54 protein-coding genes, 4 tRNA genes and 1 pseudogene (2 of these 59 running past the window's edge) are annotated in these 56110 nt (G+C 71.6%); 33 read left to right on the top strand and 26 right to left on the bottom strand.

The features are described 5' to 3' along the window. The 9 genes from AC0680_RS06920 to AC0680_RS06960 all read left to right on the top strand — a co-directional run. A protein-coding gene (locus AC0680_RS06920; protein WP_478625602.1) for a PadR family transcriptional regulator crosses the window boundary here: on the top strand, positions 1 to 535 show its 3' portion. It extends 35 nt beyond the left edge of the window; only the last 535 of its 570 coding nucleotides appear in the window; its start codon lies off the left edge, out of view; its stop codon occupies positions 533 to 535. A gap of 154 nt (positions 536 to 689) precedes the next feature. After that, positions 690 to 1046, top strand: coding sequence for a hypothetical protein (locus AC0680_RS06925; protein ID WP_478625603.1), 357 nt, complete (start codon positions 690 to 692; stop codon positions 1044 to 1046). 129 nt (positions 1047 to 1175) lie between these two features. Further along, entirely contained in the window at positions 1176 to 2231 is a 1056-nt protein-coding gene (locus tag AC0680_RS06930; protein ID WP_478625605.1) for an NAD(P)-dependent alcohol dehydrogenase, read from the top strand. Between the two features lie 281 nt (positions 2232 to 2512). Then, positions 2513 to 3016, top strand: a complete 504-nt coding sequence (locus tag AC0680_RS06935; protein WP_478625606.1) for an LAETG motif-containing sortase-dependent surface protein — start codon at positions 2513 to 2515, stop codon at positions 3014 to 3016. Between the two features lie 29 nt (positions 3017 to 3045). Beyond that, the gene (locus AC0680_RS06940; protein WP_478625607.1) at positions 3046 to 3750 is read left to right on the top strand and encodes an RNA polymerase sigma factor; all 705 of its coding nucleotides are present in this window, start codon (positions 3046 to 3048) and stop codon (positions 3748 to 3750) included. Beyond that, the gene (locus AC0680_RS06945; RefSeq protein ID WP_478625608.1) at positions 3747 to 4298 is read left to right on the top strand and encodes a hypothetical protein; all 552 of its coding nucleotides are present in this window, start codon (positions 3747 to 3749) and stop codon (positions 4296 to 4298) included. The genes AC0680_RS06940 and AC0680_RS06945 overlap by 4 nt, the downstream gene beginning before the upstream one ends. 162 nt (positions 4299 to 4460) lie before the next feature. Continuing rightward, a complete protein-coding gene (locus tag AC0680_RS06950) occupies positions 4461 to 5087 on the top strand; it encodes a DUF4232 domain-containing protein (RefSeq protein ID WP_478625609.1) in 627 nt (208 codons plus the stop codon). A gap of 201 nt (positions 5088 to 5288) precedes the next feature. Further along, a complete protein-coding gene (locus tag AC0680_RS06955; RefSeq protein WP_362912149.1) occupies positions 5289 to 5585 on the top strand; it encodes a type II toxin-antitoxin system VapB family antitoxin in 297 nt (98 codons plus the stop codon). Positions 5586 to 5720: 135 nt separating this feature from the next. Next, positions 5721 to 6368 (top strand): LytR C-terminal domain-containing protein, encoded by a 648-nt coding sequence (locus AC0680_RS06960; protein WP_478625612.1) that lies wholly within the window; start codon positions 5721 to 5723, stop codon positions 6366 to 6368. Between the two features lie 67 nt (positions 6369 to 6435). On the opposite strand, the gene upp is transcribed toward AC0680_RS06960, so the two are convergent. Next, positions 6436 to 7071, bottom strand: coding sequence for a uracil phosphoribosyltransferase (upp, locus tag AC0680_RS06965; protein WP_381059610.1), 636 nt, complete (start codon positions 7069 to 7071; stop codon positions 6436 to 6438). Between the two features lie 177 nt (positions 7072 to 7248). On the opposite strand from upp, the gene AC0680_RS06970 reads away from it, so the two are divergent. From AC0680_RS06970 to AC0680_RS06985, 4 genes are all read left to right on the top strand, one after another. Next, a complete protein-coding gene (locus AC0680_RS06970) occupies positions 7249 to 7479 on the top strand; it encodes a hypothetical protein (RefSeq protein ID WP_478625614.1) in 231 nt (76 codons plus the stop codon). 211 nt (positions 7480 to 7690) lie between these two features. After that, a complete protein-coding gene (locus AC0680_RS06975) occupies positions 7691 to 8209 on the top strand; it encodes a tRNA adenosine deaminase-associated protein (RefSeq protein ID WP_393486089.1) in 519 nt (172 codons plus the stop codon). 23 nt (positions 8210 to 8232) lie between these two features. Then, positions 8233 to 8823: a nucleoside deaminase gene (locus tag AC0680_RS06980; RefSeq protein WP_478625617.1), complete on the top strand. Its 591-nt coding sequence runs from the start codon at positions 8233 to 8235 to the stop codon at positions 8821 to 8823. Between the two features lie 90 nt (positions 8824 to 8913). After that, positions 8914 to 9000 (top strand) — tRNA-Ser (locus tag AC0680_RS06985). An 88-nt stretch (positions 9001 to 9088) separates the two neighbouring features. Here the strand turns inward: AC0680_RS06985 and AC0680_RS06990 are convergent. Continuing rightward, positions 9089 to 9583: a hypothetical protein gene (locus AC0680_RS06990; protein WP_478625619.1), complete on the bottom strand. Its 495-nt coding sequence runs from the start codon at positions 9581 to 9583 to the stop codon at positions 9089 to 9091. Between the two features lie 399 nt (positions 9584 to 9982). Between AC0680_RS06990 and AC0680_RS06995 the strand changes: the two genes are divergently transcribed. The 6 genes from AC0680_RS06995 (at position 9983) to AC0680_RS07020 (ending at position 14146) form a co-directional block, all read left to right on the top strand. Further along, positions 9983 to 10147 carry a hypothetical protein gene (locus tag AC0680_RS06995; protein WP_384424520.1) on the top strand — a complete coding sequence of 55 codons (165 nt, stop codon included), beginning with the start codon at positions 9983 to 9985 and terminating at the stop codon, positions 10145 to 10147. Positions 10148 to 10203: 56 nt separating this feature from the next. Next, complete coding sequence (locus AC0680_RS07000) at positions 10204 to 10497, top strand: Dabb family protein (RefSeq protein WP_384424518.1); 294 nt, start codon at positions 10204 to 10206, stop codon at positions 10495 to 10497. 242 nt (positions 10498 to 10739) lie between these two features. Continuing rightward, on the top strand, positions 10740 to 11549 hold the full coding sequence (locus AC0680_RS07005; protein WP_384424516.1) for an RNA polymerase sigma factor SigF: 810 nt from the start codon (positions 10740 to 10742) through the stop codon (positions 11547 to 11549). 190 nt (positions 11550 to 11739) lie between these two features. Continuing rightward, complete coding sequence (locus AC0680_RS07010) at positions 11740 to 12576, top strand: RNA polymerase sigma factor SigF (protein ID WP_006604265.1); 837 nt, start codon at positions 11740 to 11742, stop codon at positions 12574 to 12576. A gap of 158 nt (positions 12577 to 12734) precedes the next feature. Further along, positions 12735 to 13484: a hypothetical protein gene (locus AC0680_RS07015; RefSeq protein ID WP_478625621.1), complete on the top strand. Its 750-nt coding sequence runs from the start codon at positions 12735 to 12737 to the stop codon at positions 13482 to 13484. Positions 13485 to 13669: 185 nt separating this feature from the next. Next, on the top strand, positions 13670 to 14146 hold the full coding sequence (locus AC0680_RS07020; protein WP_478625622.1) for a VOC family protein: 477 nt from the start codon (positions 13670 to 13672) through the stop codon (positions 14144 to 14146). Between the two features lie 55 nt (positions 14147 to 14201). On the opposite strand, the gene AC0680_RS07025 is transcribed toward AC0680_RS07020, so the two are convergent. Continuing rightward, entirely contained in the window at positions 14202 to 15038 is an 837-nt protein-coding gene (locus AC0680_RS07025) for a class I SAM-dependent methyltransferase (RefSeq protein ID WP_478625624.1), read from the bottom strand. 54 nt (positions 15039 to 15092) lie between these two features. Next, a complete protein-coding gene (locus AC0680_RS07030; protein WP_384492006.1) occupies positions 15093 to 15683 on the bottom strand; it encodes a TetR/AcrR family transcriptional regulator in 591 nt (196 codons plus the stop codon). A gap of 136 nt (positions 15684 to 15819) precedes the next feature. Here AC0680_RS07030 and AC0680_RS07035 point away from each other — a divergent pair, with 136 nt between their 5' ends. Then, on the top strand, positions 15820 to 16086 hold the full coding sequence (locus tag AC0680_RS07035; protein WP_478625625.1) for a hypothetical protein: 267 nt from the start codon (positions 15820 to 15822) through the stop codon (positions 16084 to 16086). Between the two features lie 320 nt (positions 16087 to 16406). On the opposite strand, the gene AC0680_RS07040 is transcribed toward AC0680_RS07035, so the two are convergent. From AC0680_RS07040 to AC0680_RS07050, 3 genes are all read right to left on the bottom strand, one after another. Further along, positions 16407 to 16625, bottom strand: coding sequence for a hypothetical protein (locus AC0680_RS07040; RefSeq protein WP_399145640.1), 219 nt, complete (start codon positions 16623 to 16625; stop codon positions 16407 to 16409). Positions 16626 to 16699: 74 nt separating this feature from the next. Then, positions 16700 to 16924 (bottom strand): helix-turn-helix domain-containing protein, encoded by a 225-nt coding sequence (locus AC0680_RS07045; RefSeq protein ID WP_468975553.1) that lies wholly within the window; start codon positions 16922 to 16924, stop codon positions 16700 to 16702. After that, the gene (locus AC0680_RS07050) at positions 16924 to 17538 is read right to left on the bottom strand and encodes a DUF2975 domain-containing protein (protein ID WP_478625626.1); all 615 of its coding nucleotides are present in this window, start codon (positions 17536 to 17538) and stop codon (positions 16924 to 16926) included. Before AC0680_RS07050 ends, AC0680_RS07045 begins: the two co-directional genes overlap by 1 nt. A gap of 317 nt (positions 17539 to 17855) precedes the next feature. On the opposite strand from AC0680_RS07050, the gene AC0680_RS07055 reads away from it, so the two are divergent. From AC0680_RS07055 to AC0680_RS07065, 3 genes are all read left to right on the top strand, one after another. Continuing rightward, the gene (locus AC0680_RS07055; RefSeq protein ID WP_478625627.1) at positions 17856 to 18329 is read left to right on the top strand and encodes a MarR family winged helix-turn-helix transcriptional regulator; all 474 of its coding nucleotides are present in this window, start codon (positions 17856 to 17858) and stop codon (positions 18327 to 18329) included. 95 nt (positions 18330 to 18424) lie between these two features. After that, positions 18425 to 20926: an MFS transporter gene (locus AC0680_RS07060; protein ID WP_478625737.1), complete on the top strand. Its 2502-nt coding sequence runs from the start codon at positions 18425 to 18427 to the stop codon at positions 20924 to 20926. A gap of 214 nt (positions 20927 to 21140) precedes the next feature. After that, a complete protein-coding gene (locus AC0680_RS07065; RefSeq protein ID WP_478625628.1) occupies positions 21141 to 21983 on the top strand; it encodes a YceI family protein in 843 nt (280 codons plus the stop codon). A gap of 51 nt (positions 21984 to 22034) precedes the next feature. On the opposite strand, the gene AC0680_RS07070 is transcribed toward AC0680_RS07065, so the two are convergent. Together AC0680_RS07070 and AC0680_RS07075 are read right to left on the bottom strand one after the other, a co-directional pair. Beyond that, positions 22035 to 23210: an RNA polymerase sigma factor gene (locus AC0680_RS07070; protein ID WP_478625630.1), complete on the bottom strand. Its 1176-nt coding sequence runs from the start codon at positions 23208 to 23210 to the stop codon at positions 22035 to 22037. Then, positions 23203 to 23625 carry a YciI family protein gene (locus AC0680_RS07075; RefSeq protein ID WP_478625631.1) on the bottom strand — a complete coding sequence of 141 codons (423 nt, stop codon included), beginning with the start codon at positions 23623 to 23625 and terminating at the stop codon, positions 23203 to 23205. Before AC0680_RS07075 ends, AC0680_RS07070 begins: the two co-directional genes overlap by 8 nt. 330 nt (positions 23626 to 23955) lie before the next feature. On the opposite strand from AC0680_RS07075, the gene AC0680_RS07080 reads away from it, so the two are divergent. Together AC0680_RS07080 and AC0680_RS07085 are read left to right on the top strand one after the other, a co-directional pair. Continuing rightward, positions 23956 to 24108, top strand: a complete 153-nt coding sequence (locus AC0680_RS07080; protein WP_478625633.1) for a hypothetical protein — start codon at positions 23956 to 23958, stop codon at positions 24106 to 24108. Between the two features lie 21 nt (positions 24109 to 24129). Continuing rightward, positions 24130 to 24330 (top strand): hypothetical protein, encoded by a 201-nt coding sequence (locus tag AC0680_RS07085; RefSeq protein ID WP_478625635.1) that lies wholly within the window; start codon positions 24130 to 24132, stop codon positions 24328 to 24330. 68 nt (positions 24331 to 24398) lie between these two features. Here the strand turns inward: AC0680_RS07085 and AC0680_RS07090 are convergent, their stop codons facing one another. From AC0680_RS07090 to AC0680_RS07115, 6 genes are all read right to left on the bottom strand, one after another. Beyond that, positions 24399 to 25187 (bottom strand): TetR/AcrR family transcriptional regulator, encoded by a 789-nt coding sequence (locus AC0680_RS07090; RefSeq protein ID WP_478625637.1) that lies wholly within the window; start codon positions 25185 to 25187, stop codon positions 24399 to 24401. A gap of 278 nt (positions 25188 to 25465) precedes the next feature. Continuing rightward, positions 25466 to 27022 (bottom strand): MFS transporter, encoded by a 1557-nt coding sequence (locus tag AC0680_RS07095; protein ID WP_478625639.1) that lies wholly within the window; start codon positions 27020 to 27022, stop codon positions 25466 to 25468. Between the two features lie 197 nt (positions 27023 to 27219). Then, complete coding sequence (locus AC0680_RS07100; protein ID WP_478625640.1) at positions 27220 to 29505, bottom strand: ArnT family glycosyltransferase; 2286 nt, start codon at positions 29503 to 29505, stop codon at positions 27220 to 27222. Next, complete coding sequence (locus AC0680_RS07105; protein ID WP_478625641.1) at positions 29502 to 30857, bottom strand: bifunctional glycosyltransferase family 2/GtrA family protein; 1356 nt, start codon at positions 30855 to 30857, stop codon at positions 29502 to 29504. Before AC0680_RS07105 ends, AC0680_RS07100 begins: the two co-directional genes overlap by 4 nt. A gap of 85 nt (positions 30858 to 30942) precedes the next feature. Beyond that, entirely contained in the window at positions 30943 to 32514 is a 1572-nt protein-coding gene (locus AC0680_RS07110; RefSeq protein WP_478625643.1) for a sensor histidine kinase, read from the bottom strand. A 5-nt stretch (positions 32515 to 32519) separates the two neighbouring features. Beyond that, positions 32520 to 33221, bottom strand: coding sequence for a response regulator transcription factor (locus AC0680_RS07115; protein WP_478625739.1), 702 nt, complete (start codon positions 33219 to 33221; stop codon positions 32520 to 32522). 412 nt (positions 33222 to 33633) lie between these two features. Here AC0680_RS07115 and AC0680_RS07120 point away from each other — a divergent pair, with 412 nt between their 5' ends. Continuing rightward, positions 33634 to 34188 carry an NADPH-dependent FMN reductase gene (locus AC0680_RS07120; RefSeq protein ID WP_478625645.1) on the top strand — a complete coding sequence of 185 codons (555 nt, stop codon included), beginning with the start codon at positions 33634 to 33636 and terminating at the stop codon, positions 34186 to 34188. Positions 34189 to 34257: 69 nt separating this feature from the next. On the opposite strand, the gene AC0680_RS07125 is transcribed toward AC0680_RS07120, so the two are convergent. From AC0680_RS07125 to AC0680_RS07135, 3 genes are all read right to left on the bottom strand, one after another. Next, positions 34258 to 35133 (bottom strand): amidohydrolase family protein, encoded by an 876-nt coding sequence (locus tag AC0680_RS07125; RefSeq protein WP_478625647.1) that lies wholly within the window; start codon positions 35131 to 35133, stop codon positions 34258 to 34260. 230 nt (positions 35134 to 35363) lie between these two features. Beyond that, entirely contained in the window at positions 35364 to 36275 is a 912-nt protein-coding gene (locus AC0680_RS07130; protein ID WP_478625741.1) for a DUF2797 domain-containing protein, read from the bottom strand. Positions 36276 to 36518: 243 nt separating this feature from the next. Then, complete coding sequence (locus AC0680_RS07135; RefSeq protein WP_478625742.1) at positions 36519 to 37610, bottom strand: GlxA family transcriptional regulator; 1092 nt, start codon at positions 37608 to 37610, stop codon at positions 36519 to 36521. A gap of 165 nt (positions 37611 to 37775) precedes the next feature. Here AC0680_RS07135 and AC0680_RS07140 point away from each other — a divergent pair, with 165 nt between their 5' ends. Further along, complete coding sequence (locus AC0680_RS07140; protein WP_478625648.1) at positions 37776 to 38567, top strand: NAD(P)H-dependent oxidoreductase; 792 nt, start codon at positions 37776 to 37778, stop codon at positions 38565 to 38567. Positions 38568 to 38623: 56 nt separating this feature from the next. On the opposite strand, the gene AC0680_RS07145 is transcribed toward AC0680_RS07140, so the two are convergent. The 3 genes from AC0680_RS07145 to AC0680_RS07155 all read right to left on the bottom strand — a co-directional run bounded on the left by AC0680_RS07145 (position 38624) and on the right by AC0680_RS07155 (position 41491). Continuing rightward, a tRNA-Met gene (locus AC0680_RS07145) sits at positions 38624 to 38697 on the bottom strand. A gap of 135 nt (positions 38698 to 38832) precedes the next feature. Continuing rightward, positions 38833 to 40113, bottom strand: coding sequence for an MDR family MFS transporter (locus tag AC0680_RS07150; RefSeq protein ID WP_478625650.1), 1281 nt, complete (start codon positions 40111 to 40113; stop codon positions 38833 to 38835). A 91-nt stretch (positions 40114 to 40204) separates the two neighbouring features. Then, on the bottom strand, positions 40205 to 41491 hold the full coding sequence (locus tag AC0680_RS07155; protein ID WP_478625651.1) for an ATP-grasp domain-containing protein: 1287 nt from the start codon (positions 41489 to 41491) through the stop codon (positions 40205 to 40207). Between the two features lie 288 nt (positions 41492 to 41779). Here AC0680_RS07155 and AC0680_RS07160 point away from each other — a divergent pair, with 288 nt between their 5' ends. Together AC0680_RS07160 and AC0680_RS07165 are read left to right on the top strand one after the other, a co-directional pair. After that, positions 41780 to 42826, top strand: coding sequence for a D-alanine--D-alanine ligase family protein (locus tag AC0680_RS07160; RefSeq protein ID WP_478625652.1), 1047 nt, complete (start codon positions 41780 to 41782; stop codon positions 42824 to 42826). Positions 42827 to 42885: 59 nt separating this feature from the next. Further along, positions 42886 to 43788: a threonine ammonia-lyase gene (locus AC0680_RS07165; protein ID WP_478625653.1), complete on the top strand. Its 903-nt coding sequence runs from the start codon at positions 42886 to 42888 to the stop codon at positions 43786 to 43788. A gap of 13 nt (positions 43789 to 43801) precedes the next feature. On the opposite strand, the gene AC0680_RS07170 is transcribed toward AC0680_RS07165, so the two are convergent. After that, positions 43802 to 44431 (bottom strand): C39 family peptidase, encoded by a 630-nt coding sequence (locus tag AC0680_RS07170; protein ID WP_478625654.1) that lies wholly within the window; start codon positions 44429 to 44431, stop codon positions 43802 to 43804. A 232-nt stretch (positions 44432 to 44663) separates the two neighbouring features. Here AC0680_RS07170 and AC0680_RS07175 point away from each other — a divergent pair, with 232 nt between their 5' ends. Next, complete coding sequence (locus AC0680_RS07175) at positions 44664 to 45503, top strand: M55 family metallopeptidase (RefSeq protein WP_478625655.1); 840 nt, start codon at positions 44664 to 44666, stop codon at positions 45501 to 45503. Between the two features lie 337 nt (positions 45504 to 45840). Next, positions 45841 to 46155: pseudogene (locus tag AC0680_RS07180) on the top strand (site-specific integrase); the annotation flags it as partial. A gap of 149 nt (positions 46156 to 46304) precedes the next feature. Here AC0680_RS07180 and AC0680_RS07185 read toward each other — a convergent pair. Further along, positions 46305 to 46377 (bottom strand) — tRNA-Arg (locus AC0680_RS07185). A gap of 653 nt (positions 46378 to 47030) precedes the next feature. After that, positions 47031 to 47121: transfer RNA gene (locus tag AC0680_RS07190), tRNA-Ser, on the bottom strand. Between the two features lie 243 nt (positions 47122 to 47364). On the opposite strand from AC0680_RS07190, the gene AC0680_RS07195 reads away from it, so the two are divergent. After that, positions 47365 to 48078, top strand: coding sequence for an SSI family serine proteinase inhibitor (locus AC0680_RS07195; RefSeq protein ID WP_478625657.1), 714 nt, complete (start codon positions 47365 to 47367; stop codon positions 48076 to 48078). A gap of 191 nt (positions 48079 to 48269) precedes the next feature. After that, on the top strand, positions 48270 to 52559 hold the full coding sequence (locus tag AC0680_RS07200) for a PAS domain-containing protein (protein ID WP_478625659.1): 4290 nt from the start codon (positions 48270 to 48272) through the stop codon (positions 52557 to 52559). A gap of 75 nt (positions 52560 to 52634) precedes the next feature. Here the strand turns inward: AC0680_RS07200 and AC0680_RS07205 are convergent, their stop codons facing one another. Together AC0680_RS07205 and AC0680_RS07210 are read right to left on the bottom strand one after the other, a co-directional pair. Beyond that, positions 52635 to 54284 carry a long-chain fatty acid--CoA ligase gene (locus AC0680_RS07205; RefSeq protein ID WP_478625661.1) on the bottom strand — a complete coding sequence of 550 codons (1650 nt, stop codon included), beginning with the start codon at positions 54282 to 54284 and terminating at the stop codon, positions 52635 to 52637. A 180-nt stretch (positions 54285 to 54464) separates the two neighbouring features. Then, positions 54465 to 56110, bottom strand: partial view of a SpoIIE family protein phosphatase gene (locus AC0680_RS07210; RefSeq protein WP_478625663.1) — the 3' portion only. 208 nt of this gene lie beyond the right edge of the window; the window shows 1646 of its 1854 coding nt (coding positions 209-1854); its start codon lies beyond the right edge, outside the window; the stop codon is at positions 54465 to 54467.

Raw genomic sequence — 56110 nt, forward strand, 5'->3', positions numbered from 1 at the left:
GGACGGCGAGTACAGCGGATACCAGCTGGCCAAGGCGTTCGACGTCGGCGTCGCCAACTTCTGGCACGCGCTGCCGCAGCAGCTCTACGCCGAGCTGACCAGGCTGGAGGCGGCGGGGCTGGTCGGCGGCCGGCAGGTGGTGCAGGAGACCCGGCCCAACAAGCGGCTGTTCCATGTCACCGACGAGGGCCTGGCCGAGCTGGAGCGGTTCGCGGCGGCCACCTCCAAGCCGTCGTTCATCCGCGACGATCTGCTGGTGAAGGTGCAGGCCGTGGACCGGATCGACGCCGCGCCGGTGATCGAGCAGCTCGACGAGCGGGCCCGGACCGCCGCCGCCAAGGTCGAGATCTTCGAGAAGCTGCTGGCCCGGCTGCGCGGCGAACGGGACGAGGCGGAGTTCCTGGCCCACGGCGTGCGCATCGGCCCGTATCTGACCTGCCTGCGCGGCCTCGGCTTCGAACGGGAGACCCGGGACTGGTGCGAGCGGATCGCGGGCGTCCTGAGGGAGCGCAGCACCGTCCCTCAACAGCCCTAGTCCGGCGACCGGTTGACCACGCGGGTTCCGGCGTCTCGTACAGCGCTCGACGGATCGATTCGCCGGCACCCCTTCGTGTGACGGGCCACATCACCGGGCGCACGCATGGGCAGCCCCCTTCCGCAGAGTTACCGGAATCGGAAGGAATGTCCCCATGCGTCTACGCCGCGCCGCCACCGTCGCCGCCACCGCCCTCGGCGCCCTCACGCTCGCGCTGTCCCTGCCCGCCTCCTCGGCCGCCGCCGCCACCGGCACCTTCAGCTACGTCTACGAGGACCTGGGCGGCGGCTCTCACCTGGGCGTGCTGACCGACCCGCCCAGCCGGCAGTGCCTCACCCTCCCCGAGGTGGCCTACGAATTCCTCCCGCCCGCGCACTCGCCCCGCAACCACACCGGTTCCACCGCCACGGTCTTCACCGGCGCCCACTGCGACGGCGACTACTTCACCCTCCGCCCGAACGGTGGCCACGCCTCCGAGCGGCTGAAGCTCCGCTCGGTGGTCTTCTCCTAGCGGCAAAGATCCTCCGCTTCGGCCGGCGGCCGGCCGAAGCGGAGGGTGGTCCTGGCAGGGGTAGGCACGGCGTACCCAGGTTGAACAGGGCACTGGTTACGACAACCGGAACGCCGGATTCTCGATGGCATGACCCACACCTCTGTCTCCGCGTACGCCGCGCCCGCCCCCAAGGCCCCATTGGAGCGGATCACGATTCCGCGCCGCGAGCTGGGTGCCCACGACATCCTGATCGAGATCAAGTACGCCGGCATCTGCCACTCCGACATCCACACCGTGCGCGCCGAGTGGGGCGACGGCGGGAACTTCCCGATCGTCCCCGGCCATGAGATCGCCGGTGTGGTCGCCAAGGTCGGCTCCGAGGTCACCCGCTACGGGGCGGGCGACCGCGTCGGCGTCGGCTGCTTCGTCGACTCCTGCCGGGAGTGCGAGAACTGCCTCGCCGGCCTGCAGCAGTACTGCACCGGCGAGCTCGGCAACGTCGGTACGTACAACGCCACCGGCCGCGACGGCGAGCCCACCTACGGCGGCTACTCCACGCACCTCGTCGTCGACGAGAACTACGCGCTGCGCATCCCCGACAGCATCCCGCTGGACGCCGCGGCCCCGCTGCTGTGCGCCGGTATCACCCTCTACTCCCCGCTCGCCCACTGGAAGGCCGGTCCGGGCAAGCGGGTCGCCGTCGTCGGCCTGGGCGGCCTCGGCCACATGGGCGTGAAGATCGCGCATGCCATGGGCGCCGAGGTCACCGTGCTGAGCCAGTCGCTGCGCAAGAAGGACGACGGTCTGCGGCTGGGCGCGGACCACTACTACGCGACGTCCGACCCGGCCACGTTCGAGGCGCTGGCGGGCACCTTCGACCTGATCCTCAACACCGTCTCGGCCGACCTGGACCTCAACGCCTACCTCGGCCTGCTGCGCACCGACGGCACCCTGGTCCAGGTCGGAGCGCCCGAACGGCCGCTTCCGGTCGCGCCGTTCGCGCTGATCCCGGGGCGGAAGTCGCTGGCCGGGTCGATGATCGGCGGCATCCCCGAGACGCAGGAGATGCTCGACTTCTGCGGGGAGCACGGGCTGGCCGCGGACATCGAGGTGATCGGCGCGGACCGGATCAACGAGGCGTACGAGCGGGTGCTGGCGAGCGATGTGCGCTACCGCTTCGTGATCGACACGGCGACCATCTGACCCGGCCACCGGCCGAACGTCCACGGTCCGGTCGCCCCGACGGATCGTCACCGGCCACCGACCGTCGACCGCCGGCACGCCCGGGGCGGCCCACCACCGGCCGCCCCGGGCGTTCGCCTGCCGCGCCCCGGCGCGCCCGGCCGCGTGGCCGGCCCCGGTCCCGGCACGTGCTCCCGCGAAAATTTCTCGCCGCCGCCCGGCAACCCCCGTGTCCGCCGCACGTCGTGACGGGTGAGGGCGCCATCAGGCGCCACCCGTCGAAGAACGTGGAGCAGCCGACCGTGAAGCACATCCGCACCCCCCGCCTCATCCGCGCCGTGTCCCCGCACGCGGCCGATACCGCCCCGCGGCGCGCCGCCCGTTCCGCACTGCGCCGCGCGGCCGGCACCGGCCTGCTCGCGGCGCTGGCGTTCACCGCGCTGTCCGCGGCGGGCACCGCGCACGCCGACGACCGCGCGCCCAAGCCGCAGCACACCCGGCCGGGGCAGGCGACCCCGTCGCCCGCGCCGGACACCAGCGTCAGCCCGGCCCCCACCGCCGCGCCCAGCTCGCCCGCCGGCCCCCGCCCGTCCGCCTCGCCCACCCTCCCGGGGCCGCGGCCGAGCACCACCGCCTCCCCCCGCCCCGACGCCGAGCCGTCCAAGGCCCCCCAGAACGGCAACGGCAAGGAACTCGCGCACACCGGCGCCTCGTCCGCGACCACGATGACCTTCGGTGGCGGCGCCGCGGCACTGATCGCCGCAGGTGGCGGCACGGTCTACGCCGTCCGGCGCCGGCGCGGCTGAACCGGCGCCCGGCCGCCCCGAAGGAACACATGGAGTACTCCGTCGGCCCGCACAGCGCCCCGGTACGGTTCGCCCTGCCGGGGCCCCGGCACGCCCTGTGGCGGCGGCTGCTGCGCGCCGCCCGCCCGGCGGCCATCCACCGCGAGGCACCGCACCGCCCCGGGCCCTTCGCCCGGGCATCCGGGGACGGCCACCCGCCGTACGGGCACCGCCTGCCCGACGACGCGACCGCCCCGCCGCCCGACCCCCGCCCCACGATCAGCGAGCTCTACCACGCGCACCGGCTCGCCATGGTCCGGCTGGCCGTCCTGCTCGTCGACGACAGCGCCACCGCCGAAGACGTCGTCCAGGACGCCTTCGCCGCGCTCTACAAACGGCACGGCGACCAGCTCGACGAGGTCGACAACGCACTAGCCTATCTGCGCACCGCGGTCGTCAACGCCGCCCGCTCGGTGCTGCGACGCCGGCGCACCGCGCGCGACTACACCCCGCCGTACGAGGCCGACGCGCCGTCCGCGGAGGAACGGATCGTGCTGGACGAGGAGCACCGAGAGGTGCTCGCCGCGCTGAGCGGGCTGACCGCGCGACGCCGTGAGGTCCTCGTACTGCGCTACTGGTGCGATCTGACGGAGGCGCAGATCGCGACGACGCTGGGCATCAGCCGCGGCGCGGTGAAATCCCTCGCCAGCCGGGCCCTGGACGCACTGGAGAAGACCTTGGAGGCGCGGTCATGAACGGCCCCGGCACGGAGCCCGAACGGCCCGTCGAGGAGCGGCTGCGGCGGGCTCTCGCGGCCCGCGCGGACAGTATCGGCATCCGGGACCTGCGGCCCGCCGCGCCCCCGGGGCCGGCACTGCGCCGCGGCCGGCCGGCCCGCCCGCAGCGGCTCTTTCTGCGCCGCTTCGGCCTGCCCCTGGCGGCGGCCGCGGCGGCCGCCGCCGTCGCGCTCGGCTATCTGGCGACCGCACCGGACGGCCCGCCGGTCCGCCCCGCACCCCCCGCCACCTCACCGAGCCCCCTGCCCACCCCGTCCCCGACGCGCAGCGTCCCACCCCCCGAGCCGACGCCGCCCGACACGTCGACGGGCCCCGGCCGCACCGCGAGCCCCTCCGGTTCCCCGTCGCCCGGCGCCGACCCCGCACGCCCACCCGGGCGCGCCCCCAGCGCCACCCCCACATCCCCTACGGGCGGCCGCCCGGTGGAGACCACCCGGCCGTCCTCCTCGGCGACGCCGTCGGCCACCCCCGAACGGAGCGACTCCCCCTCGCCCTCGTCGCTTTGACGGCCCCGGGCAGGGACCCGGCCCATTCCGGGGCGCCGACGCCGGCCACGCGTCGCCGCCCCGGCACCCGCCCGCCCCCGGACAGGCGTTAGCGGCGCGTTAGCCGATCACCAGCGCCCGCACCGAAGGTCGTGTGCAGCCATCGTCCCGGGGGGAGTCCCCATGCCGCCCATCACCGCCGTCACCGCCCGCCGGGCGTTCGCCGCGGGCCTGACCGCCACCGCCGCGCTGGCGCTGACCGCCGGCTGCCACGACGGCTACGGCGCCCGTGCCGACGCGCCGGCCACCGCCGTGTCACCGGCCCCCGCCCCGCCCGCCCCGCCGGACGGCGGCGCCCGCCCCGGCCCCGGCGGGCGGGTCCCCTGTACACCCGAGATGCTCCGCTTCCACGCCGGCGCACTGCCCTACCCCGCCCACCGCATGCTGCTGACGGTCACCAACGACTCCGACCGGACCTGCGACTTCGCCACCCAGGGCTACCCGCTGCTGCGCTTCGGCGACGACCGGCAGCCCGCGATCCCCGCGATCGAGGACAGCCGGCCACCGTCCGCGGTCGTCCTCGCGCCCCGCGCGACCGCGTACGCCACGATCACCACCTCGGCCGACGGCGGCCCGCACTACGGAAGGAGCCGCAGCAGCAGGAAGATCTCCCAGTTCGGTGTCGCGCTGACCGCCCGCGCCCACCCCACCCAGGTCGGCCTGGACGACCGCGCCCCGGTCCCCGTCGACCCGCACACCGCCAAGGTCACGTACTGGCAGGCGAGCCTGGCGGCGGCCCGGAAGTGGTGACGGCGTCCGGAGGGTGCGGCGGGCGCCGGCGCGGAACGGGGCGCGCCCGGCGGGGCGGGGCGCGCCGTAGTCCGTTCGGGTCGCATCCGGCCATATCCCCCGGAGTGTCACCCGCCAATGATCCAAATTTGCCGCCAATGATCCTTTTGCACTGCCGCGGCATGGCTGCGCCCAGTGCCGCTCGCCCGGTAGGCTTTCCGTGTGATCTTCAAGCGCATCGGAAATGGGCGGCCGTACCCCGACCACGGCCGGGAGAGCACCCGCCAGTGGGCGGATGTCGCCCCGCGCCCGGTACGCCTCGACCAGTTGGTGACCACCAAGCAGCAGCTCGATCTCGAAACGCTGCTCGCCGAGGACTCGACGTTCTACGGCGACCTCTTCGCGCACGTCGTGAAGTGGGGCGGCGACCTCTACCTGGAGGACGGCCTGCACCGCGCGGTGCGCGCCGCGCTCCAGCAGCGCCAGGTGCTGCACGCCCGCGTCCTCGAACTGGACTGACACCCCGGCCCGCGCGGTGCGTTTTCCCGGCGCGCCGGACCACCCACCGCCCGAATTGATCCTTTTGGGTTGGGTCTTGCGCCACGCGTTGATCATTTAGTAGGCACGGACCGCCGTCCGCACTACGCTGCGCCCATGAGCATGCTGACGCCTCCAGGCATGGGCGGTAAGAAGTACCGCGTCACGGGCGACAGGTATCCGCGGATGCGCCGTCCCCGGCACCGTCGCCGGATCGTCCTCACCCTCGTCGCCACCGTCTGTGCCCTCGGTCTGATCGGCTGGGGCACGCTGCAGCTCATCGACGTCTTCGGCGGCAAGGGCGACACCGCCCAGGCCTCCCCGGGCAAGAAGCACTGCCAGGACAGCGGCCGGGCGAACGAGGCGCGGGCCAGGACCGCGGCGCAGAAGCCGCCCGCGCCCGGCACCCTGACCGTCAACGTCTTCAACGCCACCCAGCGCTCCGGTCTCGCCAAGCGCACCGCCGACGAGCTCAAGAAGCGCGGCTTCAAGATCGGAAAGGTGGGCAACGCCCCGGCCGCCTACGACAAGAAGGTCAAGGGCGCCGGGATACTGCTCGGCCCCAAGGCGGCGGTCGACGGCCCGCTGAAGGTGCTGGCCACCCAGCTCGCCGGCGCCCAGCAGAAGACCGACGACCGCAAGAGCGCCGAACTCGACCTGATCCTCGGCGACGCCTTCAAGGACCTGGCCACCCAGCAGGCCGCCGCCAAGTCCCTGTCCGTGCTGGCCCACCCGTCCCCCGCTCCCGCCGAGGACACCTGCTGATCGCACGCGAGCGGGCCCCGCACCGGTGGTGCGGGGCCCGACAGTGATCAGGGGGAGAGGCGCTCGCTCAGCCGGCGGTGCCGTACATCCGGTCGCCCGCGTCGCCGAGGCCCGGCACGATGTAGCGGTCCTCGTTCAGCCGCTCGTCGACGGCCGCGGTGACCACCGTCACCGGCGTCCCGGCCAGCTCCTTCTCCATGACCGCGACGCCCTCCGGCGCGGCCAGCAGGCAGATCGCCGTGACGTCGTCCGCACCGCGCTTGATCAGCTCACGGATCGCCGCGACCAGCGTGCCGCCGGTGGCCAGCATCGGGTCCACGACGTACACCTGCCGCCCCGAGAGGTCGTCGGGCATCCGCGTGGCGTACGTGTGCGCCTCGTACGTCTCCTCGTTGCGCACCATGCCCATGAAGCCGACCTCGGCGGTGGGCAGCAGGCGGACCATGCCGTCGAGCATGCCCAGGCCGGCCCGCAGGATCGGCACGACCAGGGGGCGCGGATGCGACAGCCGCACGCCGGTGGTCGCCGTGACCGGGGTCTCGATGTCGACCTGCTCGGTGCGCACATCACGCGTGGCCTCGTAGGCGAGCAGGGTCACCAGCTCGTCGGCGAGCCGCCGGAAGGTGGGGGAGTCGGTGCGCTTGTCGCGCAGTGTGGTGAGTTTGTGCGCCACCAGCGGGTGGTCGACGACGTGGATCCGCATGACATCGACAGTAACCGAGCCGGCGGGCCCCGACGCCCGCCGTGCGGCGCCCGGCTGCCGGCCACGGTCGCCCGGCTCGGCTGGCATGACCGCACCGAAAGGAGGGAAAGTGGGCACGTACGCCCGATCGGCCGTCCCGTCATCGGGCGAAAGATCGCGCCCGAGGTGGTGTGCAGCGTGCCCGACCGCAAGCGGACCGATGACACGAACGACGCCGTCCACGGCGATCCGGGGCCGTCCTCCGGCACCGAGCCGGGCGATGAGAGCGCGGCGGCGCGCCGACGGCGCCGCGCGCAATTCCTCCGTGACCTGCACGAGGCCAAGGAGCTGCGCGACCGCGTCCAGCCGCGCCGGGTGCGGGCCGAGCGCATGCGGATGGCCATGCGGATGCGCACTTTCCGCTGGTAGCGGAGACCGTTTTGCCGGTAGCGGAAATCCGTCGCGCACCCGCCCGCGCTGCGGCACGTGAGCGACATCTCGCACAACCTCCGCACGACGCAGCGTCGAAGACCCCGCGCGAACGCCATGTTTCTGCCACGATTCCGAAGGGGCGGGACCACCGGCGTGCAGCGCCGCCCCGCCCCGGCCCGGCACGCCTATGACCAGTGGGAGAGTCACGGTGTACTTCGCCGCACTGCTCGCGCGCACCGAAGACGGGTGGGAAGCGAGCGATACAGAGCTCGACGATGTGGAAACGCTGACCGATCTGGCCGATCTGGCCCGAGAGGCGGCGGTGGACGACGACACGGTGGTGGCCTTGGTCGAGCAGGAGGACGCCTGGTTCGGCGTCATCCGGCTGGACGGCGACGACGACCCCCGTGTCTTCATCTCGAACGCCGCCGTGGCGGCCCGCAGCTCGTACGGTGCGATGCTGACCGACGAGCTGCTCGGCCGCGACAAGGACGTCGAGGACGAACTCGCAAGCCTCGACCTGGACGGCACGGAGGACGGCGAACCCGAGACGCAGCAGGGCGAGGACGAGGCGGACACCCCCGTCCCGGCCGGCCCGCTCGGTGACGCCCGGCTCCTGGAGGACCTCGGCATCGGGGAGAAGGAACTGCTCACCCTCGACGGCGACGCCCTGGGCGCGATCGCCGACGCCCTCGGCTGCACGGACATCCTGGAGGCCGTCCGGTAGCCCCGTCACCGACACTGGGGGGCATGAGCGCCCCCCAGTCCGATCCGCTGCACGGTTCCCCCTCCTCCCCCGCGCCCGACCCGCTGCGCGATCCCTGGATCGCATCGATGCGGCAGGCGCTTCAGGAGGCCGCCCGCGCCCCCGGGACCGGTGACGTCCCGGTGGGCGCCGTCGTGCTGTCCGCGGACGGCCGGGTGCTGGGCACCGGCCACAACGAACGCGAGGCCACCGGCGACCCCACCGCGCACGCCGAGATCCTCGCCCTGCGGGCGGCCGCCCGCACCCTCCAGGAGGAGACCGCGCGCGCGGGGTCCTTCCCGGCGCGGTCACCGGAGGACGCCGGCCCGGGCGGCGGGAGTCCGGCGGGCCGGTGGCGGCTGACCGGCTGCACCCTCGTCGTCACCCTCGAACCCTGCACGATGTGCGCCGGCGCCGTCGTCCTCTCCCGCGTCGACCGCGTCGTCTACGGCGCCCGCGACGCCAAGGCGGGCGCGGCCGGCTCCCTGTGGGACGTCGTGCGTGACCGGCGTCTCAACCACCGGCCGGAGGTCGTCACCGGCGTCCTCGAAGCCGAGTGCGCGGCTCAACTCACCGCGTTCTTCCGCGACCGCTGACCGGCGGCACGGGCCCGCGCGGACCGTGTCCGGCCCGCTCCCCGGAATCCGATTTCAGAGCACGGCCCCCCGTGGGCTAAGCTCTCTCTCGGTAGCGTGTCCGAGCGGCCGAAGGAGCGCGCCTCGAAAGCGCGTGAGGGGGCAACTCCTCCGTGGGTTCAAATCCCACCGCTACCGCTCGAACGAAGGCCCCGATCCCACAGGGATCGGGGCCTTCGTCATGTCCGGGCCCGCGGGGACCCGGCCATGACGCATCGGACACGCCCTACGCGTCGCGTCGCCGGCTCACCGCGCGGCGGACGAAGCGGACGAGCAGCCAGATCACCAGGATCAGGACGACCAGGAAGACGACGAACAGCACGATCAGGAAGATGCCGAGCTTCTTGAAGAAGCCCTTCTTCTTCTTGACCTTCGACTTCCACTTGCCCTTCTTGGACTTGAAGGCCGTCTTGTAGTGCGTGGCCTGGTGCACGCCGTGGTGCGCGTTGTGGTGGCGGTACGAGGCGGCTTGCGCGGGCGCCGCCGCGGCGCCGGGCGCCTCGGCGGTGCGGCTCACCGTGCTCGTGACGGCCGCCGTCCGTACGGCCTGCCCCGCGCCGCGGCCGGCTGCCGCCGCGGGGGCGACTGCCGCGGCCAGCAGGCCGATCAGCAGCGCCAGCACGACGGCGGGCCGCGCGGGATTCGACGAGAGGCGACGCGCCGGGTCGGGCAGACGGCCGGCCGGGTACGACGGATCGGGCTCGGGCCGTGCGGAGTTCATGGGCATTCTGGGTCCCCCCTCGGTTCAGGCGTCCCGCCATTATGGTCGGGGGAAGCGGAGTCGGGGGACGGCCGCTTCCCCCGACGAGGACCGAACCCCAAAGTCCACGCCGCGTCAGGGGGGCGCACGGCGCGGACCCCGCAGTGAGGCCCTGGTCCGGGCCCGGGAATTCCTGCCAGATCCACTGGGCCACTCACTCATGGTGCTCCCCCGAAGCGTCTCAACAGGCCGACGAAGGGCCTCCTTTGGCGGGCCTTTGGTCCATAAAGTCCGGATCAGTACCCCGGTTCCACCGCCGTCGCGGCTCCCGCGCTCGAACACGTGTGGTTACACTCACCCGACTGCAACCGGGAACTGCCGGGACTGCCGTAGGGGACTGCCGTAGGGGAGACGGGACTGATGGCACAGGCGAAGAAGATCGCGATGTACCTGATCATCGTCTTCGTGCTGTACACGATCATCACGTCCCCACAACGGGCCGCCGACCTGGTCCAGATAGGCTTCGAGGGCATCTCGTCCGCCGCCCAGGGCGTCGGCGAGTTCATGACCCAGCTGATCAACTAGGGGTCCGCCGCCCCGCCGGGCGGCCCCCGGTGATCACCCTTCGTACGGAGGCCCCCGTGATCCGCCACCTGGTCCTGTTCAAGCTCAATGACGGCGTCGCCCGCGACGACGAGCGGGTGCGAGCCGGCGTCCACGCGTTCGAGGTCCTCAAGGACGAGATCCCGGAAGTGGAGTTCTGGGAGTGCGCCTGGAACATCACCGACCGCCCGATCGCCTACGACTACGCGATCAACGCGGCCGTGGCCGACGCGGACGCCCTCAAGCGCTACCTGGAGCACCCGGCCCACCAGGCAGCCGCCGCCCAGTGGCGCGAATTCGCCACCTGGGTGATCGCCGACTACGAATTCTGAGCCGCGCACTTCCCCGTACGCCGTACGCCGAGCCCCTCGCCCCACCGGGCGGGGGGCTTTGCCGTACCCCACCCCGGGTACACCACCCGCCCGCCCCGCGCGCCTCCCCCAAGGCCCGCTCAGACCACCCAACTCTCTGTTCAACACGGTGTTATGAGGTCCTTGCGCACCGTGCACCTGTCTTGTAATGCTATGACCGCTTTTGCCGGATTCATGCACTGTGAGCACCGTGAAAGGGTGGCGTGACCGTGACGGCCCGTACTGCGCCCAAGGCTCCATCCCGCGAGAGCCGTAGCGCGGACACGCGGGCGCTCACACAAGTGCTGTTCGCCGAGCTGGCGGACCTGGAGCCCGGCACCCCCGAGCACACCCGCGTCCGCGCCGCACTGATCGAGGCCAACCTGCCGCTGGTCCGCTACGCCGCGGCGCGCTTCCGCAGCCGCAACGAGCCGATGGAGGACGTCATCCAGGTCGGCACGATCGGTCTGATCAATGCGATCGACCGGTTCGATCCGGACCGGGGTGTGCAGTTCCCGACCTTCGCGATGCCCACCGTCGTCGGCGAGATCAAACGCTACTTTCGAGACAATGTCCGTACGGTCCATGTGCCGCGCCGCCTCCACGAGCTGTGGGTGCAGGTCAACGGCGCCACCGAGGATCTGACGGTGCTGCACGGGCGTTCCCCCACCACCGCCGAGATCGCCGAGCGGCTGAAGATCGGCGAGGACGAGGTGCTGGCCTGCCTGCGGGCCGGGCGGTCGTACCACGCCACTTCACTGGAGGCCGCACAGGAGGGCGACGGCCTCCCCGGCCTGCTGGACCGCCTCGGCTACGAGGACCCCGAGCTGGCCGGCGTCGAGCACCGCGACCTCGTGCGCCACCTCCTCGTCCAGCTTCCCGAACGCGAGCAACGGATCCTTCTGCTGCGTTACTACAGCAATCTGACGCAGTCACAGATCAGTGCCGAACTGGGGGTGTCGCAGATGCATGTGTCGCGGCTACTCTCGCGGAGCTTCGCCCGCCTGCGATCCGCAAACAGGATCGACACATAACCGGGACGGACGACCCGTTCCTGCGCAGATATGTCGACATGGCGCTACAGCGTGTTGCCGACATGTGACATTCTGCAGGAACCGCGTTTGCCGTAGCGCTGCCTCCGGTATTCAGGTGGAGGTATCACTCCTCGGTCCGCCCCGGGCCGGGGACGCCGCAGCGACCCGTCCGCGACCTCAAGGGGGTGGCATGTCCGTAGAACTGGGCAGCTCGAAGGTGCTCTCCGCGATTCCCGCGCCTGCACCGCACGTGCACGACGACGACGCCATCAACACCCGCACGCTCTCCCGCTCCCTGTTCCTGCGGCTGGCCTCGCTCGACAAGGACTGCGCGGAGCGTACGTACGTCCGTGACACGCTCATCGAGCTCAACCTCCCGCTCGTGCGCTACGCGGCGGCCCGCTTCCGCAGCCGCAACGAGCCGATGGAGGACATCGTCCAGGTCGGCACGATCGGCCTGATCAAGGCGATCGACCGTTTCGACTGCGAACGCGGGGTGGAATTCCCGACGTTCGCGATGCCGACCGTCGTCGGCGAGATCAAGCGCTTCTTCCGCGACACATCATGGTCGGTGCGGGTCCCGCGCCGGCTCCAGGAGCTCCGGCTCGCCCTCACCAAGGCCAGCGACGAGCTCTCGCAGAAGCTGGACCGCTCCCCGACGGTCCCCGAACTGGCCCTGTGCCTGGGGGTGTCGGAGGAGGACGTGGTCGACGGCCTGGCCGTCGGCAACGCCTACACCGCCTCCTCGCTCGACTCCCCCTCGCCCGAGGACGACGGCGGCGAGGGCTCCCTGGCGGACCGCCTGGGCTACGAGGACAGCGCCCTGGAGGGCGTGGAGTACCGCGAGTCCCTCAAGCCCCTGCTGGCCAAACTCCCGGCCCGTGAGCGCCAGATCATCATGTTGCGCTTCTTCGCCAACATGACGCAGTCCCAGATCGGCGAGGAGGTCGGCATCTCCCAGATGCACGTCTCCCGTCTGCTGACCCGCACCCTGGCGCAGCTGCGCGAGGGTCTGATCTCCGACTGAGGAACGGTCCGCCGAGGGGCAGCCGTCAGATGCTCCGCGCCGCTCGGCGGACAGTTGCAGGACTTTCGCAGACAGCTGCAGGACCTTCGCGGGGCAACCCGTAGAGCTGACGCATCCTCGACCTTTACAGCTGACGCATCGTCAGCAACACTGTCCCGATGCGACGGACGACAACGACCTACGCCTCCGCCTCGGCGGCCGTGCTGTGTCTGGGTGTCCTGCTCACCGGCTGCGCAGGCGCGGCCGAAGAGGGCTATGTCGCGGTGGGCGCGGCAGGCCCCGGCGACGGGCGCGCGCCGGCCGGGCCCGTACCGCCGCGAGGCGGCGTGGTACTGACCCCGCTGGACGGCCATGAGGCCCCCAAGGCCCGGGGAACCCGCAGCGGCGACAGCACCGGCGGCGACGCCACGCGCTCCGGCCGCCCGGCTCCCACCCCCGGCGGCTCCCCCGGCCCCTCCGGTTCCGCCGCACCGCCTCCTGTCTCCGGCACGGACGGCACGGTCTCGCCCAACTCGCCCTCCCCATCGGGCACATCCACGCCACCGCACGGCTCTCCCGCGCCCAGGCCGCCCTCGCCCACCGTCCCCGCCGGCCCGGCCGCCCCCGCCGGCCTCCTCGTGGGCAAGCCGGTCCTCGCCGACACCGACGTCCGCTGGTGCGAGAAGGTGCGCATCGACTTCCTCAACACCGGTGACCGCCCCGTCACCTCCGGCACGGTCACCTTCGGCGCCCACGTCATCGGCGCGCTCGGCATCGACTGGGCGACGATCACCTCCAGCCACCGGCTCCCGCTGCCGCTCGCCCCCGGCCGGCGGAGGACCGGCAGCTGGCGGGTGTGCGTCGACGCCTGGCGGGTGCCGGCGGGCATGCATCTCGACACCAAGGACGTGGCCTTCGCCTGGAAGTGACCGCGAGCGTTCCGGTGGGGACCAGCGGGAACGGGTGCGGGCCGGTGCGGAGCGGTGGGCGTGCCGCACCGGCCGGTCGCACCCGTTCGGCGAACACCGATGACTTCCGCGCGCCGCCACGGTCAATACACACAGTGGCCCGTCCCGACACGAGGCCGGCCCGCAGACGACGCCAGGAGAGCGCCATGCCCAAGATCACGCCCAACCTCTGGTTCGACACCCAGGGCAAGGAGGCCGCCGAGTTCTACTGCTCGGTGTTCCCGAACTCGAGGATCAAGAACGTCACCCACTACAACGAGGCGGGCCCGCGCCCGGCCGGCACCGTACTGACCGTGGAGTTCGAGCTCGACGGCCAGGAGTACATCGCCATCAACGGCGGCCCGGAGTTCACCTTCACCGAGGCGGTCTCGCTGATGGTCGACTGCGCCGACCAGGACGAGATCGACTACTACTGGGCCAAGCTCCCCGAGGGCGGCGAGGAGGGCCCCTGTGGCTGGCTGAAGGACAAGTACGGCCTGTCCTGGCAGGTCGCACCCGGCGGTATGGCGGAGATGCTCAACGACCCGGACCAGGAGCGCGCGGCCCGCGCCATGAAGGCCATGTTCGGCATGAAGAAGATCGACATCGCGGCGCTGCGGGCGGCGGCGGACGCGGCCTACTAGGCCCATCCGACCTGACCCATCGGACACGCCCTGGGTGTCTGCCGGGAGTTCCACGTCAGCGGTGTCCCGGGGCTCCCGGCCCCGTGCCTGCGGTGTGTGGAGGCTTCCAGCCCCAGGCGGTGATCATCCCGGGGGCGAGACCGGCGGTCTCCGGGGACGACAGATCGCGCAGGGCCCGGTCGATCTGCGCGTCGTCCACCCGCCCCGTCGCCAGCATGGCCGCCCGCGACCGCTCCCAGGTGTCGGCCCAGAAGCGGCTGACCGGGCTGCCGGGGACCAGCGGGGGGACGTGGATCTCGGCGGCCACGGACCGCAGGCCCTCCTCCAGCAGGAGCCGGGGGTAGTCCGGCACCCAGGAGATGTCCGTACCGATGGTCTCCCGCAACCCCTGCCACATCGCCCGCATCACGGCGGTGTACGGGGAGGCCGGCGCGTCGGCGGTGGTCAGGTCGACGGCGTCGCTGAGCACCAGCACACCACCGGGGGCCAGCAGTGAACCGAGCACGGAGATCAGGCGGCGCCAGGACCGCAGATGCATCAGCACGAAGCGGGCGTGCACGAGGTGGAACCGGCCCGGGTCGAAGCCCGGCGCCGTGATGTCGGCGGTCTGCGCCACCAGTCCCGGGGTCTGGTCGCCGGCGAGGAACCGGGTGTCGCGGTCCACGGCGAGGACGGACGTGACACCCGCCGACTCCAGCAGCCACCGCGCGAGGGTGCCGGTCCCCGCGCCCACGTCCAGGCAGTGCCAGCCGGGGCCGACGCCCAGCGCCGTCAGCCGCGCGGCGCTCACCTCGTCATAGGCGAGCGCTCCCAGATCGATGCGCTCGGCCTCGCCGCTCTCCCCCGGACGGAACACCTCTTCGCCGTAGCGCCCGGAATCCGTACGCCGCACATTGCCAGTATGAGCCCGCTTGCCGCGGCTACGTCGACCTGCGAAGTGGCCGATTCAGCACGACGCAAGCAGCGCGTCCAGGGCCCGGTCGAGGGCGCGCAACAGCGCTTCCCGGTCGTCGGGCGCGTACAGCAGCCGCAGTGCCAGCCCGTCGCAGAGCGCGATCACGCCATCGGCGAGAGCCAGGCAGTCGTCGGCCGGGGCCGGGCCGCTGCCGTGGCCGACGGATGCCAACCAGTCGGCGAGGAGCGCGCGGACGTCCTGGTCGACCTGTCGGCGGATCGCACCGAGTCCGGGATGGTGGGCCGCGCGGGCGGCGAACGCCAGCTGCGCGGCGGCCTCGGCCCGGCGTTCCGCGTCGACGGGGAGGGTGGCGAGGACGAGTGCGCGGAGCGCCTCGCGCGGCGGGAGGCCGAAGTCGACAGCGGCCATCCGCTCCTCGATGCGCTCGCCGACCAGTTCTGCGGCGAAGGTCAGCATCTCGTCCTTGGTACGGAAGTACTTCTGGACGGCTCCCGGGGACCGGCCGCTCGCGGCGGCCACCGTGCGCACGCTGACCTCGTCCAGCCCCTGCTCGGAGGCGAGGCGCAGCACGGCGGCGCCGATCTGTCGCCGCTGTTCGTCGCGGTCCACGGTCTTGGGCACGCTGCGCGGCTCCTCGCTTCGCAATCCGTCCGGGTCCTTCCGCCGTCAGGATACGCTCGTATTCTTTTTGAGATACGGTCGTATCTCAAAGATCGGCCGGGGCATGCGGAAACCGGCCGAGGCGAAAGGGGACACGGTGAACGATCGTCTTGATCCCTCCGTCCGGATCGCGGACCGCGAGCGTGACGGGGCGCTGGAACTGCGCGAATGGCTGGAGGAGTGGCGCTACTGGCTCGGCGGCGCGGTGATCATGTCAGCGATCTGGGGCGCGAACTGCGTCCGCAAGCACGAACTGACGTATTACTGGCCCTTGCTGCCGCTGGGTGTCTGGGCGGCCGTGCTGGTCGCTCTCGCGGTGTGGCCGCGCGGCGAGGGAGAGGACGGAGAGAAGGGTGGCTCGTAGCAGCCCCCACCACCCGCCAGTTGAAGAGGCCCGCCCCCCTTGGCGCCGGGAGTCGGCGGAGCCGCAACCCTGGGCGGGGCAGGGCGGGCAGCGGTGCTCGATCTCGTCACCGCGTTGCCCGGCGGAGGAGCGACCGTGTCCGCCGGTGAACTCCGCTTCTGTGTCCACAGGTTGTGTGAAGCGCTGCGGGAAGCACGACGGGTCGCCGAGAGCAGGGGCGGTCGACTCGCGTAGCGGGCAGGCGTGCGGGCCCAAGAATCAGGGGCCCGGCATGGCAGTGCCGGGCCCCGTACGCGTGAAGACGGCTGGGTCAGGACTCGTTACGACAGCGCCAGCCAGGCCGCACCCGCGACGACGAGGATGGCGACGATCACGCCGAGGATGACGCCCACTCGGGGACCCGCCGACTGCTGGGGAGCAGGGGCCCGGCGGCCGCCGGCCTGGGGGGTGCCGCCCTCGTCCACGAAGGCCCGGAACATCTGCGTGCTGCCCGCCGGGTCGTAGTTGCCGCCGGCCTGGTTCTGCGGGTTGGTCGCCATGGGGAAGGACCCTAGCGAACCGGTGCTGCGGGGGCACCCCTGGGTCGCGTACGAAACGACCGCCGCATGCCGTCTCACCGCGCGGCGAAGGTGAGCAGGTCTCCGGGCTGGCAGTTCAGTTCGCGGCAGATGGCACTGAGTGTGCTGAAGCGGATCGCTTTGGCCCGGTCGTTCTTCAGGATGGAGAGGTTGGCGACGGTCACCCCGACCCGTGCGGCCAGTTCGGCCAGGGTCATTCCGCGTTCGTCCAGCAGGCGGGCCAGGTGGCACTCGATCTGATGCGCCTCCTCCGGTGGCATCAGACCAGCCCTTCGGTGTCGGCGCGCAGGCGGGTGCCGTTGCGGAACGCTCCGGCCGCGGCGCCGACGAGGACCGCCAGGAACACGGGCTCGACCGCATAGTCCTTGGCGGGTGAGACCGCCTGTGCCAGTGCCATCGCTTCTCCATGGACCAGGAGGTTCGTGGTCATCATGTCCAGCAACGGTACGACAGTGCCCATCAGGACGAGGGCGACGGCGACGACGGTCAGGCACCGGGTGTTCTCGGGCACGAAGAAGTCGCCGTCCCGGAACGTACGGGCCATGTGCAGCAGCACCATCAGGATCACGACGACCAGCAGGCCGCCCGCGATGTCCGGGAGGGCCAGGAGCACGCGCTGCCCCAGGCCGGGGGCGTGGAAGGTCAGCTGGGCGCGGTCGGTGCCCTGCAGCGTCACGGGTCCGGACGCGGTGGCGCCGGACAGGTGCGCGGCGGCGTCGACCCGCACCTCGCGGGAGGCCACGGGCGGCAGCGGGCCGGTCACCCCCAGGATCGGGATGAGGACCTGCAAGAGCCCCACCAGCAGCAGGGCCAGCCCCAGGACCAGCTCCAGCACGTGCTCCATTGCCCGTGTCCACCAGGACGCGTCATTCATGTTCCTGCTCCCCCTCCGGGACCGTATCGTTTTTCGATGTTATCGATAATCGATACGGTCCCGTCAAGCGGGTGGCGGGGGTCGTGAAGCGCGCCACAAGATGACCGAAAAGCGCAGGGCGGGCGCCCCCTGCTCGACCTGCGGCTTTATGTGGGTCATGGGGAGCCGTTGACCAATGCCCGGTCCAGACTTTTCGCCCCTTTTAAGTGCGGGGACCTCGAATCGTTTGCCTTCAGCAACCAACATTGCGTACAGTCGCATGGTTGCCTCAAGCAACAAAGATGTGCGAGAGGTCCGACGGACGCGTGGAGGAGCCGATGGCCGCTCAGAGTCAGTACGAGGAGCTGGCCAGGCAACTCAGCGCCATCGGCGCCGTCAAGCGCGAGATGGGGCGGATGCTGCCCCAGGACTGCCCGCCCGCCTCGGCCGGCGTGCTCACCCTCCTCGACCGGCACGGCGAGATGCGGATGAGCCAGCTCGCCGAGCTGCTCGCCATCGACATGTCGGTGACCAGCCGGCACGTCGCGCACGTCTGCGAGCGCGGCTGGGTCGAGCGCAAGCCCGACCCGGCGGACAAGCGCTCGCGGCTGCTGCGCCTGACCCCGAGCGGACGGGAGCTCCTGGAGGAGCTCGCCGAGCGCTACACGGCAGCACTCGCCCGGTACTTGGGTGACTGGACCGACACCGACGTCGGGCACCTCATCGAACTGCTCGCCAGGCTCCGCACGAGCTTCGGCGACTGCCGCACCCGGGCCCACCACGACTTCACCACCCGTACACCCGCAGGATGAAAAGGAACCACATGGCTACGACCACACCGGCAGGTGTGCGGGGCGGCCACGCCAAGCACGGAGGGGGCGGACACAGCACCTCCAGCGGGGCGCCCATGACGCACCGCCAGATAATGGAGGCGCTGTCCGGGCTGCTGCTCGGCATGTTCGTCGCCATTCTTTCGTCGACGATCGTCTCGAACGCGCTGCCCGAGATCATTCACGATCTGGACGGCGGGCAGAGCGCCTACACCTGGGTGGTCACCGCCGCGCTGCTGGCGATGACGGCGAGCACGCCCCTGTGGGGCAAGCTCTCCGACCTGTTCAGCAAGAAGCTGCTGGTGCAGTTCGCGCTGGTGATCTATGTCGCGGGCTCGGTCGTCGCCGGCCTGTCGCAGAACACCGGCATGCTGATCGCCTGCCGTGTGGTGCAGGGCATCGGCGTGGGCGGTCTGTCGGCGCTGGCCCAGATCGTGATGGCCGCGATGATCTCACCGCGTGAGCGCGGTCGTTACAGCGGCTACCTCGGCGCGGTCTTCGCCGTCGCCACCGTCGGCGGTCCGCTGCTCGGTGGCGTCATCACCGACACCAGCTGGCTCGGCTGGCGCTGGTGCTTCTACGTCGGCGTACCGTTCGCGGTCATCGCGCTGATCGTGCTGCAGAAGACCCTGAAGCTGCCCGTCGTCCGGCGCGAGGGCGTCAAGGTCGACTGGGCGGGCGCCTTCTTCATCAGCGCGGCGGTCTCGCTGCTGCTGGTGTGGGTGACGCTGGCCGGTGACAAGTACGACTGGATGTCGTGGCAGACCGCCGCGATGGTCGGCGGCGCGGTCGTGCTCGGCGCGATCTTCGTCTTCGTCGAGTCCAAGGCCAAGGAGCCGATCATCCCGTTGCGGCTGTTCCGCAACAAGACGATCACCCTGGCGTCGCTGGCCTCGCTGTTCGTCGGTATCGCGATGTTCGCCGGCACCGTGTTCTTCAGCCAGTACTTCCAGCTGGCGCGCGGCAAGTCGCCGACGATGTCCGGCGTGATGACCATCCCCATGATCGGCGGGCTGTTCATCTCCTCGACCGTCTCGGGCCAGATCATCACCAAGACCGGCAAGTGGAAGGCCTGGCTGGTCAGCGGCGGTGTGCTGGTGACCGCGGGCCTGGGTCTGCTGGGCACCATCCGCTACGACACCGAGTACTGGCACATCGCGATCTTCATGGCCCTGATGGGCCTGGGCATCGGCATGATGATGCAGAACCTGGTGCTGGCCACGCAGAACCAGGTCGCTCCCGAGGACCTCGGTTCCGCCTCGTCCGTCGTGACCTTCTTCCGTTCCCTCGGCGGTGCGGTGGGTGTCTCGGCCCTCGGTGCGGTGCTGGCCAACCGCGTCACCCACTACGTCAAGGACGGCCTGGCCGAACTCGGGCCCAAGGCCGCCAAGGCCGCCGCGCACGGCGCCGGCAACAGCGGCGGCGGCATCCCGGACCTGGACGCCCTCCCGGCGCCGCTGCGCACCGTCATGGAGAGCGCCTACGGCCACGGCGTCGCCGACGTCTTCCTGTACGCGGCGCCCTGCGCGCTGCTCGCCTTCCTCTTCACCCTGTTCATCAAGGAGGTCGCGTTGAAGACCCGGGGCGGACTGTCCCAGAGCGCCGAGAGCGAGGCCGCCGCGTCGGACGCCGCCGTTCCTGCCCAGGCCGCCGCGCCGGCACCGGCCGCCGACCGCGAGCCCGCGCTGGTGGGCGCCCCGCTCACCTCGGACGACGACGCCCACACCCCGTCCTGGGCGCAGCCCGCCGCCGCGCCGGCCACTCAGCCGCTCCAGGCCTTCGCCTCCGCCGGCGGCTCCGACGCCACCCCGGCCGGCCCGTCGGTGCACGGCTTCGTCCGCAACGCGGAGGGCAGCCCCGTGCCGCGCTCCGCGGTGACGCTGATCTCGCTCAGCGGGCGCCAGCTGGCCCGCGCGGTCGCCCAGGCCAACGGCTCCTACGCGCTCAGCGCCCCCGGCGCCGGCTCGTATGTGCTGATCGCCGCGGCCGACGGGCACCAGCCGCAGGCGTCCACGGTCGTCGTCGGCGACCAGCCCTACGGCTACGACATCCTGCTCAGCGGCACCAGCGGCCTCGCCGGCCAGGTCCGCGCCGCGGTCACCGGCGAGCCGGTCGACGGTGCGATGGTCGTCGTCACCGACGTCCGCGGTGAGGTGCTGGCCACCGGAAAGACCGGCGCCGAGGGTTACTTCGCCTTCGACGAGCTGGCGCCGGGGACCTTCACCGTCGCCGTGAACGCCGCCGGTCACCGCCCGTCCGCGCTGCCGGTCGAGGTCGGCGGGCAGGGCACGACCCGCATCGAGGTGGAGCTGCTGTCCGGGGCCCGGGTGCAGGGCGTCGTGCGCGCCGGTGCCGACCGCCGGCCGCTGACGGACGCGCGGGTCACGCTGGTGGACGCGGCGGGCAACGTCGTGGCCACCTCGACGACCGGGGAGGACGGCGCGTACGCCTTCACCGACCTGGACGCCGGCGACTACACGGTGATCGCGAGCGGCTACCCACCGGTCGCCAACGGCCTCTCGGTCGACGCACGCGGGGTCGACGGCTACGACGTCGAGCTCGCGCACCCAGGGGACTGACCCCGAAGAAGCCCCCGGAGGACCACCTTCGGGGCGGCAAGACCCCGGCCCGGGGCGCGCGTTGAGCGGAGACGCGCCCCGGACCGGACACCAGGGCTCCGGCGGCGGCGCTGCGCACAGGCAGGGGACGGCCTGCACGCCGCCGTCCGGAGCCCGACACTCGGCCCCCCATGAGCAGGGGAGACCCCAGACCAGGCAACAAACGGGAGAGGCAATGCATTCGACGGGCGCGGGAGCTGCGGGCGTAAGGGCGCAGGTCCGCACACGGGACGGCTGGGCGGTCCAGCACGCCGTACTGACCGTCACCGACATGACGGGCGCACAGGTGCTGCGCGCGGCGGCGGACGAGGAAGGCGCCATCCGCAGCGGGCAGCCGCTGCCCGCCGGCCCGTACACGGTTATCGTGACGGCCGTCGGCTACGCGCCGGTCGCCTCCAGCGCGATCGTGACGGCGAGCGGCCGGATGGACGTGGGCAGCGTCGTGCTGGCCCGGCAGGGCGGGGCCGAGCTGCCGCCGCCCGGACCGTGGACCATCGACCCGATGCACTCGACGGTGGCCGCGGTCGCCCAGCACCTGGGCATCTCCAGCGTGCACGGCCGGTTCACCGAGTTCAGCGGCCGGATCGAGATCGCCGAGGACCTGGCGGAGTCGCGGGTCGAGGCCGCGATCAAGGCCTCCTCGATCGACACCGGCAACGGCATGCGCGACGGCCATCTGCGCTCCGAGGACTTCCTCGACGTCGAGGAGCACCCGGAGATCACCTACCGCAGTTCGGGCCTGCGGCCGGCCGGCCCGGACCGCTGGACGGTCCACGGCGAGCTGGCGCTGCACGGCGTCGTACGGCCGGTGGACCTCGAACTGAGCTACCTCGGCACCGGTCCCGACCCGTGGGGCGGGGTGCGCGCCGCCTTCCGCGCCACCGCCGAGCTGCGCCGCGAGGACTTCAAGATGAACTACAACCAGGTCGTGGCGGCCGGCATCGCGGCGATCGGGACGACGTTGAAGGTGGAGCTGGACATCCAGGCGGTGCAGGGCGAGACGCTGCCGATGGGGTGAGGCGCGGCGGGCGGGCCGGCGCGCCCGTGGTCGCTGTCCGCGCGCGACCCGTCAGCGGCGCCGGCGGGCGTTGAGCCGGGCGGCCTGGCGCGTCAGGTAGTCGCGTTCGGCGAGGTTGGGTGCCTTCCGGGCCGCCTCGGCGTACAGCCGGGCCGCCGTCGCCGGGTCGCCGTCGCGCTCGTGGAGGTACGCCGCCACCGCGGCGTGGCGGGGGACGGAGTATCCCCTGCTCGACGAGCTCGGGGAAGAGTCCTCCAGCGCCGCGAGCGCCGCCAGGCCGGCGCGCGGGCCGTCGGCCTCACCGACGGCGACCGCGCGGTTGAGCCGGACGACCGGGCTGTCGGTCAGGCGCATGAGCTCGTCGTACCACTCGACGATCTGCACCCAGTCGGTCTCCTCGGCGGTGGGCGCGTCGGCGTGCAGCGCCGCGATGGCGGCCTGGGCCTGGAACTCGCCCAGCCGGTCGCGGGCGAGGGCCGCCTGCAGGATCCCGACGCCCTCGGCGATCGCGGCGGTGTCCCACCGGCCGCGGTCCTGCTCGGCGAGCGGCACCAGGCTGCCGTCGGGTGCGGTCCGGGTGGCGCGCCGGGCGTGGTGGAGCAGCATGAGGGCGAGCAGCCCCGCCACTTCGGGGTGGTCGACCTGGGCCGCGAGCTGCCGGGTGAGCCGGATGGCCTCGGCGGCCAGGTCGACGTCGCCGGAGTAGCCCTCGTTGAAGACCAGGTAGAGGACGCGCAGCACGGTGGCGACGTCGCCGGGCCGGTCCAGGCGCACGCCGGAGACGGTGCGCTTGGCCCGGCTGATGCGCTGCGCCATGGTCGCCTCGGGCACCAGGTAGGCCTGGGCGATCTGGCGGGTGGTCAGGCCGCCGACGGCGCGCAGCGTGAGCGCGACCGCGGAGGACGGCGACAGCGACGGGTGGGCGCACAGGAAGTAGAGCTGGAGCGTGTCGTCCGCCGAGGGCGCGGGCCCGGGGGCCGGCTCCTGGTCGACGCGGTCCTCGCGCCGGCGGCGGGCGGTGTCGGCGCGGGTGGCGTCGAGGAACCTGCGCCAGGCCACGGTGACCAGCCAGCCCTTCGCATCCCTCGGAGGGTCGGCCGGCCAGACGCGGACCGCCTCGACCAGGGCGTCCTGCACGGCGTCCTCGGCCGCCGCGAAGTCGGCTCCGCGGTGGACGAGGACGGCGAGCACGCTCGGGGTGAGGCTCCGGAGCAGGGCCTCATCCATGGAAGGCGCACTCCGAGATGGTGGGCGGCGCGGTCAGGAACGGGCGCACCTCCAGCCACTCGTGGATCGGCTTCCCGCCCGCCCCGGGGGCGGCCGACAGCTCCCCGGCCAGCTCGACGGCGCGCTCGTGGCTGTCGACGTCGATCACCATCCAGCCGGCGATGAGGTCCTTGGTCTCGGCGAAGGGGCCGTCGGTGACCGGCGGGCGCCCCTCGCCGTCGTACCGGACCCAGGTCCCCTCGGGGGCGAGCGCCTGTCCGTCGACGAACTCACCGGTCTTCTCCAGCCTGGCCGCGAAGTCCTGCATGTACTGCACATGCGCCGAGATCTCCTCGGGCGTCCACTGGTCCATGGGCACGTCGTTCACCGCAGCCGGAGCGCCGCGGTAGTGCTTGAGCAGCAAGTACTTGGCCATGATGCTTCTCCTCGGTGCTGGTGCGACCCATTGTGGTCGCGTTCACCTCGGGGACGGAGCCGGTCACGGGTTCTCGACATCGCCGCCGGAATTTTTTTCGGGCTCTCGTGTGGAGCGGTCGGGTGGACTGTCCCGTGGGGCGGTCGGGTGGGCTGTCCCGTGGGGCGGTCGGATGGGGCGGTCGTGGATGCGCGCCGATCCACGAAGCGCCCTTTTCGACCCACATCGAAAAGATGGCGCATCCCCGGCGCCCCGGACAGACTCCATGTCGCGAGGTCGATCCCACTCGACCAGCGACGAACCCACTCGACCAGCAAACGGGGGAGAACCATGCGAAGGATCATGAAGACGGCCGCGGCGCTCACATTCGCCGTCGGCGCCCTGGCCACGGTCGGCGCGGCCGGCGCCCAGGCGGCACCGGCGGGCGCCTCGCACGGCTGCCCGTCCGGCGCCGTGTGCGTCTACCCGCAGAACGCGGGGTGAAACGGCGACCGTCCGTCCCACGTGTACTACAGCTACGGCGCCCACAACCTCAGCGGCCAGGTCGGGCGGCACTACGTCTTCAACAACCAGACCGGTGGCGCCAAGGCACGCACCTGCACCGGCTACAACGGCACCGGCGACTGCCAGGGCTTCATGGACCCGGGCTACTACGTGGACAAGGACCTGACGCCGATCAACTCGATCGTCCTCGTCCGGCCCTGACCGTCCACCGCACGCGCTCCGCGGTTTCGCGGTTTCGCGGTTTCGCGGTTTCCGCCGGGCCGGGCCTCCTACCCGGGGCCCGGCCCGAGGTCGTCGCCCCGGTCCCGCAGCGCCTCGATCCCGGCGATCTGCAGATCCAGCGCGAAGGCGAAGTCCCGGTCGCGCATGTCCCGCACGGTGGACCCGCCGCGGGCCTCCATGACCTTGGTGGAGTTCTCCATCGTCTCCGCGAACTCAGGACGGCCCTGGACCGCGGACATCACCTGCTGGAAGTACTCGTCGACGGGCAACCCCGCCTCCGCGCAGCGGGCGTCGAACAGGCCCTCGATGGTGGCGAAGCCGTAGACGAACTGGAAGACGGCGGACAGCCCGCCGGTGATCTGTTCCAGGGACAGCCCGCTCTCCTTCATCACCCGCATGGTGGCGTTGGAGAAGGCGATGGAGTGCGGGCCGATGTTGATGTACGTGCCCAGCAGCCGGACCACCCAGGGGTGGCCGGTCAGCAGGGCGCGGTATTCGCCGGCCAGTGAGCGCAGGTGGTCGCGCCAGTCGCGGTCCGCGGCGTCCTCGTCCGGCATCCGCATCTCGCCCATGACGCTGTCCAGGGCGAGTTCCAGCAGGTCGTCCTTGGTGTCGACGTACCAGTAGACGGACATCGCGGTGACGCCCAGCTCGGCGGCGAGCCGACGCATCGAGAACTTCGCCAGGCCCTCGGTGTCCAGCAGCCGGACCGTGGTCGCGACGATCTTGTCGAGGCCGAGTCCGGCCGGCTGGTCCGCCTTCCGTTTGAGCGGGGGCCGTTCGGTCAGCCAGACGCTGCTCGGCCGCTTTCTGGCGCGGCCGTCCGTCGCTGCCATGGCGCCCCTCCTTGTTCCTGAGCGTCGTCGGTGCCGGTCCCGGCGGGAGTCCTTGCCGACGGGGTGGCTGGGTGTCTGGGTGTCCGGGTGTCCGGGTGTCCGGGTTGCTGTGTCGGTGTCGTGGCCGGTGAACGGTGCGCACGGGTGCCGTCCGGGCGTCGTCCGGGTCTTTTGGGGGTCGTCCCGGTTTCCCCGGCCGTCTCCGGCAGCCTCCGAGTGTCGCCCAGGTGCTGCGGACCGCCCGTACGCGCCGTTCACGATCACGTACACCGTCGATGCTATTCGGCCGCGGCGGCGGCCGGCTCCGGGCCGGTGGCCGCCCCCGGTGCCGTCGGCTGCTGGGCGGTGCGCTCCGCCCGGCGCAGCAGTACGGCCGCGAGCAGTCCGCCGAGGAACACCGCGGTCGCGCCGACCAGCTGGCTGGTGCCGATGCCGGAGGCGAACGCGTCCTGGACGGCGGAGCGTTCGGCGTCGGTACGGGTCCGGTCGAGGGCGGCGGGCAGCGAGCCGGCGCCCGCGGCGACCAGTGGGAGCAGGGCCACGAAGCGGGAGTTGAGGACCGCGCCGAGGACGGCGACGCCCAGGCCCTGGCCGAACTCCATCAGCGTGCCGTTGACGCCGGCGCCCACTCCGGCCTTCGCCGGCGGGATGGCGGACATGATGGCGTTGGCCATCGTCGGCATGGCGAGCGCGACACCGATGCCCATCACGATCAGGCCGGTCAGCATGCCGCCGTAGCTGTGGCCGCCGAGCAGGGAGATGGCGGCGAGGCCGGCCGCGAGCAGGGACATGCCGGAGACGATCATTCCGGGGGTGCCGAACTTGGGCAGCAGGCGGGCGCTCAGGCCGGTGAAGTTGATCAGGATGACGGTGACGGCGAGCGGCGCCATCCGCAGCCCCGCGTCCAACGGACCGTAGCCGAGCACCAGTTGGAGGTGCTGGGTGAGCAGGAACATCGAACCGCCCATGCCGAAGGCGACGAGGATGCCGCCGGAGACGGCACCGATGAAGCGGCGGTTCTGGAAGAAGTGCATGTCCAGCATGGGGTGCGGGACGTGCAGCTCCCATCCCGCGAAGAGGGCGAGCGCGGCGATGCCGATGGCGGCGGAGATCACCACCTGGCCGGACAGCCACCCCTCGACCGGTCCGGAGATGATCGCGAAGACCACTCCGACCATGCCGATCGTGGACAGCAGGGCGCCCAGCAGATCCGGGCGCTCACCGGCCCGGCTCTTGGACTCGGGGACGAGGGTGACGACGGCCACGAACGCGATGACCGCGACGGGGAGGTTGACCAGGAACAGCGAGCCCCACCAGAAGTGGTCGAGGAGTGCGCCGCCGATCAGCGGCCCGGCGGCGAAGCCCAGGGAGTTGACCGAGCTCCAGATGCCGATGGCCCGGGGGCGCTCCGCGTCGTCGAAGATCTGCATGACGACGGCGAGGGTGGTGGTCACCAGCAGCGCGCCGCCGACGCCCATGCCGGCGCGGGCGGCTATCAGCTGGCCGGGGGACTGGGCGAGTGCGGCACCGAGCGAGGCGACGCCGAAGAGCACCAGGCCGACGGCGAGCATCTTCTTGCGGCCGTAGCGGTCGGCGGAGTTGCCCGCGGTGAGCAGCAGGCCGGACTGGACCAGTGAATAGGCGTTGATCATCCACTGGACGTCGGCGGTGGTCGCGCCCAGGTCCTCGGTGAGGGAGGGGATCGCGACGTTGAGGACGGTGTTGTCGAGGATGACCGTGAGCTGCGCGATGCAGATGACGGCCAGGATCAGCCAGCGGGCGGAGTGCCGTCCCGTCGACTGCAGGGTGGTGGCTTCGGAGGCCACGGAGGTCATACGGGCTCCCTGTACGGTGCGAGCGGATGCTTTACACCGTACAGGGAGAGTTATACGCCGTACAATTGAATTATTGCCCGACCACCTGGGGAGGGCTTTGCCAGGGGAGCCATCGGCCCCTTAGGGGAAGTCCCCGAGCGAGGCCCGCTGGAGCGTGCCCGACGGGTCAGACCCGGCCGTGCCCCATCGGAGGCGCCCTAGGCCTTCCGGGTCAGGTCGTAGAAGGTGGCGCTGCCGACGGTGACCTTCTTGAAGGTCTTCTCCACCCAGGAACTGATCTTCGACGAGCTGCCCTGGCCGCCTCCGGGGCCGCCGAAGCCGCCCCGTCCGCCACCGATGAAGTAGTGGATCCTCCCGTCCGCGACATACTTCTTGAACTGGGCGAGGGTCGGTGACGGGTCGCTCCCGTTGAAACCGCCGATCGCCATCACCGGCTTCTCGGTGGCGAGTTGGTGGCTCGCGGCATTCTGGGAGCCGACGGCCGCGGCGGCCCAGGTGTAGTCGTCCGCGTCCTTCTCCAGCAGGGCCTCGGCCTTGGCACTGACCTTGCTGCCGTTGAGCAGGCCGCCCATGCCGCCCATCCGGCCGGCGCCGCGCTCGCCCGTTCCGCCGATACGGCCGGGGAAGGCCTGCCCGCCCTGGCTCCGGCCCGGGGGGAGCGCCTGGCCTGCCGGGTTGCCCTGGCCCGGCCGGCCGGCTCCGGGCGCGCCGCCTGGGGCACCGCCTTGGGAGCGGCCCGGCAGGCCGTTGTTGCCTCCGTTGGCGTTGTTGCCCCCGTTGGCGTTGTTGCCTCCGTTGGCGTTGGCTCCGGCGTTGATACCGGGCCACATGCCGCGGCCGCGGCCACCGGGGAAGCCCCCGCCTCCAGGTCCGCCCATACCGCCCCGCACAGAAGGCCCGGCCGTGATGATCGAACCGCCCTTGGGTGTGTCGACCGTATCGAGCGTGTACGCCACCGGCCCGGCCAGCGCCGCCACCAGCCCCGCCCCGGCCGCGAGCACGGCGACCCGGCGGCCCGCCGGCACCGGCGCCTCACTCCGTACCGCCGCTCCCGCCCGCCGCAGCGGCACCAGCAGGCCCAGCGCCGCCATCGCCCCGAGCGCCAGCACCGTCCAGCGCAGCCACGGCAGCCAGTCCGGTGAACGGTCCAGCAGCACGTACGACCAGGCGGCGGTCACCGCGACCGTCGCGGCCAGCACGATCGAGGCGAACCGCCCGCCGCGCCGCCACAGCAGCGTCGCGCCCATCCCGACCAGCGCCGCGATGTACGGGGCCAGTGCGATGTTGTAGTACTGGTGGAAGATCCCGGACATGAAGCTGAAGGTCGTGAACGTCATCAGCAGCGCGCCGCCCCAGACCAGGAACTCCGCCCGCTGACCGGCCTGTTCGGCTTGTACGGCCTGTGCTGCCTGTGCTGCCTGTTCGGCTTGTACTGCCTGTTCGGCCTGTTCGGCGGCGCTCGTCCGGCGGGCCCGCCACAGCATGCACACCGCCACGACCAGCAGGATCAGCGCGGCGGGCAGCAGCCACGCGATCTGCCCGCCCATGTCGGCCGAGAAAAGCCGGGTGATGCCGGTCTCCCCCCATCCGCCTCCGCCGCCTCCGCCGGGGCGGGCGCCGCCCCCGCCGACGCTGCCGGTCTCGTCGCCGGTGATCCGCCCGAAGCCGTTGTAGCCGAAGGTCAGCTCCAGGAAGCTGTTGTGCTGCGAGCCGCCGATGTACGGGCGCGAGGCCGCCGGCCACAGCTCGACGACCGCCACCCACCAGCCGCCGGACACCACGATCGCCAGCCCGGCGAGCAGCAGCTGTCCGAGCCGCCGGCGCAGCGCGACCGGCGCACAGCAGGCATAGGCCACGGCGAGCGGCGGCAGGATCAGCCACGCCTGGAGCGTCTTGGTGAGGAATCCCAGCCCGAAGCAGACCCCGGCCAGCACCAGCCACTTCGTCCGGCCGTCCGCAAGCGCACGCAGCACGGCGGCGATCGCACAGACCATCAGGAGGCACAGCAGCGCATCGGGGTTGTTGAAGCGGAACATCAGCGCCGCCACCGGCGTCACCGCCAGCACCCCGCCCGCGAGCAGCCCGGCCCCCGCGCCGAACCGCCGCCGTACGGCCGCGTACAGCACGCCGACCGTCGCCACGCCCATCAGCGCCTCGGGTACCAGGATCGCCCAGGAACTGAGCCCGAAGAGCCGTACGGACAGCGCCATCGGCCACAGCGCGGCCGGCGGCTTGTCGACGGTGATGGAGTTCGCCGCGTCGGAGGAGCCGAAGAAGAACGCCTTCCAGCTCTCGCTGCCGGCCTGTACGGCGGCCGAGTAGAACTGGTTGGCGTACTCGGACGCGGACAGGCTCCACAGGTAGAGCACCGCCGTGACCAGCAACAACGCCAGCAGCGCGGGTCGCGCCCAGCGCGGATCCGTGGGGTGGCCGCGCAGGACCCGCGCGGGGGCGGACGGCGTGGGGGACGGGTGCCGGGTCATCGGGTGCTCCTGGGGGTGTCGTTCGTGTCGTGCCGGTCGAGCGACTCGTACCGGTCACGCGACTCGTGCCGGTCAAGCGGCGGGGTGACGTGGTCGTCCCCGCGTTCACGCTCCGGAAAGACCCAGGCGCGGAAGAGCAGGAACCGCAGCACCGTCGCCGCGAGGTTGGCCGCGACCAGCACCGCGAGTTCGGTGCCGTGCGAGGCGTTGCCGCTGGCGGCGTCGAGGGCGGCGAGCGAGCCGCTGGTCAGCGCCAGCCCGATGGCGAAGACCACCAGCCCCTGGGCCTGATGGCGCAGTGCCCGGTCCCGCCCCCGTACGCCGAAGGTCAGCCGCCGGTTGGCGGCGGTGTTGCCGACCGCCGACACCAACAGTGCGGCCGCGTTGGCCAGTTGGGGCCCCAGACCGAGCCGGAAGAGGGAGTACAGGGCGAGATAGCACAGCGTGCTGAGCCCGCCGACGACACAGAAGCCGACCAGCTGACGGGCCAGACCGCCGGGCACCCCGGACAGCTCGCGGTCCCGCGGGTCGTCCCCGAACGGCCGGGCCAGCCGGTCCAGCGGCAGCGCCCCGGTCGCCAGGGCCCGCCCCACCCGCCATACGCCCTTGAGGTCGTCCATGGCCGTCCGCACGATGTGCACGGTGCTGTCGGGGTCGTCGACCCAGTCCACCGGCACTTCGTGGATCCGCAGCCCGGCCCGCTCCGCGAGCACCAGCATCTCGGTGTCGAAGAACCACCCGGTGTCCTCGACCATCGGCAGCAGCCGTTCCGCCACGTCTCCCCGTATGGCCTTGAACCCGCACTGCGCGTCGGAGAAGCGCGCGGCGAGCGAGCCCCGCAGGATGAGGTTGTACGTACGGGAGATGAACTCCCGCTTCGGCCCGCGGACGACGCGCGAGCTGCGGCTGAGCCGGGAGCCGATCGCCAGGTCCGAATGCCCCGAGATCAGCGGCGCGACCAGCGGCAACAGGGCGTTGAGGTCGGTGGACAGATCGACGTCCATATAGGCCAGCACCGGCGCCTCGGAGAGCGACCACACGGTGCGCAGCGCCCTGCCGCGCCCCTTCTGCTCCAGCCGTACCGCCGTGACCTCGTCGATCGCGTCGTCGAGCCGGGCGGCGACGTCCGGCGTACGGTCGGTGCTCGCGTTGTCGGCGATGGTGATCCGGAACCCGTAGGGGAAGGTCCGGGCGAGGTGCTCGTGCAGGCGCCGGACGCACGGCTCGAGATCACTCTCCTCGTTGTGGACGGGGATGACCACATCGAGAACGGTCGCGACCCGCCCGAGCGGCAGATGCTCGCGTGGCGGCAGGGAGCCCAGTGGAGCACGGGGCGGCTGAGTCGTCGTCATGGCAACGACACTCGCCAACCCCGCTGTCACGGCCGTGTGCTGAGCCTGTGCCGGCGCTGTGAGTCGGCGGGTGACGCCGGGCCGATCACACCGCGGCGACGGCCGGACGGCTGCCGGAGCCCACCACCGGGAGCGTCACCGTGAACACCGTCCGGCCCGGCACGCTCTCGACCTCGACCGTGCCACCGTGCGCGGCCACCACCGCCTGCACGATCGCCAGCCCGAGGCCGGTACTTCCGGCGGCGCGTGACCGCGAGGCGTCACCGCGCGCAAACCGCTCGAAGACATGCGGGAGGAGCTCGGCCGGAATACCGGGCCCGTCGTCCTGCACCTCCAACTGCACCACGCCTGCGCGAACGCCTCCATGAACGCCCCTCCCACCGCCCTCGGGGGCGGCACCTTCAGCGCCTCCGTACGCGCCCCCCAGCCCGGCGCCGCGCACCCGCGCCGTGACCGTCGTCCCCTCCGGGGTGTGCGTACGGGCATTGGCCAGCAGGTTCACCAATATCTGGTGCAGCCGGCCGCCGTCGCCGTACACCAACGCCGGCTCATCGGGCAGCTCCAACCGCCACCGATGGCCGGGCCCGGCCACTCGTGCATCGCTGACCGCATCCACCACCAACGGTGAGAGATCAGTGCTCTCATACGAGAGCGGGCGCCCGGAATCGAGCCGGGCGAGCAGCAGCAGGTCCTCCACCAGCCCCGTCATCCGCTCCGCCTCCGACTCGATCCGCCCCAGGGCGTGGCGGGTCACCGGCCCCGGCCGTTCGTCCCCGCGCCGGGTCAGCTCGGCATAGCCCCGGATCGACGCCAGCGGCGTACGCAGCTCATGGCTGGCGTCGGCGACGAAGCGCCGGACCCGCATCTCGCTCTCCTGGCGGGCCGAGAGCGCCGAGCCGACATGCCCCAGCAGCCGGTTCAGCGCCGCACCGACCTGTCCCACCTCCGTACGCCCGTCCGCCTCGGACTCCGGCACACGGACGTGCAGCACCACCTCGCCCTGGTGGAGGGGGAGTTCGGAGACACGGGTGGCGGTGGCGGCGACCCGGCGCAGCGGCCGCAGCGCGAAGCCGACCATGGAGTGGCCGGCGATTCCGGCCGCGATCAGCCCGGCGACCGTCACGCACTCCTCGATGACCACGAGCCTGCCGACCGTGCCCTGGACACGGGCGAGCGGCAGCCCGAGCAGCAGCGAGCCGTCCTTGGCGGACCTCACGCGGTAGTCGCCGAGCCCGGGGATCTCGGCGGTGTGCGGCTTACCGTCCCGCTGCACCGCGCTCAGCGCCCTGACCTGGCCCCGGGTCAGCCCCGCCAATCGCTCGCCCGGCTCCCGGCTCGTCGAATCGCTCAGCTTCGCCGCGAGGTCGACCGTGCCGTCGGGGCCGACCAGCGCCCCCACCGTCCCCAGCGGCTGGCCCCCCATCGCCACGAAATCCAGCGGTCCGCCGCGCGGCGGAGCATGCAGCCGAAACCCCTCCACCCGCCCGACGGATTCGCCCAGCTGCTTGTCCAACTCGCCCTGCAGATAGGAGTGCAGCGCAATCGTCGTGACCACCCCGATGACGGCCCCGACGACGGCGATCAGCGCCACGGCCGACGCCACGAGCCGCGCCCGTAGCGACCAACGGCGCCGGCGGCGGGACACGCCGCTCACCACCCGCCTTACCCAACCGGCTTGATCAGATAGCCCGCACCCCGCCGGGTGTGGATCATCGGCTCCCGCCCCGCGTCGATCTTGCGCCGCAGGTACGAGATGTACAGCTCCACGACGTTCGCCTGACCGCCGAAGTCATAGCTCCAGACCCGGTCGAGGATCTGCGTCTTGCTCAGCACCCGCCGCGGATTGCGCATCAGGTATCGCAGCAGCTCGAACTCGGTGGCCGTCAGATGGATCTCCTGGCCGTCCCGCCACACCTCGTGGCTGTCCTCGTCGAGCACCAGGTCGCCCACGGTCAGCCGCGATTCGCTGCGTGCGGCGGCCGCCCCGGCCCGCCTCAGCAGCCCCCGCAGCCGGGCCACCACCTCTTCCAGACTGAAGGGCTTGGTGACGTAGTCGTCGCCCCCCGCCGTGAGCCCGGCGATCCGGTCCTCGACCGCGTCCTTGGCGGTCAGGAACAACACCGGTACGTCCGGCAGCTCACGCCGCAGTCGTCCGAGCACCGTCAGCCCGTCCATGTCGGGCAGCATCACGTCGAGCAGCACCGCGTCCGGCCGCCAGCTGCGCGCACAGCGCAGCGCACCCGCGCCGTCCCCCTCCGAACGGATGTCCCAGCCCTCGTAGCGCAGCGCGAGGGACAGCAGATCGGCGAGCGAGGACTCGTCGTCCACGACCAGCACCCGTACGGGGCTGCCGTCGGCCCGCAACAGCTCCGGCTGCTTGCCGGGCGCGCCCCTGGAAGACGAGGCCGCTGCCGGCGCACGAAGGGGAGCTGAGGACGACGAAGTCACGGTCATGCCCCCGAGCCTGACCCACCCTTGTGAAAGCTTCCTTTCCCCTTTCTGTGAATCTCCTGAGAAACCAACTCCTCGTGTTCGTCCCCGTGTTCCTCCCTACGGTCCGCCCCGTGCCCCGCTCCCCCGTCGGTCCCCCTGTCCCCCTGTCTTCCTGCCCCCTGTCCCCCGCCGCGACGGACCTGGGCCGCCCCCCGCGCGGTCCAGGTCGATCACCACTTCCCCAGCATCGCACCCACCACTGACAATGCACCTGACCTGCACTTTCCCCTCATCTGAGGCCCCTCCCCCATCCGCGCTCCGCCGCACCCCGTACCGTCACCCCATGAGACTCCTCGCCCTCTCCGGCAGCCTGCGAGCCCGCTCCTCCAACGGGGCGGTACTGCGTTCCGCCCTCGGCTTCTGGGACGGGCCGGCCACCACCGCGGACATCGGCGCGCTGCCGCACTTCAACCCCGACCTGGACGGCGAGGACGCCACTCCCCCCGCCCCCGTCGCCGCCCTGCGTGGGGCCGTCGCGGCCGCCGATGCGCTGCTCCTCGTCACCCCCGAGTACGCACACGGGGTCCCCGGCGTCCTCAAGAACGCGCTCGACTGGCTGGTCAGCAGCGGCGAATGCGTCAACAAGCCGGTCGCGGTGCTCACCGCCTCCCCGTTCCCCACCGGCGGCGACCACGCCAACGCCCAGCTCCGCGAGACCCTGCGCATGATGACCGGTGAGGTCGTCGCGGCCGCCTGCCGCGAAATCCCCGCCATCGGCCCGAAGATCGACGCCGTCACCGAACGGGTCACGGACGAGCCCACCCTCGCCGACCTGGCGACAGCCATGGCTCAGCTCGCCGCAGCCGTCACCGCCCCGTCCACCCCTGATCCGGCCTGACGCCTCGTGTGATCCAGCCTGAGGCTCCATGTCATCCGGTCGAAGCGCCGGACACTGCCCGCCCGCCCCTCACACGCCGAACAGCCGCGCCGCATTCCCGTGACAGACCCCCCGCAGCCACTCGTCCCCCATCTCCAGCCGGGTCAGCGCCTCCAGCGCATGGGCGTACCCGTAGGGGATGTTGGGGAAGTCGCTGCCGAACAGCACCCGGTCGCCGAGGTCCGCGAGCCGGCCGCGTTCCGCCCGCGGAAAGGGCGCGTCCCGCTCGGAGAAATCCGTGAAGGCCATCGTCGTGTCCAGGTGCACACCCGGATAACGCTGCGCGAGGTCCAGGAAGTCGGCGTACTCCGGCATGCCCATGTGCGCGATGATCAACCGCAGCCGAGGGTGGCGGGCCAGCAGCCGCGCGATCGGCTCGGGCCCGGTGTGCTTGCCCGGCACGGGCCCCGACCCGCAGTGGACGACCACCGGCACACCCGCCTCCGCCACGGCGCCCCACACCGGGTCGAGCAGCGCGTCGGCCGGGTCGTACGCCCCCACCTGCACATGCGCCTTGAAGACCCGTACGCCGTCGGCCAGTTCGTCGCGGACATACGCCGCGGCCGCGTCCTCCGGGAAGAACGTCGCGGTCCGCAGGCAGTCGGGCGTACGGGCCGCGAAGTCGGCAGCCCATCCGTTGAGCCACCGCGCCATCCCCGGCTTGTGGGGGTAGACCATCGACGTGAAGGCCCGTACGCCGAAGCCGCGCAGCACCTCCAGCCGCTCGTCCTCCTCGAAGCGGTACTCGATCGGCCATCTGCGGCCCACCAGCGGGCCGGCGGCGTCGAAGTACGCCCAGACCTTCGCCATCACCCGCTCGGGCATGAAGTGGGTATGCACATCGATCAGCCCCGGCAGCCCCAACCCGCGCCAGAACGCACCGACCCGCTCATCGCCGTCCGCCACTCAGGCCCCCTCCCCGACGCCTCCGACCCACTCGCAGGCCGCCCACGTCCAGACCTACCAGGCCCACCACCAGGCCCACCAGTCCCACTCGGCCTAACCAGCGCCACTCGGTCTATCCGGTCCCACTCGGTCCAGCCGGTCCCGCTCGGCCCACCGGCCCACCAGGCCTAGTAGGCCCGCTAGGTCCACCAGGAACCGGAAGGGCCCTGCCCACATCCCCCTCCCGCGGATCAGAACAATCCCTCCTGCTCCCCCTCCCGCTCCCTCGTCCGGGACGCCGCCGCCCGAACCGGAACGGTCGTCACCCGCCCCGAAGCCGCCCCCAGCACCCACCCCGCCAACCCCCTGGCATCCAGCACCGCAACCACCCCGCCGGCCGCTCCACCGACCACCCCGCCGGCCCCTCCGCGAGCCACCTCACCGGCTTCTCCCCCGACCACCCCAACCTCCCCGGCCGCCTCCCCCTCGACCTCCCCGGCCAGCCGCACATACACATCCGAGCCCACCCCGGCCAGCACCTCCCCCACGATCTCCGCGCCCGCCGTCATCCCGCCCAGCTCCGCCACCTCGTGCGGGATGCGGTCGAGCCCGAACAGCTCCGCATGGTCCGTACAGGCGAACGTCACCGGCTCCAGCGCTTCCGGCCAGCCCGCCAGTTCCCTCGCCCTGCCGTGCAGTTGGGCCAGTTCGGCGGCCCGCTCCGGCACGGGCGGCAGCGCCCCGCGCGCCGCCCGCTTCGCCGCCTTCGCGAACCGGTCGGGGACCGCCAGCGCGCTCCCCAGCAGCGCCTCCGCCCGCCGCGCCGCCATCAGGGGCCCGCGCCCCAGCCAGGCGTACGCCACCGCGCCCTGCTCCACCAGGCGCGCCGAGCCGCGCTCGGCGGCCGTGATCCCCACTTTGAGCAGACCGGGACCGAAGTACGCGAGATAGACGCCGTACGGGCGCGGATCGTCGGCCATGGTGTCGGCGGCCACCGACCGCGAACGGTCCAGCTGAGCACAGCGCGCGCACTGGTCCTTGGCGCTCGCACCGTCGAGCACCGCCGCATACGGGCAGACGATCCAGCCCCCGGCCCGCCGTACCCCCAGGCAGCGCCGCTCACCCTGTGCGGCGAACGCCAGCCGCTTGCCCGCGGGGAGCATGCTGACCCGCTCCTCGCCCCGCTCTGCGCAGTACCAGCCGAGCCGCTGCCCGAACGGCCCCTCCGGCCCCGGCACCGACCCCGTCCCCCTGCCCGACCCGCCGCCCGACCAGCGTGGTCCCGTGCATCGCCACACATCGCCAGCGTACGACCGCCCACTGACAACGCCCGCCACCGCACCACACCCCGACCGACCCCGGTCCTCCCCCCGCGCCGCCCCGGACCGCACCGGCTTCCCCCAGGCTCACGCCACCAGCCCACCACCACCGCCGCCGCCACCGGCGACACCGCCCCCCGCCCCGGCCCCGGCCCCCCGAAACGTGCTCCGATAAGCCCGCGGCGACACCCCCAACGCCGACTGGAGATGCGCGCGCAGCGAGGCCGCCGTCCCAAACCCCGCCTCGGCCGCGATCCGGTCCACCGTCAGCTCCGTCTCCTCCAGCAACTGCCGCGCCCGCTCGATCCGTTGCTGGGTCAGCCACTGCAGCGGCGAGACCCCGACCTCCTCCCGGAAGCGCCGGGTGAAGGTCCGTACGCTCATCGACTCCCGCGCCGCCAGTTCCCGCAGGCTCAGCGGCCGGTCCAGGTTCTCCAGCGCCCAGGCCCGCGCCGCCCCCGTGGAGGACACCTGCGGCTCCGGAATCGGCCGCCGGATGTACTGCGCCTGACCGCCCTCCCGGTGCGGCGGCACGACCGTCCGCCGTGCGACGTCATTGGCGACCGCCGCCCCGTGGTCGGACCGGACCATGTGCAGACACAGGTCGATCCCCGACGCGACCCCGGCCGCCGTCAGCACATCCCCTTCGTCCGTGTACAGCACATCCGCATCCAGCTCGACGGCCGGGAACAGCCGGCGGAAGTCGTCCACCGACCGCCAGTGGGTGGTGGCCCGCCGCCCGTCCAGCAGCCCGGCCGCGGCCAGTACGAACGCCCCCGTGCAGATCGACGCGACCCGGGTCCCGGGCCGGATCCGCCGCAGCGCGTCGGCCATCGCCGCGCCCAGCAGCCCGGCACACCGCTCCTCCCCCGGGCCGTAGTCCGCGTTGGCCGCCGGCACGACCACGGTGTCGGCCTCCGCCAGCGCCTCCGGGCCGTGCTCGACGTTCACCGTGAAGTCGGTGTCCGTACGCACCTCGCCGGGCTCCAGCGCACAGGTCACCAGCTCGTACAGCGGCTCCCCGGCGGCCGACCGGGCCTCCCCGAAGATCCGGTGCACGATCCCCACCTCGATGGGCAGCATCCCGTCCCGCACCAGCACGGCCACCCGGTGCCGCCGCCCCTCACCACCCGCCGACCACTCCGAACCCCCACCACGTCCCTCCACCACACCACGCATACGCCTCACACCACCCACACCATTCGCACCGCTCACGCCACTCACACCCCTCGCATCCCCCACACCCACCGCACCCCTCGCCGCCCCCCTCATGGCCCGATCCTTGCACTCTATGACCATCCGGCCACTCGTGTGCCGTCCCGCCCACCCCGGACAGTGGACGCCATGAAGGTCCTCTGGCTGTTCGCACACCCCGACCAGCGCTCCCTGAGCGGCGCCCTCAAGACGGAGGGCCTGCGCACCCTCGAAGCCCACGGCCACCAGTACCGCGTCTCCGACCTGTACGCCATGAAGTGGAACCCGGTGGTCGACGCCGCCGACTACGGCCACGACCCGTCCGACCGCCTCCTGGTCGGCGAGGCCTCCGAACGCGCCTACACCAACGGCCACTTGAGTCCCGACATCGCCTCCGAACAGCGGAAACTCACCTGGGCGGACACCCTGATCGTCCAGTTCCCCCTCTGGTGGTACGGAATGCCGGCCATCCTCAAGGGCTGGTTCGACCGCGTCTTCGTCAAGGGCTTCGCCTTCGGCCTCAACGACCCCGCCACCGGCCGCCCCCGCCGCTACGGCGACGGCAGACTCACCGGCAAGCGCGCCATGGTCATCACCACCGCCGGCGCCCGCGCCGCGACCCTCGGCCCGCGCGGTGTCAACGGCGACCTCAACGACCTCCTCTTCCCCCTCCAGCACGGCACCCTCTGGTACACGGGGATCTCCGTCGTCCCGCCCCTCCTGATCCCGGGCGCGGACCGCGCCACCCCCACCGCCTACGGGACCGCCGCCGCCCGCCTACGGGAGCGCCTGCGCACCCTCCCCACCACCGAGCCGCTCCCCTTCCGCCACCAGAACACCGGCGACTACGACGAGGACCTCCTCCTCCACCCCCACCTGGCCCCGACCCCCACCGGCCCGGCCGCCCACTACACCTCCCCACCGCCCCCGGCCCACGACTGAACGCAAAAAAGGCCGTAGGCCCAGCGGATACGAATCCACTGGGCCTACGGCATCAGTAGCGGGGACAGGATTTGAACCTGCGACCTCTGGGTTATGAGCCCAGCGAGCTACCGAGCTGCTCCACCCCGCGTCGGTTCCCCGAACACTACGCGACTCCCGCCCCAACGCCTAATCGTTTCTCCCACCCCACCCCCAGCACGCCCCCGACCACCTCCCAACTCCCCCACCATCCACACCCTCCCCACGACCGCCGGCCGCCGCCCTCTCAGGTGGCTGATGGCAACGGGTGCACCCTGCCGGACCGCGCCCTGATCTTCGGAATGAGGAGCCACTGGCCCGCCGCGGCAGCGAGGCACAAAAACACGCAGACGGTCCAGAGTCCGGCGGCTCGCCATTGCAGCAGCCACGTGCCCATCAGGGGGGCGGCGAGCGAAGCCGTGGACCAGGTCATGCCGTAGAGCCCGTAGTACCGCCCGCGCGATGCAGCGGGTGCGAAGGAAGCGATCACGGCCTGGTTCACCGAGCTGACGGCCACTTCTCCCAGCGTCCATACGGCCACGGTGGCCGCGTATCCGACCGGGGTGGAGACGAGTGCCGTGGCGCCGTACCCAGCCCCTAGGACGATGATGCCGCCGATGAGCACATGGCTGTGGTCCAGCCTGGAGAGCAGCGGGCCTGCCACGGGCTGAACCATGATGATGACAACGGCGTTGGTAGCCATCACATATCCGAAGGTCGAAGGAGCGATTCCGTCGAGCTTCATGGCCAGGGGAAGTGTCGTCAGCGCCTGGCAGAAGACGATCCCGTAGGCAAACCAGGATCCGAGATAGGCCAGCATGAGCCGGTCACGCGCGACGTCCAGGTAGCTGCCCGACCGGGCATCCGAGTCGGCCGCTTGCCTGGCGCCCTCCGTCGGCTTCCCCTTGAACCACACCAGGAGGCCGGCGGCGACACAGGCAGCGGAGTTGACCCAGAAGAGAACGGTGAAGCCGTGGCGGACCAGTGAGCCTCCGAACACCATGGAGAATGCGTAGCCGAGGTTCACGGCCCAGTACAGCAGGCCGTACGCCTTTGGGCGGTTGGCTGGTGTGTAGTAGGCGGCGATCATCGAGGCCGAGGCGGGTCTGTGCATCTCTGCCGCCAGACCGACCAGGAAGGCGAACAGGGCGATCAAGATCACCTGGTCCACCGCGCCGAGGAAAAAGAGGAAGGCGCCCGTTCCGGTCATCCCCAGCGTCATCGTGGCCCGATAGCCGATGCGGTCGACCAGCAGTCCGCCGCACAGTTGCGAGATGATGCCGCCGAAACCGGACATGGCGAGCACCACGCCGACGGCGGAGAGCGAAATGTTCTGTTCTTGTATGAGGTAGTAGCTCAGGTAGGGGATCACCATGGATCCCAGTTGATTCGTCAGGGTGGCACCCCAGACCACCCAGAAGTGGCCTGTGAGGCCGCCGGTCCACTTCTGCCACACACTGCTGACCGGGACGGGCTGTGCTGTGGCTTCCCGGCCGTCCGGCGCCAGCTCGTCTTGTGGATTCGTCATTCCTCACGCTTCCTGCCGGACGACGTCTCCGGCTCGTGCCCTCCCTAGAACCGTTTGAGGTGACGCGGAGACCCCCGCCTCACCGGCGGGATCAGTCGGGAACGTAAGTGAATGCCTTGTCCGAGGCCAGGAAATCTGCCAGGTCAAGGAGCTGGTTCGGTGATTCGGATGCCGCGATGACGCGGGCCAGCTTGCCGCCCGATGTCCCTCGCGCCCAGTCCGGGGAATCGCCGGCCGCGTAGAACAGCTCGGCTTCGACGACCTCGTCGAAGGCCAGCAGATCGTCGACAGTCGGAACCTTGGCAAGGGTGGCGTCTCTCGCTGGCGACTGCGGGAAGTACAGCGCCGAGCTGAGCAGCCGGGGACCCATCGGCGCAACAGGGCGTCCAGTGGCGACGTTGGCCATTGCGGTGACGATGTCGTAGTCGAAACTGAGGTGGAGATGCTCGATCACTCCTCCCCCTAGTCGGCTGTTGACCTCGATGATCCTCGGACCGGCCGCTGTGAGCATGACCTCCGTGTGCACCATCGAGTTCGTGATCCCCATGGCCGAGATGGCCTGCGTCGCGCACTCCAAAACAGAGTTGATCCGATGTTCGGGGAGGCTTGAGGGCAGGATGCCGCCGTTCTCGCGGAATGTCTCCGAGAGCGGGAACTTGTCAGTCACAGCGCAATGTGTCGCGGAACCGTTCTGTACCAGCGACTCAACGCTGATGTAGGGGGCGTAACGGGGGTCGTCGTGCCACCGCTCGCCTATCAGCATCTCCTCCAGAACGAAGTGCACCGTGCCGTTCCCGCGCGGATCTGCCGTGTAGTGGGAGGTTGCGGTGTCCCACAACTCGGTCAGGTCGACCCCCTCCGTGACGTGGTACGTGGCCATGCTGCCGACGCCGGCGGACGGCTTGAGGACCGCGGGGAGGCCCACTTCCGCCACTGCCCCGAGGAGATCGGACAGCGAGAGCACGGAAGCGAACCGCGGCACCGGTACTCCGCCCTTCGCCAGCGCGATGCGCTGCTCTTCCTTGCTCCTCAGCGCATGGAGGGATTCCGGCAGGTTCGCCGGCAGCCCCAGTTCCAGGGCAGCCGCATGTGTCTCCGTCACGACCATCTCGCTGAACCCGAGAATTCCTTCCGGCTCCCACTTCCGAGAGAACTCCAGAACGGACCCCAAGGTATCGTCACCGCCCAGCAGCGGAGAATTCCCACAGTACTGACTGAGCGTCCTAGCGTGTAATTCGTCCCGCTTCTCATCGCCTGTCGGAGCCCATAGGACGTGCACCTCGAAATTCTCGTTCAGTTTCGGCAGATACCACGCCGGCGGAGGCGGCCCAGGACCGTCGAGAAAGACGAGCCTGGGCAGTTCATTTTGGTTGCTCACGCGTAACTCCTCGGGTTCAGACGGGCGTTGTGCTACCGGCGAGCAACCTACGAGGCGCCGCAGGTGTAGTCAACATCAAAGTCACGTCAATGACTCTCTGGTACGCGAAAGGAGCGCAGTAAAAAAACCGACCTGCAAGGATGATGATGGGCGAGTTCCGGCCCCGAGGCACACCTATCAGTCAAGTGCATGGTTAATACATTGACTCGATTGTCAACGGGTGTCTAGCCTTGAGGCTTGGTTTTTGCAGAGGTCTCAGCCATCACGATTCCGAGGTATTTTGTGTCATTGCACATCACGCTCCTTGTCGGCGGCCGGAGCACCGAACATGATGCGTCCCTTCACGGCTACCACCACGTACTCGACGAATTACTCAAAGAGCCGGATCGCGTAGTCGTCGATTCCGTTTTCTATATCGACCGCAAAGGCGCGGCCCATGTCTTCGACCAGGGGCCGTGGCCTCAGGAGGAGGCGTCACTCCGTGCAGGCGAAGTTCTGCCCCTGGGCACGGCTGTCGAACGCCTCAAGTCGGGCCGCTCGTTCGTCTTCTCCCTGCTGCACGGGAACGAGGGGGAGGACGGCGGCTGGCAGGGTCTGGCCGAAGTCTTCGGGATCCGGGGGAACTTCGGTCCCACGCTGGCCTCCGCCCTGGGCATGAACAAGTACCTCCAGGCCGGCGTGGCGACCGCTCTGCTGCCTGGATTGCGCACTCCGCGCTCTGTCCTGGCCCGCACAGAGTCGTTCGACGCACAACGCGTCCTGCAAGAGATCGGCCCTGGTCCCCTCGTGGTCAAGCCCAATCGCATGGGCGCTTCGCTGCTCACGACGTGCCTGCGCGATCCGAGCGAGCAGACCCTGGCGGAGGCAGTCGCACAAGCCGCGCCGTATGACAACCAGGTCCTGGTACAGGAGTTCGTCAGCGGCCGCGAGTACTCCTGCAGCGTGTACCGGGAGAACGGGCACTTCATCGACCTTCCGGTGGCAGAGGTGGTGTCCCAGGGCTTCTTCGGTCACGAGGAGAAGCACACCAAGGGACATGCACGTATCGAACTGTGCACTGAGGACCCCACGACCAAGGCCATCCGCGACTACGCGCAATCGCTCTTCGAGGCGACCGAGGTAGCAACCTTTGCTCGCTGCGACTTCCTCGTCAGGGACGACGAAACGTACTTCCTGGAAATCAACACTCTGCCCGGCCTGATGTCCGGCAGCATCTTCCCGATGGCGCTGGCATCGGTCGGCCGCACCATCACCGACCTCGTCATCGCGGCATCCAGCGACTACGACGACCGTCCCGCGCGAGACAAGGTCAAGGAGTACGACATCAGTCACTGACCAGGCCGTCGGCCATTGAACGAACACATGTATTCGGTCGCGACACTGATGGGACGGCAATGTCTGTACAGCAGAAGGAACGGCTCCAGCCTATTCGCACCCGCGTCGTCCGGCTTCAGCCCCACGGATGGCGGGGCATCCTCGTCAAGGATGAGACCCACCAGATATCCGGGGCGTTCAAATACCGGGGCAATGCCCACAAAGTGGCGGGGCTGCCGGAGGGCAGCGCGCTCGTCACGGCCTCGACCGGGAACCACGCGTCGGGTCTGGCGGAAGCGGCCTTGGCCCACGGCCTGGCCCTGCGGGTGTTCGTTCCCCGGACAACTCCCCTGGCCAAGCAACACAGGATCATCCGAACCGGCGCTCAGGTCGTTCTCGTGGACGGCGGCTACGACGATTGCGAGCTTCTCGCGCGCAGGTTCGCCGACGAGAACGCCGCCGTCTTCGTGCACAGTTTCGACGACCCCGACATCATCGAGGGCCATCGAAGCCTCTACCGCGAGGTGCGCGAGGACGCCGATCTCCCCGACGCCGCATTCGTGCCGGTGGGTGGGGGAGGTCTGGTGGCAGCAGGTATCGCCGAATGGGGCGAGGCGTCCACCAGGATCGTAGGGGTCGAGTACCAAGGCGCACCTGCGATGCAAATGTCGCTGCGGGCCGGACGCCGGATCACCCTGGACGCAGCCCGCGGACTGCCGGAAGGACTGCTGGTTCGCCGAATCGGGGACCGGTCCTTCCAGGCCTGCCGGGACTACGAATTGGAGATACGCACCGTCACCGACGTGGAGTTGCATCGGGCCATGCGAATTCTGTGGGCCGAGGCCGGCATCCGGGCCGAGGGGGCGGGGGCTGCGGCGTTCGCGGCGGCCTTGCAGGATCCCGATCCCGGAAAGGTGGCACTCTGCGTGGTCTCCGGCGGCAACATTGATGATCAGACCTGGAGTGACTGCATCCTTGGCTGACCCGAGCCCGGCCCTACCGACCGCTGATCCCCAAGGTGACCCCCCGCTGCGCGAAGAACCGAGGCAGCAGCTCCCATGACACCTCGGCGAAGCGTTGGGAAACGCCTGGTAGGCCCGACGGGTTATGGATTTGGAGGTGGCTGGGCGAGCTGCCGACGGCGAGGACCAAGTGCCCGCCGCGGCCGGGAGGTGTACTACCCGGCTCGCGGATCGAAGGGTGGACGGAGAGCATGACCAGCTTGCCGTCTTCCAGGAAACCCGGGATCTCCTCGGTTGCCAGCCTTCCGTGAACCTCGGCCTCGATTCCCCACCGTTTCACGGCGTACTCGGCGAACGGAGCGTAGATGAGGCCGTCCACGCCGTCCTCGCGGCGTACGTACGCGCCGGCGTCCAGGAACTCCCGGGCCATGGTCACGAGACGTGGAGGGTTCAGGTTCCAGTATTCCAGGGCCATGCGCAGGCAGGCCATACCGCAGATGCGCCACGACCAGAAGGCGTAGTCCTCAGCGGTATCCGCCCCCGAGCGACGCCAGAAAGGATCATCTTCAGCCTTTACCTGCCCGGAAAGCAGATCAGGTACAAGCTCCGCGGATTCCCATTGCGAGTAATACGGCACGTCATGCCGGACCGAAATGTTCCCCATATTCCTTCCGCAGGCCGGTCGCACGCACGCAATTCACATGGCGAGCAGAGCGAATCATGACGATGCGAATCATGACGATGCGAATCGTGACGATAGCATGGCGTCTCCCGCGGACGCCGAACCGACGATGCCACCCACACAGAACAAGCCAATGATTTTCAGCCACCCCTAGCGCCCGGGCAAAACGCCACTGCCGACGAGACCGCTTTCCGACCCACGTAAGGGCGTCCACATGAGGGTATACATCAGCGCGGACATGGAGGGTATTACCGGCCTCGTGGACGCGGAGGACGTACAGCCGCCGGGCAGGGATTACGAACACGGCCGCATGATGATGACCGAAGACGTCAATGCCGCGATTCGGGGGGCTTTATCCGGTGGTGCGACCGACGTCCTGGTGAACGACGCGCACGGTCCGATGCGCAACTTGCTCCCGGATCAGCTGCATCCGCGGGCCCGTCTGATCAAGGGGCGGTCGAAGCCGATGAGCATGTTGGAAGGTCTGGAGGCGGACTTCGACGTCGTGCTGTGCGTCGGGTTCCATGCGAGGGCCGGGTCGCCGGGGGTTATGAGCCACAGCTTCATGGGGCACGAGATCGAGGACATGTGGCTCGACGGCCGCCTGGTGGGGGAGATCGGACTGCTGCATGCCACGGCAGCAGCCATCGGGGTTCCCGTCGCACTGCTGTCGGGCGACGATGCCGCGTGCGTCGAAATGGCAGAGTGGGACAGCGAGGTGACAACTGTCGCCGTCAAGACGGCTCGCGACCGGTTCGCCGCCGAACTGCGGCCCCCGGCAGAGTCGCGTGCGGCCATCCAGGCCGCCGCCCACAGCGCCGTCGCCAGCCGCCTCGCCTCCTCTCGTGAACGGGCTCCCGGGCAGAAGCCGGCGACACTTGCGGTCCGTTGGCAGTCAGCGGCGGTAGCGACCCACTTGCTCGGAATCCCCGGCGTGACACGGAGCGAGAGCAGGACCGTCGAGGTGACGGCGCAGCTGCCAGACCTCTATCGGCTGCTGGGAGTCTTTCTGCGGGTGGCAGCGACCTTGACCAATCAGGTCCCGTACTGCTGAGCCACGTTCAGCCGCCTTCTTCCCCGCCCGGGTTGGCCACGTACGTACCCCCTACGAGCGGCGCAGCATCTACGGCAGGGACCTGGGACGACGCACACGAGAAGCCGGCCAGGCTCAAGGCTCAAGACGGCCGCCACCTCCCAGTGCTGCGCGCAGGGGCAAGGACAGGAACCGTCCCAAGCACAAGCAGCGGTGCTGCGCCCTCGGGAAGTGCTGCAAGAAGCTCCCGTCCGACCGGACCGTGCGTTGCCTGTTGGTGCTCCTGCGTGCCGCCCCCCAGCACGCGGTGCGTGAGGACGAGCTGCCGCGCAACGTGGCCCGGAACGTCGAGCTGGGCATGGGCACGAAGCACGAGATCGAACCGCTCGCGGCCAAGGAAGGGCGCCGGCTCCTGCCCACGGCCCGGACCAACCGGCTATGGGCCGCGGCCAGGAGCCGGCGGTCCTCCTCGGCCCAGCAGATCACCGACAGGAAGGCGACGGGAGAGACCCTGAAGGGAAACGGGCACGCCCCGGCCTCCACCACGAAAAATGGGACGCCCATCGAGCCGCGCAACCTGAACCGGTCCTTCGAGGCTCTGTGCGCCCGCGCCGAGGTCCACCGAGTCGGCTTTCATGACCTGCGTCACACATGCGCGTCACTGCTCCACGAGCAGGGCGCCGATGCCCGCATGATCATGGAAGTCCTGGGCCACAGCTCGATCCGCCACGCCAGCGCTCGGAGGCGGTTGCCGTCAATCACTGCCGCCAACAGAAACACCGGAGGCCCCGTTCGATATCGAACGGGGCCTCCGGTCTGCTGTGCGCTCGGCAGGATTCGAACCTGCAACCTTCTGATCCGTAGTCAGATGCTCTATCCGTTAAGCTACGAGCGCTTGGCTTTCCGGCGGTTTTTCTTGCCGGTCGGCGTTGCGGGAACAACATTACATGACCTGCGCCGTGAGGCGAAATCCATTAGGCACAGCCCCTCTGACCTGCGGAAATGCGCTCGTGGTGGCTGCTGGGGACTGCGGGGGCCGGGGAGCGTTCTCGATGATCCGGACGAAGTTCGGGCGGGTGCAGTCCTCTTCGAAGCGGTCCGGGGCGGGAGGGGGCGTAGCGGCCCGGCCCGGGGCGTCGGAAGTCAGTGATCACGTTGCGCGGCCCGAGGGCGTCAGGCGTCAGAGGTCGGGATTCGTGGTGCGCGGTGCGGGTGTCGGTGCCGGGTCTCGACGCGGGGTGTCGACGCGGGGTGTCGGAATCAGGCGGCGGTGATCATGTGGGGTGCGACGCGGGACAACGGCCCCGTATCCGCCCCGCCTCGCACCCGCCTCCCGCTCGCGTGCCCGCCCAGCCCGCCCAGCCCGCGCCCTGCCGGCCCCGCTCGCGCACCCGGGCATGACACCCGCCCTGCCCTGCTCGCGCACCCGGGCATCGCACCCGCCCCGCCCCGCTCGCGCGCCCTGGGATCGCACCCGCCCCGTCCGGCCCCCGTACGCAAAAGCGCTCAGGCCCCGGTCGGAGTGACCGGGGCCTGAGCGAAGAAGAGCGGAGGCGGAGGGATTTGAACCCTCGATGGGGGGTAAGCCCCAAACCGCATTAGCAGTGCGGCGCCATAGACCGGACTAGGCGACGCCTCCACACACTCCACATGCGCGCACGCACGCTGTGGTGTGTCCAGATGATGGCACAGCTCCAAGGGCTGTCACCAATCGCCCCCTACGGTACTAGGCGCGCGGGCCACCCGGCAAAGACGTTCCTGCGGCGCAACGTCGGGGGCGGCGGCGCGTTAGGAGTGTTGGGGCCGTGGCGACACGCGTGTCGTGCGCCCCCGGCGCGTACGTACCGCGTACCGCCCCGCACTCGCCTCTCTGGAGCCTGTGATGCCGCACCGCCGGACCCCCTCCCTCATCGCCGCGGCCGCCACCGCCGCCACCGCCGCACTGGCCCTGGCGTCGTCCGCCGCGTCGGCCGCCCCCATCCCGCTGCCGCACCACCGGTCCGGTGGCGGCACGAGCGGATCGAGCGGTGCGAGCCACCACGGGCACGGTGGCCACCCGACGCCCGTCGACATCACCAACGGCACCGGCATCGGCAGCATCGACAACATCACCAACGTCGCCGACATCACCCGCATCGCGGACGGCATCGGCGACCTCGGCGTCGTCGATCAGCACGGACGCCTTGGACGGCACGGGCAGCAGGGGCAGCGGGGGATCGCCGACCGACGGAGCCCCGCCCACGGCGCGGGCCGCCATCGTGCGCCCAGCGACCACCTCACCGTCACCGTCCACGGCTCCGGCTCGGTCCGCACCGACGGCACCTTCGAGCTGTACTGCCACCCCGGCCGCGGCAGCCACCTCGACGCCAGGCGCGCCTGCGACAAGCTGGACGAGATGACGAAGTGGGGCAAGGACCCGTTCGCCCCCGTTCCGCAGAGCGCGCAGTGCACGATGATGTACGGCGGTCCGGCCACCGCGCACGTGTCCGGAACCTGGGCGGGGCGTCCGGTCGACGCCGACTTCAAGCGCACCAACGGATGTGAGATCAGCCGCTGGAGCCGCTTCGAACCTCTGCTCCCCCGGACCACTTTGTGACCTGTTTCGTGCCGCAGTAGCGCGCCAGGTCAGGACGAGGGGCACATGTCGGGCGTGCGGCGAGTCGCCCACGGCCGTGCCATTACCTCCTCGTCATCCGCCTCCGCGTCGCGGGCAAGTGCCCGTAGACTCCATCCCAGCGATCCGCCACGGTGGGTCGGCACGGTGCGGTAACAGGAGGGAAGCGTCTCGTGAGCAGCAGGCCATCCCGAGGCGCTGCTCGCCTCGCAGCCATACTCGACGCCCTCCCCGACGCGCTGTTGCTCGTCAACTGCAACGGCACGGTCGTCAACGCCAACACCATCGCCCTGGAGACCTTCGAGGCACCCGGTACGGCCCTGGTGGGGCGCGGGCTGCTCGATCTGCTGCCGTCCTTCGACTCCAAGCGCATCCCGGGTTCCATGCGGCGCCGGGACGAGGAGATCGAGGGGCAGCGGACGAAGCCGACGCGGATGGTCGCGCGGCGTACCGACGGCACCGAGCTGCTGGTCGAGGTGACCAGCGCCAACCTGGAGGACGGGCGGACCCCGTACGAGAGCGCCTTCGAGGCCGCGTACGCCGATCACCGCAACGGCTACACGGGCGACGAGCTGCTGATGCTGGTCGTACGGGATCTCACCGGCACGCTGGACACCGAGACCGAGCTGGCCCGCCAGCAGCGGCAGACCGAGATGATCCTGCGGGCCGCGGCCGAGGGCGTGGTCGGGGTCGACGCGGAGGGGAAGGTCGTCCTCGTCAACCCGTCGGCCGCGCAGATCCTCGGCTATCGGGCGAGCGAGCTGGGCGGGAAGGAACTCCATCCGCTCATCCACCACTCGCGGGCGGACGGGTCGGCGCTGCCGTGGGAGGACACGCCGCTGGCCGACACGCTCAAGTCCGGGCGCAAGCACCGGGTGCGCGGTCAGGCGCTGTGGGCCAAGGACGGGCGCGCGGTGGCGGTCGATCTGACGACGGCGCCGGTGCGGGACGGCGATCAGCTGGTCGGCGCGGTGATGACCTTCACCGACCGGCGCGCCCTCGACGCGCTGGCTGCCCGGCACGCCCAGCTGCTCGCCGTGCTCGACCAGGCGCTGCGCGGGCCGCTGGAGGAGCTCAAGGGCGAGCTGGGCACGCTCGCGTCCGATCCGGCCGGCCAGCTGTGGCCCGAGGCGAACCAGATCCTGCACCACCTCGCGGCCGGTCACGCCCGGATGACGACGCTGGTGGACAACGTCCTGAGCTACCAGCGGCTGGACTCGGGCAAGGAGAAGCTCAACCGCACCAAGGTGTCGCTGGACGCGGTGGTCGCCGCGGGTGTGGAGGGCGCGATCGAGCTGATCGGGCCGGGCCGGGCGCAGTTCGCGGTGCACGCGCCGCCGATAGAGGCGGTGGTGGACCCGGAGCGGATCGCGCAGGCGCTGTCGCACCTGATCGCGGATGTCGCGGGGGTGGACTCCACGGGCCGGATGCCGGTCGGTGAGGCCGGGCCCGGTGCGGGCGGGCGCATGGGGGCGATCCCCGGTGACTCGACGATCGTGGTGGCGGCGGCCAAGCGCGGCGACGTCGTACGGATCGAGGTGCGCGGGCCGTTCGACGGCGGTGACCCGGTCCATGAGCCGATCGTGCGCGGCATCGTGCGGCAGCACGGCGGGCTGATGCAGACACACGAAGTGCCGGGGGCGCAGGGCGGTGGGCCCGGTGCGGGCGGCAGCGCGTATGTGCTGGAGCTGCCGGTGTCGGCGGACGGCACGGCGACGGCCGGCGCGGACCGGGCGGACGGGCCGGTCGGCAACGAGACGACGGTGATGCCGGTCCCGGCTGCCCGTGCGCGCGGCACGCAGGGCGATGCGGCGGACGGCGGCCAGGGGCCCGTGGACCAGGGCGCGGGCGCCGAGGGCCGGGCGCAGGGTGACGGTGCCACGGGCGGGGCCGGTGAGCCCCTCGCACAGCCGACCGGCCGTCGGCGGGCCCGGCGCGCGGGCGCGGAGCAGAACGCAGAGAACGCGGAGTCGGGCGCACCGGCCGCGGGGGCGGGCAACGGCCCGGTGGCCGGCGGTACGCAGGGTGCCGGTGTTCCGGGTGGTACGGCGGGCGAGGGCACGCGGCGGGACGGCGGCCCGGAGGCGCGTCCGCAGGACGGCGGTGCGGCGGCGGCCGGCCCGCAGGCGGGCACGGATGGTACGGGGCTGCCGCCGGGTATGGCGGGGGCCGAGGCCGTACCGCCGACCGGTCGTCGGCGGGCCCGGCAGGACGCGCCGGAGGGCGGCGGGCTGCCCGCGCTGCCGGCCGGCGCCGGCCAGGCGCCCGGGCAGCAGCCCGCCGGCCCTCAGGAGCCCTCGGCGGGCGCACCGGCACGTACTCCGGGCGGTGCCGCTCCCTCGGGTCCGGTGCCCGTGCCCGCCCGTCCGCAGGTGCCGGGCCGGGCCGTCGTTCCGGGGCAGGCCCCGGCTTCCGGTCAGGCCTCCGCTCCGGTTCCGCCGCAGGTGCCCGGCCAGGCGCAGCCGCAGGGTCTGGGCCCCGTCCAGCCGAGCGGCCGGCGGGCGCGCCGGGCGCTGGCCGAGGCGCCCGAGCGCGCCGCGCAGGGCGAGCGGGTGCAGGCGGCCGCGGCGGCCGGTGCCCAGCAGTCGGCCGGTGCGCGCACGGCCTTCGCGCTGCCGCCCGCCGCGGCGGACCAGACCCCGCAGCCGGCGCAGTCCGCGCTGCCCGCACTTCCCGCGGCCGCCGAGCAGGTGCCCGCGCAGGACGGCGCCGGGACGGGGCGCCGTCGTGCCCGCCGCCCAGTGGCCGGTGGCCCGGAGCCGACGGCGCCCGCGGAACAGTCCGCATACGAGCTGGAGGCGGCCGCCGCCCCCGGTGCGCCGCAGGGTGCGGCGGAGGCCGAGCCGACCGGCCGTCGGCGGGCCCGGCGCGCCGCCGCCGAGGAGCGCGCGGCGGCCGCGATGGCCGACGCCGAGTCGTCCGGCACGTTCGTGGCGGGTCCCGAAGGGCTGGTGGCGCAGGCGGCCGAGGCCGACGGTCCGGCCGGGGGCACCGAGCCCGTCGAGCCGGCCGGGGCGACGGATCCGGTGTCGGCGACCGGGACGGGAACCGGCCTGGCGCCCGGGATGGGCCCGGTGGCGGGCAACGACGCGCTCCGGGCGCCCGGGACCGCCCCGGCCCCGAACGGCGGCGCGCCCCAGACGCCTCAGGACCCGGCTGCCCCCGCGCCCACCGGCCGCCGCCGTGGCCGTCCCAGCCCCGCCGAGGAGGCCGCGGGACACGCCCCCGCGCCGGCGCACCGTCAACCGCTGCCGCCCGCCACCGAGGACGACGGGCAGTCGGCGGGGCACTCCCGGGCGTTCAGCGTGCGCACGCTCGGGCAGGGCGTGCCGTTCGCCCAGCAGATCGCCGACCAGCAGCGTCCGCCGGCGCCGCCCGGCAGCACACCGCCCGGTGGGACGTCCGCCGGTTCGGGCCGGCGCCGTAAGCTCGCCGCGCCCCCGCAGGACGGCGAGCGCGCCCTCGCGGCCGACTCCGCGGCGGACGGGGCGCGTCCGCACCCGGGCGCGCCGCAGCCGCAGCCGCAGCAGGGCGAGCAGCCGGACCGGAGCCCGGTCCCCGCGCAGCCCAAGCAGCCGGCCCAGCCGCAGCCGCAGCCGCATCTGATGGACGCCAGTGAAGGCCGTGCCTTTGCGATCTCCGCGCCCGACGAGGGCAGCGAGGGCCCCGAGCCGCTGGACGGCCCGAACGGCGCGATAGAGGTGGTGGACCGTCAGCCGCTGCCGATGGACGACGAGTTGCCGCCCGAGCCGCTCGACAACCCGCGTCGGCTGCTGGTCTGGCCGGCGCCGGACGTCGCCACCCAGCAGGCGCTCAGCGACCGCGGCTACCGCCCGGTGATCGTCAACTCCCGCGAGGAGGTGGACGCTCAGATCGCGGCGTATCCGGCGGCGCTCTTCGTCGACCCGCTGACCGGGCCGATCACCCGCACCGCGCTGCAGTCGCTGCGTCAGGCGGCGGGCGCGGCCGAGGTCCCGGTCCTGGTGACGGCCGGTCTGGGGCAGGCCACCCGGGAGGCGGCGTACGGCGCCGACCCGGCCGTGCTCCTCAAGGCGCTGGCGCCGCGGGACAGCGAGCAGCACCCGCCGCGGGTGCTGCTGATCGAGCAGAACGACGCCATCGCGGGCGCGCTGACCGCTTCGCTGGAGCGGCGCGGGATGCAGGTCGCCCGGGCCGGGGCGGACAGCGACGCGGTCACCCTGGCGACGCAGATGCGGCCGAATCTCGTCGTCATGGACCTGATGCAGGTGCGCCGACGGCGGGCCGGCATCGTCGACTGGCTGCGTGCCAACGGCCTGCTCGACCACACGCCGCTGGTCGTCTACACCTCCGCCGACATGGACCCGGCGCAGCTGCCGCGGCTGGCGGCCGGGGAGACGGTGCTCTTCCTCGCGGAGCGCTCGACGAGCGCCGAGGTGCAGGCCCGGATCGTCGACCTGCTGGCCAAGATCGGTACGAACTGAGGGACCGACGCGGCGGCGAGCGGTGCGAGGGCGGGAGCCCGCACCGCGGACTCCCGGCCTCGCTCGCCGCCCGGCTCAGGCCAGCAGCGTGACGTCCAGCTCCCCGTCCGCGTACTGCCTGCGCAGCACCTTCTTGTCGAACTTGCCCACGCTCGTCTTGGGCACCGCCGGGATCAGTGCCCACCGTTCGGGCAGCTGCCAGCGCGCGATCCGTTCGCCGAGGAACGCCTTCAGCTCCTCGTATCCGATGGTCGCGCCCTGGGTGAGCACCACGGTCGCCAGCGGCCGCTCGCCCCACTTGTCGTCGGGTACGGCGACCACCGCGGCCTCGGCGACATGCGGGTGCGCCATCAGGTGGTTCTCCAGCTCGACGGAGGAGATCCACTCACCGCCGGACTTGATGACGTCCTTGGCGCGGTCGGTCAGGGTCAGATAGCCGTTCGGGGTGATGGTGCCGACGTCGCCGGTGCGCAGCCAGCCGTCGGGGCTGAACTTGTCCTCGGGGCGCAGCGCTCCGCCCTGTGCGCCGCCGTAGTACGCGCCCGCGATCCACGGTCCGCGGACCTCCAGCTCGCCGGCCGACGCGCCGTCGTGCGGCAGCCGCTCGCCGCCGGGCCCGATCAGCCGGGCTTCCACGGACGCCGGGAAGCGGCCCTGGGTGGCGCGGTAGCCCCACTCGTCCTCGCCGCTCACGCCGGCCGGCGGGTGCGCGACCGAGCCCAGCGGCGAGGTCTCGGTCATGCCCCAGGCGTGCACGACGCGGATGCCGTGCCGCTCCTCGAAGCCTCGCATCAGGGCCGGCGGGCAGGCCGAGCCGCCGATGACGACCGTCCGCAGACAGGCGACGTCCCGCCGTGTGGCGTCCAGTTCGGCGAGCAGGCCCTGCCAGATGGTGGGGACGGCGGCGCCGACCGTGGGCCGTACGGTCTCGATCATCTCGGCGAGCGGCGCGGGCTGCAGGAAGCGGTCCGGCATCAGCAGCGAGGCACCGGCCATGAACGCGGCGTGCGGCAGCCCCCAGGCGTTGACGTGGAACATCGGCACGACCGGCAGGGTGATGTCGCGGGAGGTCAGCGCGAACGCCTCGGCGGAGTTGACCTGCATCGAGTGCAGATACAGCGAACGGTGGCTGTAGAGCACGCCCTTGGGGTCGCCGGTGGTCCCGGAGGTGTAGCACAGCGCGGCGGCCGCCCGCTCGTCGGTCTCCGGCCAGTCGTAGGTCTCCGGCCGCCCGGCGAGCAGCTCCTCGTAGTCGTGCACCCGGGCCCGCGCGCCTTCGAGGACGGAGGTGTCGCCCGCGCCGACGACGACGATGTGCTCGACCTCGGGCAGCTGGGCCAGCAGCGGCGCCAGCAGGGGCAGCAGGCTCCCGTTGACGAGCACGACCCGGTCCTCGGCGTGGTTGATGATCCACACCAGCTGCTCGGCGGGCAGGCGCAGGTTGAGGGTGTGCAGTACCGCGCCCATGGAGGGGATGGAGAGGTATGCCTCCATGTGTTCGGCGTTGTTCCACATGAGGGTGCCGACCCGTTCGTCGTCGGCCACCGACAGCTCGTCGCGCAGCGCATGGGCCAGCTGCGCGGCCCGACGGCCGATCTCGGCGAAGGTGCGCCGGTGCGGTTCACCGTCGGTCCAGGTGATGACCTGCGACTCACCGTGGACCGTCGATCCGTGGTCCAGGATTCGCGAGACGGTGAGCGGTACGTCCTGCATCGTGCTCAGCACCGGGTGCCTCCGCTTTGTTACGGGCGGGTAGTGGTGCTGCGATTGTCATCGCATACCGCGCGGTATGTCACGCCCCCGGGGGTGTGTTTCTTGCCAGCTCTCGACACCGTGTACGGGCCCGCGGACGGCCACTGATCAGCAAGAACGGGCGCAAACCGGGCCCGGCCGGCGGTTCGCCGCTCACGGCCGCGGGTCGACCGTCGGCGGCACCGCCTGGAGGACGAGCACCGACAGATCGTCCTCGACCGGGCCGGTGCCGAAGTCGTGCGCCGCGCGCCGGACGTGCTCGGCCAGCGCCTTGGCTCCCAGGCCCAGGCCGTCCTTCAAAACCTCGATCAGACCGTCGTTGTCGTCCAACTGCCAGTTGCCGCAACGGCGTTCGGTGACGCCGTCGGTGACGCAGAGCAGGGTCTCGCCGGGGGCGAGATCGAAGGAGCTGGCCTGGTACTCGGTGCCCTCGTCGATGCCCAGGAGCATCTGGGGCTCGGAGGCCGGCTCGACGGCGCCGTCGAGGAACATGTGCAGCGGCGGCGGATGGCCGGCGCTGGCGACCGTGCAGCGCGCTCCGGGCACGCCGGGGTCGACCTCCAGCTCGCCGTAGAGCAGGCTCAGGAAGCGGGAGCTGGCCTGCTCACCGCCGAGCTCCACCGCCTCGGCGCTCTCCTCCGCCATGGCCAGATTCAGTCGTCCGAGTACCGATTCGACGCCATGGCCCTCGCGCGCCAGCAGCCGTACGAGGTGCCGGGCCAGTCCGGTGACGGACATCGCCTCCGGGTCCTTGCCCTGTACGTCGCCCAGCAGGAAGCACCAGCGGCGGTCGCCCATCGGGAAGACGTCGTAGAAGTCGCCGCCGACGGTCTGGCCCTCACCGTGCGGCTCGTAGACGATCGCGGTGTCCACGCCGACGATGCTGGCCAGCGACGCGGGCAGCTGCCGGCGCTGGAGCGCCAGGCTGATCGTGGTCTGCCGGGTGTACTGGCGGGCGGTGTACACGGCCTGCGCGACCCGGCGCGCCACGTCCTCGACCATCCGCACCACGGTGTCGGTCATCTGCAGGTGCCCGGACCGGCCGAGCAGCAGTACGCCCAGGTCGGTGTCCCGGGCGACCAGGGGGAAGGCGAGCGCGGAGCCGCCCGAGGGGGCCGCACCGGCGCATTCCGGCCAGGGCCAGGGGGTGCCGGCGGTACGGACCATGTCGACGGGCGGTTCGCTCTCCAGGTCGGCGCGGAGCGGATTGATCCGCCGCTCGTCGACGTGCCAGACGCGGGAGAGCTGCATTCCGCCGCCCTCGACGCTCAGCCAGATGGCGCACCAGTCGGCGAGCCGGGGCACCAGCAGCTGGGCGGCGAGCGCGGTGACCATGTCCTGGTCGAGCTGCCCGGCCAGCAGCTCGCTGGTCTCGGCCAGGAAGGACGGGCCGCCGCGGTCGGCCCACTCGGCGGGGTGGCCGCGCAGATGACCGCGCTGGCCGACGGGGTGGGCCAGGCGCACCGGGGGCTCGGCGCCGCGCGGTTCGGGCGCGGTGCCGACGAGGGCCGGCTCCCCCTCGGTCGCCTCCAGCCGGAACCAGACCGTCTTGACCGACTTGCGGTAGGTCACCCCCCAGGACTCCGCCAGCGCGCCGACCAGCTGGAGGCCGTAGCCCGGCTCACCGGTCCGGGCGTCCACTCCACCGCGTACGCCCCGGGCCGGGTGGCGGTCGGAGACCTCCACCACCACGCCCACCTTCGCCCGGCCGGCCCCCGTCTCGGCATCGGGCGGCGGGCCGTGCTCCAGGCGGCAGGTGACGTCGATGTCCGTGCCGGCGTACATCACGGCGTTGGTGA

The organism is Streptomyces sp. NPDC043738, from assembly GCF_056436545.1.

Excerpts from the sequence above, each read along its gene's own strand:
- AC0680_RS07015 (WP_478625621.1), top strand. The coding sequence starts at position 12,735 with ATGCGACGGACGACAACGACCTACGCCTCCGCCTCGGCGGCCGTGCTG.
- AC0680_RS07135 (WP_478625742.1), bottom strand. The coding sequence starts at position 37,610 with ATGCGTGGTGTGGTGGAGGGACGTGGTGGGGGTTCGGAGTGGTCGGCG.
- AC0680_RS07100 (WP_478625640.1), bottom strand. The coding sequence starts at position 29,505 with ATGACCCGGCACCCGTCCCCCACGCCGTCCGCCCCCGCGCGGGTCCTG.
- AC0680_RS06940 (WP_478625607.1), top strand. The coding sequence starts at position 3,046 with ATGGAGTACTCCGTCGGCCCGCACAGCGCCCCGGTACGGTTCGCCCTG.
- AC0680_RS07080 (WP_478625633.1), top strand. The coding sequence starts at position 23,956 with ATGCGAAGGATCATGAAGACGGCCGCGGCGCTCACATTCGCCGTCGGC.
- AC0680_RS06950 (WP_478625609.1), top strand. The coding sequence starts at position 4,461 with ATGCCGCCCATCACCGCCGTCACCGCCCGCCGGGCGTTCGCCGCGGGC.
- AC0680_RS07165 (WP_478625653.1), top strand. The coding sequence starts at position 42,886 with ATGTCTGTACAGCAGAAGGAACGGCTCCAGCCTATTCGCACCCGCGTC.
- AC0680_RS07020 (WP_478625622.1), top strand. The coding sequence starts at position 13,670 with ATGCCCAAGATCACGCCCAACCTCTGGTTCGACACCCAGGGCAAGGAG.
- AC0680_RS06980 (WP_478625617.1), top strand. The coding sequence starts at position 8,233 with ATGAGCGCCCCCCAGTCCGATCCGCTGCACGGTTCCCCCTCCTCCCCC.
- AC0680_RS07150 (WP_478625650.1), bottom strand. The coding sequence starts at position 40,113 with ATGACGAATCCACAAGACGAGCTGGCGCCGGACGGCCGGGAAGCCACA.
- AC0680_RS07070 (WP_478625630.1), bottom strand. The coding sequence starts at position 23,210 with ATGGATGAGGCCCTGCTCCGGAGCCTCACCCCGAGCGTGCTCGCCGTC.
- AC0680_RS07040 (WP_399145640.1), bottom strand. The coding sequence starts at position 16,625 with ATGGCGACCAACCCGCAGAACCAGGCCGGCGGCAACTACGACCCGGCG.
- AC0680_RS07075 (WP_478625631.1), bottom strand. The coding sequence starts at position 23,625 with ATGGCCAAGTACTTGCTGCTCAAGCACTACCGCGGCGCTCCGGCTGCG.
- AC0680_RS07050 (WP_478625626.1), bottom strand. The coding sequence starts at position 17,538 with ATGAATGACGCGTCCTGGTGGACACGGGCAATGGAGCACGTGCTGGAG.
- AC0680_RS06945 (WP_478625608.1), top strand. The coding sequence starts at position 3,747 with ATGAACGGCCCCGGCACGGAGCCCGAACGGCCCGTCGAGGAGCGGCTG.
- AC0680_RS07065 (WP_478625628.1), top strand. The coding sequence starts at position 21,141 with ATGCATTCGACGGGCGCGGGAGCTGCGGGCGTAAGGGCGCAGGTCCGC.
- AC0680_RS07060 (WP_478625737.1), top strand. The coding sequence starts at position 18,425 with ATGACGCACCGCCAGATAATGGAGGCGCTGTCCGGGCTGCTGCTCGGC.
- AC0680_RS07090 (WP_478625637.1), bottom strand. The coding sequence starts at position 25,187 with ATGGCAGCGACGGACGGCCGCGCCAGAAAGCGGCCGAGCAGCGTCTGG.
- upp (WP_381059610.1), bottom strand. The coding sequence starts at position 7,071 with ATGCGGATCCACGTCGTCGACCACCCGCTGGTGGCGCACAAACTCACC.
- AC0680_RS07130 (WP_478625741.1), bottom strand. The coding sequence starts at position 36,275 with ATGCTCCCCGCGGGCAAGCGGCTGGCGTTCGCCGCACAGGGTGAGCGG.
- AC0680_RS06930 (WP_478625605.1), top strand. The coding sequence starts at position 1,176 with ATGACCCACACCTCTGTCTCCGCGTACGCCGCGCCCGCCCCCAAGGCC.
- AC0680_RS07095 (WP_478625639.1), bottom strand. The coding sequence starts at position 27,022 with ATGACCTCCGTGGCCTCCGAAGCCACCACCCTGCAGTCGACGGGACGG.
- AC0680_RS07045 (WP_468975553.1), bottom strand. The coding sequence starts at position 16,924 with ATGCCACCGGAGGAGGCGCATCAGATCGAGTGCCACCTGGCCCGCCTG.
- AC0680_RS07170 (WP_478625654.1), bottom strand. The coding sequence starts at position 44,431 with ATGGGGAACATTTCGGTCCGGCATGACGTGCCGTATTACTCGCAATGG.
- AC0680_RS07140 (WP_478625648.1), top strand. The coding sequence starts at position 37,776 with ATGAAGGTCCTCTGGCTGTTCGCACACCCCGACCAGCGCTCCCTGAGC.
- AC0680_RS07010 (WP_006604265.1), top strand. The coding sequence starts at position 11,740 with ATGTCCGTAGAACTGGGCAGCTCGAAGGTGCTCTCCGCGATTCCCGCG.
- AC0680_RS07195 (WP_478625657.1), top strand. The coding sequence starts at position 47,365 with ATGCCGCACCGCCGGACCCCCTCCCTCATCGCCGCGGCCGCCACCGCC.
- AC0680_RS06960 (WP_478625612.1), top strand. The coding sequence starts at position 5,721 with ATGAGCATGCTGACGCCTCCAGGCATGGGCGGTAAGAAGTACCGCGTC.
- AC0680_RS07120 (WP_478625645.1), top strand. The coding sequence starts at position 33,634 with ATGAGACTCCTCGCCCTCTCCGGCAGCCTGCGAGCCCGCTCCTCCAAC.
- AC0680_RS07055 (WP_478625627.1), top strand. The coding sequence starts at position 17,856 with ATGGCCGCTCAGAGTCAGTACGAGGAGCTGGCCAGGCAACTCAGCGCC.
- AC0680_RS06995 (WP_384424520.1), top strand. The coding sequence starts at position 9,983 with ATGGCACAGGCGAAGAAGATCGCGATGTACCTGATCATCGTCTTCGTG.
- AC0680_RS07105 (WP_478625641.1), bottom strand. The coding sequence starts at position 30,857 with ATGACGACGACTCAGCCGCCCCGTGCTCCACTGGGCTCCCTGCCGCCA.
- AC0680_RS06925 (WP_478625603.1), top strand. The coding sequence starts at position 690 with ATGCGTCTACGCCGCGCCGCCACCGTCGCCGCCACCGCCCTCGGCGCC.
- AC0680_RS06990 (WP_478625619.1), bottom strand. The coding sequence starts at position 9,583 with ATGAACTCCGCACGGCCCGAGCCCGATCCGTCGTACCCGGCCGGCCGT.
- AC0680_RS07175 (WP_478625655.1), top strand. The coding sequence starts at position 44,664 with ATGAGGGTATACATCAGCGCGGACATGGAGGGTATTACCGGCCTCGTG.